Consider the following 55,874-nt stretch of genomic DNA (forward strand, 5'->3'; position numbering starts at 1 on the left):
GATAGCCCGGATTTCACACACCGCGTCGCCAAGCGCGTGCGTACCGCGCTGCCTGATCTGCCTGTCGTCAACTATGTCTGTCCGAGTGTCTGGGCATGGAAGGAATATCGCGCGCAACGCATGCTCGCCTATGTCGATCATGTGCTAGCGGTGCTTCCTTTCGAGCCGGCGGTGATGCGGCGTCTCAACGGACCTGCGACCACCTATGTAGGCCACCGTCTCGTTGCCGATACAACACTTCTGGAGACCCGACGCCTGCGTGCTGGCCGGCAGCCCGGTAACGGTGCGATCCTGCTCCTCCCTGGTTCGCGTTCGTCAGAAATCAGGAAGCTTTTGCCTTATTTCGAAGCCGCCGCGAACGAGTTCGTTGCCCGCAATGGTGCGAAGCGCTTCATTCTGCCGACTGTGGCGCACAGGGAAACCCTCGTGCGAGAAATGACAGCAGGCTGGGCGGTAAAGCCTGACATCGTCGTCGGCGCTGAAGCGAAATGGAAAGCCTTCACCGAAGCCGATGCGGCCATGGCGGCGTCCGGCACCGTGATCCTGGAGCTGGCGCTTGCCGATGTCCCCGTCGTTTCCGCCTACAAGGTCGACTGGATCATGCGCATGCTGACATCAGGCATCAAGACCTGGAGCGGCGCCCTGCCCAATCTGATCGCCGACTACGCGGTCGTGCCCGAATATCTGAACGACATCGTTCGCGGCGCAAGCCTCGCGCGCTGGATGGAGAGGCTGTCAGCCGACACCTACCAGCTCAAGGCGGTGAAGGAAGGCTACGATCTCATCTGGCAGCGTATGCAGACGGAAAGGCCGCCTGGCGAGCATGCGGCGCAAATATTGCTTGATGTTCTAGCCAACAAAAAACCCGGCCATTCCTGACCGGGTTTTCTTTTGTCTATGAAGTCAGCGCTTAGCGCTTGGAAACCGGCACGTAGTCGCGCTTCGGTTCGCCGATATAGAGCTGGCGCGGACGGCCGATACGCTGTTCCRGATCTTCGATCATTTCGTTCCACTGCGCGATCCAGCCGACGGTGCGGGCCAGAGCGAAGAGCACGGTGAACATGGTCGTGGGGAAGCCCAGGGCCTTTAGCGTGATGCCGGAGTAGAAGTCGATGTTCGGATAGAGCTTCTTCTCGATGAAGTACGAGTCGGTCAGCGCAATGCGCTCCAGTTCCATGGCGACTTCGAGAAGCGGATCGTCCTTGATACCGAGTTCGCCGAGAACTTCATGCGTGGTTTTTTGCATGATCTTGGCGCGCGGGTCATAGTTCTTGTAGACGCGGTGACCAAAGCCCATCAGGCGGAACGGATCGTTCTTGTCCTTGGCGCGGGCGATATATTCCGGAATGCGGTCGACAGTGCCGATTTCCGTCAGCATGTTGAGGGCTGCTTCGTTAGCGCCGCCGTGAGCGGGGCCCCAGAGGCAGGCGATGCCGGCGGCGATGCAGGCGAACGGGTTTGCGCCCGAGGAGCCGGCGAGACGAACCGTCGAGGTCGAAGCATTCTGCTCGTGATCGGCATGCAGGATGAAGATACGGTCCATGGCGCGTGCGAGCACCGGATTGACGACATATTCTTCGCAAGGAACGGCAAAGCACATGCGCAGGAAGTTGGACGCGTAGTCCAGGTCGTTCTTCGGGTAAACGAAGGGCTGGCCGATATGGTACTTGTAGGCCATGGCGGCAAGCGTCGGCATTTTGGCGATCATGCGCAGGCTGGCGACCATGCGCTGGTGAGGATCGGTAATGTCGGTGGAGTCGTGATAAAATGCCGAAAGCGCACCGACGCAGCCACACATGACGGCCATCGGATGTGCGTCGCGGCGGAAGCCGGTGAAGAAGCGGCTCATCTGCTCATGCACCATGGTGTGGTGCGTGACGCGATAGTCGAAATCCTTCTTCTGAGCGGCGGTCGGCAGTTCGCCGTAGAGCAGCAGGTAGCAGGCTTCCAGAAAGTCGCCGTGCTCGGCAAGCTGCTCGATCGGGTAGCCGCGATGCAGCAGAACGCCCTCGTCGCCGTCGATATAGGTGATCTTCGATTCACAGGATGCGGTCGACGTAAACCCGGGGTCGTACGTGAAGGAAGCCGTGTTTTTGTAGAGTGCACCGATATCGATCACGTCTGGTCCGACCGTGCCTTTTCGCACGGCGAGGTCGACTGATTTGTCACCGATTTTGATTGTAGCGCTTTGATCCGTCATGCTGATCCTCCGGGGTGGCGGTGGCGCCGCAAAAGCGCCATAAGGGTTAAGCGTCCTAAGCGATAGCTATATGATCGCGAAGCTAATGCCAAGTTACCGTGACGCCATTTTGTGCATCGCGGCATCATCTTTTAGGCAGTGCAGCGATGAGCCTCACGCATATCAGAACACCATGATTTGACTGGATTTTTGCTGCCGCAAATTTTCCTCGTATTTCAATCGATTATTGTTTGCGCGTTTTGATCTGAGGTTGCATTCTGCCGATCTCCGGGGGCGGGTCCAAGCGAATATGACGGGGTTCGATACAGCAGAACGGCATGTGCAATCCATTGATGCAAAGATGGATTTTGCCGATGCCGCACCGCGCGCCATTGTGACGCAACTGGCAAGGACGCAGGCTACGGTTCCGTTTCAGTGGCGGCTGATCGCCGTTGCGAAACGACACATCCGATCGTCTGTCCGCATGGCGGTCGAAGAGGCTGGCTACGGTCGCCTCATTCTTTTTTCGCCGGTCTTCCTTGGTGCGGGTGCCGCGACCTGGTTTCTGGCAGCTTCGGATTTTCCGGCTGTCTCGCTTGGTCTCTGCCTTTTTGTCGTCCTCGGTGCCGTCGTACTTTGCGGGTATGGCCGGCCGAAATTGCGGGCGACGCTCTCTGCTCTGCTTCTCTTTGCCGGCGGAATGCTTTCGGCACAGGTCGAAACATGGCGGGCGCAGACCCTGATCCTCGATTCAGCCGTAACGACAACGGTAACAGGCAGGATCGAGCGCCGCGAAGGCGACGGGCGGGGGCGCTGGCGTTACATTCTTGACGTCACCGGAACAGACGCGCCGCAGATCAAGCGTCCGCCTAAACGCATTACAGTGCTCGTGAGAGGCGCCGCGCAGCCTTTCGAGCTTGGCGACGTCATCGAGGGCAGGGCGCGTCTCACGCCTCCGGCAGGCCCCGCACTTCCCCACCTGAATGATTTTGCTTTCAGTGCCTATTTTGACGGCATCGGCGCCAACGGCTTTTTCTATGGCGCGCCGAAAAAGCTTGCCTTGCAGCCACAGCAAGCGGGCTCGGTCGGTGAGGCGACACTCGAATGGCTCTATCGCCTCAGGAGTGGCATCGGCGATCGCATACGCTCCACCCTGCCGGGCGATACCGGCGCCTTTGCCGCTTCGCTTGTCACCGACGAGAGACGGGCGATCTCGGATGACACGACGGACGCGCTGCGGCAGTCCGGCCTTGCCCATATCGTCGCGATCTCCGGTCTCAATATGGCGCTTTCCGCCGGCATCTTTTTTGTCGGCCTGCGCGTCGTCCTTAGCCTTTTTCCCGGCATTGCCCAGGCGTGGCCGACCAAGAAAATCGCGGCGGCCGGTGCGCTCGCGGCGGTGACGGCCTACTATCTGATCTCCGGCTTTGCCGTCTCCGCCGAACGTGCCTTCATCATGATGGCCATCATGCTGGTTGCCGTCTTCTTTGACCGGCCATCGATCAGCCTCAGAAACGTGGCGCTATCCGCTCTTGTGATCCTTGCGATCTCGCCATCGGAGGTGCTGGGGCCGAGCTTCCAGATGTCCTTTGCCGCAACACTTGCCCTGGTCGCCGGCTACGATCTCTGGAAAGGCCGGCCGATGTGGGAGAATGTCTTTGCCAACCTGCCGGTCATGAAGCCCCTCTTCGTGGTCGGCGGTTTCTTTGGTGGCATTTTCCTGACGTCGCTGATTGGCGGCTTCTCTACCGCGCTGTTTTCGATCGAGCATTTCCACCGGCTGACAGCCTATGGCCTGCCGGCAAATCTCGCGGCCATGCCGGTGATTTCCTTCATCGTCATGCCGGCTGGGATGCTGGCGATGCTGCTGATGCCCTTTGGCCTGGACGGCTGGGCATGGCATGTGGCAGGCTTCGGGCTGGATCTGGTGATTACAATCGCAAAGACGGTATCGAGCTGGGGTGGCAATATCGATGTGGGCCGTTTGCCGGGTTGGTACTTCCCGACGGCTGTTTTCGGTTTTCTGCTGCTGACCCTCCTCAGAACTCGACTGCGGCATATCGGAACGGCAATCGTCGCTCTCTCCACGCTTGCTGTCGCGGCGCTGCCATCAGAGGCAATGCCCGACATCGCCATTGCCGAAGACGGTAGCCTCGTTGCTGTTGTCGATGGAGAGGCGATAGCTTCGAACCGCGAAAAGCCACCCGCCTTCATCTTCGAACAATGGCAGCGGGCGCTTGCCATCGAAGAGCACAGGAAGCCAGTCATGCTGGAAGCTGCCAACAGGCCCACTGCGCCCGAAGGCAAAAGACTGCAGCTCTCGCGGGATCAACAGAATGAAGCCAGAGAATCGATAAGACGTGTCGCGATCGGTTCGCCGTCACGGTTCTCGTGCCTGAAAGGTGCCTGGTGCGCCATCATGCTCGGCAATGGAAAGAAACTGACGGTTATCGACAATGCAGCCTATCTGGGCCCTGCCTGCGATACGGCCGATATCGTCGTCACCCCTGTCCGTCTGCGTCTTGACGGCTGCCGATCCGGAGCTCTGCTCTTTACCGGCGAAACATTGCGCAAGACAGGCTCGATCGAGCTTCGTTTCACAGATGGCGGAGTTGCGGTTGCCGCTACATTCGACGCATTACCACGGCCCTGGATGCGCCACCGTGCCTATGACTGGCGTAGCGACACATTCGCTGATGTTGACCGGTCACCGGTCAGTGATAGCGACGAATGAGGCCGACGAGCTTGCCCTGGACCTTGACGCGATCCGGCGGGAAAATGCGGGTCTCGTAAGCGGGGTTTGCGGCTTCGAGCGCAATCGATGCGCCCTTGCGGCGGAAGCGCTTGAGCGTCGCTTCCTCTTCATCGACGAGTGCGACGACGATGTCACCCGGATTGGCCGTGCTACCGTTGCGGATGATGACGGTATCGCCATCGAAGATGCCGGCTTCGATCATCGAGTCGCCACGAACTTCGAGCGCATAATGTTCGCCGGAGCCAAGCATATCGGCGGGAACGGTGATGTCATGGGTGTTGTTCTGGATTGCCGAAATCGGCACGCCGGCAGCGATGCGCCCCATGACCGGCACGGAAACCGAATTGCCGTTGTCGGCCGCAGGTGCTGACTTTGCCGCGGCGGGAGGCGCAACAGGTTGCGGCTTGCCGAGGCTGCCTTCGATGACGCTTGGTGAAAAGCCGCGCCTTGGCTGTAGGCTCGAGCTGTAGGCTTCCGGCAGCTTGATGACTTCGAGCGCACGCGCCCGGTTCGGAAGCCGGCGAATGAAGCCGCGTTCTTCGAGCGCCGTGATCAGCCGATGAATGCCGGATTTCGAGGCCAGATCCAGGGCGTCCTTCATCTCGTCGAAAGATGGCGGAACGCCGGATTCCTTCATCCTTTCATGAATGAAAAGAAGAAGTTCCTGTTGTTTGCGCGTGAGCATCGGCGTGTGACCCCAGTATTGAAACAAATCCAGAACGGACACTATATGTTCCATATGTGTTCCGCAAGTGGCTAAATTTTCGTAAAATTTCTCCCCATTGTGTTGAGAATTTTATTTTTGTCGGCGCCCGGCCCGTCCGGCCTTGCTTCGTAAGGCTTGTTGAAGCACATCTCCTTGTGATTGCTGGAGAGTAGCTGATGACCCAAGACACGCTTGCGATCGATCATCTCGTTTTGCCGGTTACCGATATCGCCCTTGCACGCGAGAGGTTAGGCAAGCTGGGCTTCACCGTCGCTCCGGACGCGCGCCATCCCTTCGGTACGGAAAATGCCTGCGTTTTCTTCGCCGACAGGAGCTATCTCGAGCCGCTCGGCGTCGCCAGTGTCGAGGAGAGCGACAGGACGGCGCGTGATGGCAATGTCTTCACAGCCCGCGATCAGGCCTTTCGTTTTCGCTGCGGCAGCGAGGGCCTGTCTGCTATCGCCTTCAGTGCCGCGGATGCAAAGCATGAACATGCTCGATTCGTTAAAGGCGGCATTAGCGCTGGTTCTGTGTTGCAGTTCGAACGTCCCGTGAAAATGCCGGATGGCACGGAGAGCATTGCCGGCTTCCGGCTCGCCTTCGCCGGTGACCTCCGGGCACCGGATTTCTTTCTCTTCGCCGTCGAGCGCGTCAATCCGCTCCCTGCTGACCGCAGCGCGCTCGAAGCTCACGTCAACGGCGTAACCGGAATTGCCGAGATAGTTCTAGCCGCGCCCGAGCCTTCGGCCTTCGGCGAATTCGTCCGTGGCGTGGCAAGAGCCGACGCCGCAGATGAGACCGGTTTTGGGGTGAGAGTTGCTCTGGCAAACACAAAAATCAGTCTGATGAACCCGGCGGGTCTGGAGGCCTATTTCGATCTGGCGACGCCGGACACCGATCGCGGCCTGCGTGGGCGGGCGATCCTTTTCCATGCGGGCGATCTTGCCGTGACAGAAGCGCATTTGGCTGCTAACGGGGTGACCTATACACGCAAGGGCAACCGTATTCTGGTGAAGCCCGCGCCCGGCCAGGGCGTGCTCTTCGCCTTCGAGGAAACATCATGAGCTCCAATACCAATTCCCAGGTGACGGTCGGCGAGGGCGCCGGTAAGGTCACCTTCTCCAATACCGGCCGCTTGTCGCTGATCGCCGGCGCCTGCGAAATGGAAAGCCGCGACCATGCGTTCATGGTGGCCGGCACATTGAAGGAACTGTGCGCCAAGCTCGGCATAGGGCTTGTCTACAAGACGTCTTTCGACAAGGCCAATCGCTCTTCGTTGTCGAGCAAACGCGGTGTCGGCCTTGAGAAGGGGCTGGAAGTATTCGCTGATCTCAAGAAGGAACTCGGCATTCCGGTTCTCACCGACATTCACAGCGAAGAACAATGCGCCGAAGTAGCGAAGGTCGTTGATATCCTGCAGATACCGGCCTTCCTGTCTCGCCAGACTGATCTTCTGGTGGCTGCTGCCAAGACGGGCCGCGTCATCAACGTCAAGAAGGGCCAGTTCCTGGCGCCTTGGGACATGAAGAATGTGCTCGGCAAGCTGAATCAGAGTGGCAATCCGAACATTCTGCTGTGCGAGCGCGGCGCTTCCTTCGGCTACAACACGCTGGTCTCCGACATGCGCTCCCTGCCGATCATGGCAGCCACCGGTGCGCCAGTTATCTTCGACGCCACTCATTCGGTCCAGCAGCCGGGTGGGCAGGGGGAAACGTCCGGCGGAGAACGGCAATTCGTGGAGACGCTCGCGCGCGCTGCCGTGGCGGTCGGTGTTGCCGGGGTCTTTATCGAGACCCATCAGGACCCGGATAACGCGCCCTGCGACGGCCCGAACATGGTCTATCTCAAGGATATGCCGCGGCTTCTGGAAAAGCTGCTGGCTTTCGACGCGATCGCTAAAGGCTGACAGTCAAAAGCCTGACATGATCGTAATATAGCGACGAGTGGAACTGCATGCCGAAGGGTGCCGCAAACTGCCATTGTAATTTGCGCACCTTCGATTAAGACGGTTTCAAACGATTTATCCACCCACCGAGCAGGAAAAAACCATGACTGCAATTACCGATATCATAGCCCGCGAGATTCTCGATAGCCGTGGTAACCCCACCGTCGAAGTCGATGTCTATCTCGAAGACGGCAGCATGGGCCGTGCGGCTGTTCCCTCGGGCGCTTCGACTGGCGCGCATGAAGCTGTCGAACTACGCGACGGCGGCAAGCGCTATCTCGGCAAGGGTGTCGAAAAGGCCGTCGAAGCCGCCAATACCGAGATCTTCGACGCGATCGGCGGCATCGATGCTGAAAACCAGATTCAGATCGACAAGATCATGATCGAGCTCGACGGTACGCCGAACAAGTCACGCCTCGGCGCCAACGCCATCCTCGGCGTTTCGCTTGCTGTCGCCAAGGCCGCCGCGGAGGCTTCCGGCCTGCCGCTCTACCGTTATGTCGGTGGTGCTTCGGCAAGCCTTCTGCCGGTTCCGATGATGAACATCATCAACGGCGGCGCTCATGCCGACAACCCGATCGACTTCCAGGAATTCATGATCCTGCCGGTTGGCGCAGATTCGATCCGTGAAGCCGTCCGCATGGGCTCGGAAGTCTTCCATACGCTGCGCAAGGAACTCGCTGCCCAGGGGCACAACACCAATGTCGGCGACGAAGGTGGTTTTGCACCGGGCCTGAAGAGCGCTCCGGAAGCCCTCGACTTCATCATGAAGTCGGTTGAGAAAGCCGGCTACAAGCCGGGTGAGGACATCTATCTCGGCCTCGATTGCGCCTCGACGGAGTTCTTCAAGGACGGCAAGTATGTAATGGAAGGCGAAGGCCGCACGCTCGAACCGGGCGCAATGGCCGAATACCTCGCCGAACTCGTCGGCAAGTACCCGATCATTTCCGTCGAAGACGGCATGGCAGAAGACGATTGGGAAGGCTGGAAGACGCTGACCGATCTTGTCGGCAAGAAGTGCCAGCTTGTCGGCGATGACCTGTTCGTCACCAACTCGGCTCGTCTGCGTGACGGTATCCGCATGGGCGTTGCCAACTCGATCCTCGTCAAGGTCAACCAGATCGGCTCCCTGACGGAAACGCTCGACGCCGTCAACACCGCGCACAAGGCAGCCTACACCGCCGTCATGTCGCATCGCTCGGGCGAGACGGAAGACTCCACGATCGCCGATCTCGCAGTTGCCACCAACTGCGGCCAGATCAAGACCGGCTCTCTGTCGCGCTCGGATCGTCTTGCCAAGTACAATCAGCTTATCCGCATTGAAGAAGGCCTTGGCCCTCAGGCTGAGTATGCCGGCCGTTCCATCATTCGCGGCTAATACGATCTTATGAATCAGGCATTTGGAACCCGCGCCTTGGCGCGGGTTTTTTGTTGCGTCAAGTCTGAGTCAATGAACGGTTAATCTCTGCGCGGTAAATTGAAGGGATTGGTAATGCGTTACAGAGCATGCGTGTATGTGGACAAAGCATCATAAGAAGAGAAAGACCGGTCGCTTCGTCATTCCGGCCATGGCGGTCGCGTTCCTCTCCTATTTCGGCTATCATTGCATCCATGGTGATTATGGTCTGCGTGCGACGGAGGCGTTCGAGCGCCAACGTATCGCGCGCGAGAAGGAATTGGTTGTGCTGAAGACCAGGCGCGAGCATCTCGAAGCGCAGGTTGCACTTCTTAGCGACGGCTCGCTGGACAAGGATATGCTCGACGAAAAGGCGCGGTATCAGCTCAATATGTCGCGCGCAGACGAGATTGTAATTTACAATCACTACCGCAATTAACCGAATTTAGGTTAATCCAGAATTCTCGTTCTTTATCAATAATTTACCTGCGAATATGAGCCATGCAATTATGGCATTGCTGTGGTCATTTTTCTTCCCTATGGTACGCGCCACCTGAGAACCGATAAACCCATAGGGAGGGTTGAATGGCGTTGCGCAAAACCGCGACCGTTTCCAGCCGCAAAAACAGTGCGAAATCCGCAGGCAAGATATCGAACGGCGGTCCTATCGCCGATTTCGATCGGGACGAGGAGCTCAAGGCATATCGCGAGATGCTGCTTATCCGTCGTTTCGAGGAAAAAGCGGGCCAGCTTTACGGCATGGGCTTCATTGGTGGTTTCTGTCACCTTTACATCGGCCAGGAAGCTGTCGTCGTCGGCATGCAGATGGCCCAGAAGGAAGGTGATCAGGTTATCACCGCCTATCGCGACCACGGCCATATGCTGGCTACCGGCATGGAAGCGCGCGGCGTCATGGCTGAACTGACCGGGCGTCGCAACGGCTATTCCCACGGGAAGGGCGGTTCCATGCATATGTTCTCCAAGGAGAAGCATTTCTACGGCGGCCATGGCATCGTCGGTGCCCAGGTTTCGCTTGGAACAGGCCTTGCCTTTGCAAACCGCTACCGTGGCAATGACAGCGTATCCATCGCCTATTTCGGTGATGGCGCGGCCAACCAGGGCCAGGTTTACGAGAGCTTCAACATGGCTGCTCTCTGGAAGCTGCCGATCATCTATATCGTCGAGAACAACCGTTACGCCATGGGCACCTCGACGGCGCGCGCTACCGCGCAGTCGAACTATTCGCTGCGCGGTTCCGGCTTCGGCATCCCCGGCATCCAGGTCGACGGCATGGATGTTCGTGCCGTCAAGGCTGCTGCCGATGAGGCGCTCGAACATTGCCGCTCCGGCAAGGGCCCGATCATCCTGGAAATGCTGACATATCGCTATCGCGGCCACTCCATGTCGGACCCGGCGAAGTACCGCACCAAGGAAGAAGTGCAGAAGATGCGCTCCGAGCAGGACCCCATCGAGCAGGTCCGTCTGCGTGTCATGGAAAAGGGCTGGGCGACTGAAGACGATCTGAAAGCGATCGACAAGGAAGTCCGCGATATCGTCGCCGATAGCGCCGATTTCGCCCAGGCTGATCCGGAGCCGGATGCGTCCGAGCTCTACACCGACATTCTGCTCTAATCGGGGAGGGAACCCATGCCTATAGATATTCTCATGCCCGCCCTCTCTCCGACGATGGAAGAAGGCACGCTGTCCAAGTGGCTCAAGAACGAAGGTGACAAGGTCACTTCCGGTGACGTAATTGCCGAAATCGAAACCGACAAGGCGACGATGGAAGTCGAAGCCGTCGACGAAGGCGTCATCGGCAAGCTGCTGGTTCCGGCCGGCACCGAAAACGTCAAGGTAAACGCCAAGATCGCCATCCTTCTGCAGGACGGCGAATCGGCCGACGCGATTTCCGCTGCTCCCGCCGCCGTTCAGCAGGCTCCGGCCGCTGCTCCGCAGGTTGCACAGGAAGAGAAGCCGACGAACAGTGCTTCTGCTGCCGCTCCCGTCCCAGCCGAGCCCAAGGCTTTCGTGCCGAACGACCCGGAAATCCCGGCTGGCACCGAAATGGTGTCGATGACGGTGCGCGAAGCGCTCCGCGACGCCATGGCCGAAGAAATGCGCGCCGATGAAAACGTCTTCGTCATGGGCGAAGAAGTTGCCGAATACCAGGGCGCCTACAAGGTCACTCAGGGTCTTCTGCAGGAATTCGGCGCACGCCGCGTCATCGACACACCGATTACCGAACACGGCTTTGCCGGTGTCGGCGTCGGTGCCGCCATGTCAGGCCTGAAGCCTATCGTCGAGTTCATGACCTTCAACTTCGCCATGCAGGCGATCGACCAGATAATCAACTCCGCTGCCAAGACGCTTTATATGTCCGGCGGACAGATGGGCGCTCCGATCGTCTTCCGTGGCCCGAACGGCGCCGCCGCCCGCGTCGGCGCCCAGCACAGCCAGGATTATGCGGCCTGGTACAGCGCGATCCCGGGCCTCAAGGTCGTCATGCCTTACACTGCATCCGACGCCAAGGGTCTGCTGAAGGCCGCTATCCGCGATCCGAACCCGGTCGTCTTCCTCGAAAACGAAATTCTCTACGGCCAGCACTTCGAAGTGCCGAAGCTCGATAATTTCGTTCTGCCGATCGGCAAGGCTCGCATCCACCGTCCGGGCAAGGATGTAACCGTCGTCTCCTTCGGTATCGGCATGACCTATGCCACGAAGGCTGTCGCGGAACTTGAAAAGATCGGCATCGACGTCGAACTGATCGACCTGCGTACGCTTCGTCCGATGGATCTTCCGACGGTCATCGAATCCGTCAAGAAGACCGGCCGCCTGGTCACCGTCGAAGAAGGCTATCCGCAGAACTCCGTCGGCACGGAAATCGCCACCCGCGTCATGCAGCAGGCCTTCGATTACCTCGATGCGCCGATCCTGACGATCGCCGGCAAGGACGTTCCGATGCCTTACGCTGCCAACCTTGAGAAGCTCGCGCTTCCGAATGTCGGCGAAGTGGTCGATGCGGTGAAAGCCGTTTGCTACAAATAAGGGGAGGGCCTTTCGATGCCGATCAATATCACGATGCCTGCCCTCTCTCCGACTATGGAAGAAGGCAATCTTGCCAAGTGGCTGGTCAAGGAAGGCGATAAGGTCAAGTCCGGCGATGTGATCGCCGAGATCGAAACCGACAAGGCGACGATGGAAGTCGAAGCTGTCGACGAAGGCACGGTTGCCAAGATCGTCGTTGCGGCCGGTACCGAAGGCGTGAAGGTCAATGCCCTGATCGCCGTTCTGGCCGGCGAGGGCGAGGATGTCGCCGCTGCCGCAAGCGGCGCTGGCTCCGCCGCCCCGGCTCCGAAGGCTGAAGCTACCCCGGCACAAGCCGAGGCGCCGAAGGCTGCTCCCGCGCCCGCACAGGCGGCTCCCGCCTCGGCACCGGCTGCGGTCTCCTCTGGCGGCGCGCGTGCCTTCTCTTCGCCGCTTGCTCGTCGTCTGGCCAAGGAAGCCGGTATCGATATTTCCGCCGTTGCCGGCACTGGTCCGCATGGCCGCGTCGTCAAGAGCGATATCGAAGCTGCCGCTGCCGGCGGTGCTGCCAAGGCCGCTCCGGCCGCTGCTGCCCCGCAGGCTGCTGCACCGGCTCCCGCCGCTGCCGCTCCGAAAGGCGCTTCGGACGAGGCCGTGCTCAAGCTCTTCGAGCAGGGTTCCTACGAGCTTGTGCCGCATGACGGCATGCGCAAGACGATCGCCCGTCGCCTCGTCGAATCCAAGCAGACCGTTCCGCATTTCTACGTTTCGGTCGATTGCGAACTCGATGCGCTGATGGCGCTGCGCGCCCAGTTGAACGACGCCGCACCCCGCAAGGACAGCGCTCCGGCTTACAAGCTGTCAGTCAACGACATGGTCATCAAGGCCCTGGCTCTGGCGCTTCGCGATGTTCCGGATGCCAACGTCTCCTGGACTGAGAGTGCCATGGTCAAGCACAAACATGCCGATGTCGGCGTGGCTGTCTCGATCCCCGGCGGCCTGATCACGCCGATCGTCCGCAAGGCCGAGGAGAAGACGCTGTCGACCATCTCCAACGAGATGCGTGATCTCGGCAAGCGTGCGAAGGATCGCAAGCTGAAGCCCGAGGAATATCAGGGCGGCACGACCTCGGTCTCGAACATGGGCATGATGGGCGTGAAGAATTTCGCAGCCGTCATCAACCCACCGCATGCGACGATCCTCGCAGTCGGCGCGGGCGAGCAGCGTGTCATCGTCAAAAATGGTGAGATGGCGATTGCGACGGTCATGACCGTGACGCTCTCGACCGACCATCGCTGCGTCGATGGCGCTCTCGGCGCCGCGCTGCTGCAGGCCTTCAAGGGCTACATCGAAAATCCGATGGGCATGCTGGTCTGAGCAGACGCGGGAGGCGGACATGACGAAGACTGTTCTTTGCTATGGTGACTCGCTTACCTGGGGCTATGACGCCGACACGATCGGCCGTCATGCCTATGAGAACCGCTGGCCGAGCGTGCTTCAGGCAACGCTCGGAAGCGGAGCTCGCGTCATTGCGGAAGGCCTGAACGGCCGCACTACCGCCTTCGACGACCATCTTGCCGATTGCGATCGCAACGGCGCACGCATTCTGCCGACCGTCCTGCAGACACATGCGCCGCTCGATCTTGTCATCCTGCTGCTCGGCACCAACGACATGAAGCCGGTGGTTGCCGGCTCGGCCTTTGCAGCATGCCAGGGCATCGGTCGTCTGGTGCGGCTGATCCGCAGTCATGCCTGGCCCTTTGAATTCGACGGGCCAGAGATCCTGATCGTGGCGCCGCCGGCGATCTGCGCGACGGGCAATGTGCCCTTCGCCGCCTCGTTCCCTGGAGGCATCGAGGAATCGGCGAAGCTTCCGACGCTTTTCCGGGACCTTGCCGATGAACTCGGCTGCGGCTTCTTCGACGGCAATTCCGTCGCCAGGACCACGCCGATCGACGGCATTCACCTCGATGCGGAGAATACCCGCGCGCTCGGTCGAGGTCTGGAGCCTATCGTGCGGATGATGCTGGGTCTCTGACGATGGCCGCCTTTCTCGCCCTCCGGGAAGCCTCCCGTCGGGATGCTTCGGAGCTGGCGATCCTGGCGGATATCGCCTCGCATGGCTTCGCCTCGTGGCTCTGGTTTGCCGATGTCGCCAGCGGCATGAGCGATACGCCGCTGGAGCGGGGCCGGTTGAAGATGAGCGACGAGGCGCTCGGCGGCTGGAAGAACGCCGTCATCGGCGAGGCCTATGACGAGATCGCCGGAATGGCGATCGGCTATGAAGTGGATGAAGGCATACGCGATCTCGAAGCACGACATCCGGCCATAGAGCCGATGCTGGCGATGCAGAGATCGGTGATCGGACACTGGTTCATTGGCAGTCTCGCGGTCTATCGCCATATGCGCGGTATCGGCATCGGCAAGAGGCTGCTGGAAGATCAGCTCGCAAGGGCAGCTGGGCTACCGGCCAGCCTGATCACAGCTGATAATAACGAAGCGGCTCTGTCGCTTTACGGAAGAAATGGGTTTTCCGAAGCGGCGCGCATGAATGCCGTGCCGCTCTTCGACAACAGCAAGAAGCACGCATGGGTTCTCATGACCCGCGCGGGAGCGTAACAAAGGCAGGAAAGCAATGGCTCAATCCTACGACGTCATCGTCATCGGTTCCGGTCCCGGCGGTTATATCGCCGCCATCCGCGCCGCGCAGCTCGGCCTCAAGGTCGCTTGCGTCGAGCGCGAGCATCTCGCCGGCATCTGCTCCAATTGGGGCTGCATTCCGACCAAGGCGCTGCTGCGCTCGGCTGACGTCCTGCATACCGCCCAGCACGGCAAGGATTACGGCCTGGTGCTGGAAGGCACGATCAAGCCAGATATCAAGGCGATCGTCACTCGCTCGCGCGGCATCGCACACCGCATGAACAACGGCGTCGGCTTCCTGTTCAAGAAGAACAAGGTCGATGTCATCTGGGGTGAGGCAAAGATCACCAAGCCCGGCGAAATTCTCGTTTCCAAGACGACGAAGAAGCCGATGGAGCCGATGGGTCCGGTGCCGAAGAACGCGCTGGGCGAGGGCACCTACACCGCCAAACACATCATTGTCGCGACCGGTGCCCGTCCACGTGCGCTGCCGGGCATCGAGCCGGATGGCAAGCTCATCTGGACCTATTTCGAAGCAATGAAGGCTGACGAACTTCCGAAGTCTCTGCTTGTCATGGGCTCGGGCGCAATCGGCATCGAATTCGCAAGCTTCTACCGCACCATGGGCGTCGACGTCACCGTCGTCGAAATCATGAGCCAGGTCATGCCGGTCGAAGATGCGGAAATCTCTGCGCTCGCCAAGAAGCAGTTCGAGCGTCAGGGTATGAAGATCCACCTCGAGGCCAAGGTCGCCAAGGTGGAGAAGGGTGCCAACTCGATCACCGCCACCATCGAAAAGAAGGACGGCACGACCGAGACGATCACCGCGGACCGCATGATTTCGGCCGTCGGCGTGCAGGCCAATGTCGAAGGCATCGGCCTTGAGGCTGTCGGCGTCAAGATCGACCGCGGCTTCATCGTCATCGATGGCTACGGCAAGACCAACGTGCCCGGCATCTACGCAATCGGTGACGTCGCTGGTGCGCCGCTTCTGGCCCACAAGGCGGAGCATGAAGGCGTCGTCTGCGTCGAGAAGATTGCCGGCCTTCCGAACGTTCATCCGATGGACAGGCTGAAAATCCCTGGCTGCACCTATTGCAACCCGCAGGTCGCCTCCGTCGGTCTCACCGAAGCCAGGGCCAAGGAGCAGGGCCGCGATATCCGCGTCGGTCGCTTCCCCTTCAGCGCCAACGGCAAGGCCGTCGCACTCGGCGAAGACCAGGGCCTCGTCAAGACGATTTTCGACAAGAAGACCGGTGAACTGCTCGGTGCCCATATGGTTGGCGCCGAAGTCACCGAACTCATCCAGGGCTTCGTCGTCGCCATGAACCTGGAGACGACGGAAGAAGAACTGATGCATACGATCTTCCCGCATCCGACCATTTCGGAGACGATGAAGGAAAGCGTGCTCGATGCTTACGGCCGCGTTTTGAACGCTTGATAATTTCCTCGTGCGCCCTCTATCCCGGCGTGGCGTAACGCTATCGCCCGAGATGGAAAATCCATTCCCTCCCGGGGTGGAAAAAACGAAAGGAAATCATCATGTCTATGAGCACGCAGTCGCTTCTCATCTTTCTGCTGATCGGTCTGGTCGCGGGCTTCCTTGCGAGCCTGGTCGTCGGCGGGGGTGGGTTGATACGGTGCCTCCTGAGCGGCATCATCGGCGCGTTCGTGGGCGGGTTTCTGTTCAATGCTCTGGGGATTTCGCTGGGCATTGAAAATGCATTGGTGGTTCAGATCATCCACGCCACTGTCGGCGCCATCGTTGTGGTGCTGATCGCAAGGGCGATAGCGTAGGGCATTAAGAAATATGGAAGGCATCGGCTGGATTTCGGCAATCATCGTCGGCGGACTTGCGGGCTGGCTCGCAGGAAAGCTGATGGAAGCGCGCTACGGCATTCTGCTGAACATCGTGCTCGGCATTGTCGGCTCGGTCGTCGCCACCGCCATCCTGGCGCAGTTCCATATCGAGGTAGCCGGCGGAAGGTTCGGCTACTTCGTGACGGGCTTCATCGGCGCCTGCCTGCTGATATTCTTCGCGCGGCTGGTTCGAAGATAGGGCGCGAAGACAGGGCGCATCACCGTTGAGATCGAAAGATTTGAATTACGGCGTGATGCGCAATATGACAATCCGGGCCGCATGGAGCGGCGGAAAGTTGAACTGACATGGTCACCATCCTCGACACGATCAATCCTGACGTAAAGCGTGTGCGGCATCCGGAAAAGGCGCATCGCCCGGATACGGAAGTCCTGCGCAAGCCGGAATGGATCCGCGTGAAGGCGCCGACCTCGAAAGGTTATGCCGAAACCCGCTCGATCGTGAAGGAAAACAAGCTCGTCACCGTCTGCGAAGAAGCGGGCTGCCCGAATATCGGCGAATGCTGGGACAAGAAGCACGCCACCTTCATGATCATGGGCGARATCTGTACGCGCGCCTGCGCCTTYTGCAACGTCGCGACCGGCARGCCGAACGCGCTCGACATGGCGGAACCGGAGAATGTCGCCAAGGCCGTCAAGCAGATGGGCCTGAGCCACGTCGTCATCACSTCWGTCGATCGTGAYGATCTGGAAGAYGGYGGCGCCGAGCATTTCGAAAAGGTGATCTGGGCAATCCGCGCCGCWTCRCCGCTGACGACSATYGARATCCTGACRCCCGACTTCCTGAAGAAGCCCGGTGCCYTGGAGCGYGTCGTYGCCGCCAAGCCMGACGTCTTCAACCACAACATGGAAACGGTSSCCGGCAACTACCTGACAGTCCGGCCCGGCGCCCGCTACTTCCACTCCATCCGCCTGCTGCAGCGCGTGAAGGAACTCGACCCGACCATGTTCACCAAGTCAGGCATCATGGTCGGGCTCGGCGAAGAGCGCAATGAAGTGCTCCAGCTCATGGACGACCTGCGCACCGCTGATGTCGACTTCCTGACGATCGGCCAGTATCTGCAGCCGACCCGCAAACATCACGCGGTCATGAGCTTCGTTACGCCGGAGGAATTCAAATCCTATGAGACGGTCGCCTATACCAAGGGCTTCCTGATGGTTGCCTCCAGCCCCCTGACCCGTTCTTCCCACCATGCCGGCGACGACTTCGCCCGGCTGAGGGCTGCCCGCGAGAAGAAGCTGCTGATGGCAGCGGAGTAAGAGCCTACCCCTTGTTTTTGATGGGACCGCGGCGCTTTTCGCCGCGGTTTTTCTTTGTGCGGTTGACTGTCATCACCAGTTCACGCGAAGCAGTTAGCAAGCACGCCGTTCTTCGCGGTCGAGCCTGCGTGCGAAGGCGATCCTGTCTAAAGCGAGTTTGCCATGCATCAAGTGACGACGTCGCCTGAACCCATTCGTGCGGTCTCTATTGCCGAGGCTACAGCCATCATTCCCCGTGCCGAACGCATCCTGATTTTTGGTTGCTCCGGCACTGGTAAGTCGACACTTGCCCAGGCGCTCGCAAGCCGTTTAAAGCTGACCTACGTGTCCATGGACCGCGACATCTTCTGGCTGCCCGGTTGGAAGTTGCGACCACGCGAAGAATCCGTTCAACGGATCCGCGACGCCGTGGCAGGTGAACGCTGGATCATGGACGGCAACAGCCCGAGCACATTGCCAATCCGACTGGCGCGCGCCGATATGGTGCTCTGGCGGCGGCCGCCGCGCAGCGTTGCCGTGCGCGGCGTGCTCGGTCGTTGGTGGAAATATCGCGGCCAGACCCGACCGGAAATGGCGCCAGGCTGYCCTGAGCAGATCGATCTGCAATTCCTGCAATACATCTGGACGTTCGAAAAGCGAGAGGCGCCGCAATTCGAGGCGATGCTGGCAAGCCACGGCCGTGGCATCCCGGTTCTGACGCTCGAGTCCTTCAGGGAGAGCGACGAACTGCTTTCCCTGCTGCCTGCTTAAACGGGTAAGAAGGTACTCGCAATGGAACGGCAAACCGACGATGCAATCCACTATGTGGACGACGCCTTTGGCGCCGGGCATATCCGCAATGCAAGGCGCATCATGGTCATCGGCTGTTCGGGTGGCGGCAAGTCGACGCTTGCACAGAAGCTGGCGCACAGTTTCGACCTGACCTATTTCTCGATCGACCGCGATATTCTCTGGCTGCCGGGTTGGGTGGAGCGCAGCAGGGAGGAGCAGCGTGAGCGGATCGTCGAAAGGATTGCCGGCGAGCGCTGGATCATGGATGGCACCAATCCCTCCACGTTCGATATCCGCCTGCCGCGCACCGATATCGTCATCTGGGTCCGGATGCCGCGCCTGCTGTGCGTCTGGGGAGTCGTGACCCGCTGGCTGAAGCATATCGGCCGCACACGCCCGGAAATGGCACCCGGCTGCATCGAGAAGGTCGACTGGCAGTTTCTGGAATTCATCTGGACTTTCGAGAAAAAGTTCTTGCCGCGCGTGACATCAGCGATTGCTGCCCACGGACCGCATGTGCCCGTTTTGCAGGTGAAATCCCGCCGCCAGATGCGGGCGCTTCTTGATCTTCTCGGTGTGCCGGCTTAACTGCGCTTCATGCCGCAATTCGAAACGCATCGCCCTGTACCGCACACGCCCGACCAGATGTTCGACCTCGTCGCAGATGTCGAGCGCTATCCGCAATTCCTGCCGCTCTGCGAAGCCCTCTCGGTGAAGAACCGCAAGGAGCGTGACGGCAAGGAGCTGCTGATCGCCGACATGACGGTCGGCTACAAGGCGATCCGCGAAACGTTCACGACCCAGGTCCTGCTCAACAGGCCCGAGCGCGTCATCGACGTCAAATATATCGACGGTCCGTTCCGCTACCTCGACAACCGCTGGCGGTTCGTCGAGGCTGATGGAGGCGGCTGTACGGTCGATTTCTTCATCGACTATGAGTTCAAGAGCCGCATTCTCGGCGCGCTCATGGGGTCAATGTTCGACAGGGCCTTCCGCATGTTCACGGACGCCTTCGAAAAACGGGCGGCGACGATCTACAGCTGACCAGGAAAGGCTTTAACTCAGCGATCGAAGAAATGGTCGAAAATCTGCGTCGCGGGATAGGCGTAGGAGCCACGGTCGGTGAAGCTGTAGCGATAGAGGCAGCCTCTGAGCGCCGCATTGTAAATCAGACTGGTGGTATCAGGCGATCCGCGATAGCCCAGCGCTTCCGGCTGGCAGCGGCGGAGCGCATGGTCGTATTTGCGCAGCAGAACGGGGTCGGAATCCACCCGCACGCCACCATAAACCTGATAGTTGGATGGTGCTTCAGCCGCCGAAACGCAGGCGAGGCTCAAGACGACACCGATGCATGCCAAGTATCTCATTTGACCGTTCCTTCAAAATCGGCTCTTGCCTACACGCGGCAGAAACCGAAATTCCTGCCTTTTGTTCCTTCACTCAATATCACGCAATTTCAATAACCATTTGAAGTGCAGTCCGGATTGTTGCCAGGCGGATTTCCGTGCGGCCAATGTCGCCGTAAAGCATCTTACGATGGACGAGCTTACCCGAACGTGATTTCGCCGCAAGATGTACCAACCCGACAGGCTTTTCGGGCGATCCGCCGCCGGGGCCGGCAATGCCTGTCACGGCTACCGCCAGCTCGGCGCGCGAGCGGAAGAGGGCGCCATGCACCATCTGCAGCGCCGTCTCCTCAGAAACTGCGCCGAAGTCGCTAAGCGTTTTGTCCTGCACACCGAGCATCTGCATCTTGGCAATGTTCGTATAGGTCACGAAACCACGGTCGATGACGGCCGACGATCCGGAGATTTCCGTGAGCGCGCCGGCAATCAGGCCGCCGGTGCAGGATTCCGCCGTCGAGACCATCAGGCCGGCATCCGTGAAATCGCGGATGATGCTTTCCGCCATTGCAGTGATGTCAGCAGGAAACAGGCTCATCGCTTTCTGCCTCCATAGACGACGGTCGCGGTTGCGATCGCGGCGATACCTTCGCGGCGGCCGACGAAACCGATCGTCTCATTGGTGGTGGCTTTCACCGAGCAGCGCTCGATGTCGATGCCGAGAAATTCGGAGAGATTGGCGCGCATGACCTCGCGATGCGGCCCGACCTTCGGCGCTTCGGCAATCAGTGAGACATCCGCATTGGTGATGGTGCCGCCGTGATTGCGCACGATCTTTGCGGCATGTTCGATGAAGATGCGGGAGGCGGCACCCTTCCATTGCGGATCGGACGGCGGGAAATGATCGCCGATATCGCCGGCACCGCAAGTGGCCAGCAGCGCATCCGTCAGCGCATGCAACGCGACGTCAGCATCCGAATGGCCCTTGAGCTTCTGGTCATGCGGAATGAAAACGCCGCAGAGCGTCACTCCATCGCCGGGCTCGAGTTGATGCACGTCATAGCCGTTGCCGGTGCGCACATCGGGAACATGCGCGCCCGACAGCTTGTCGTCGGCCATGGCTATATCGCTCCGGACTGTCAGCTTGACGTTGGTAGGTGCGCCTTCGATGACGGTCACGGGGATATCGAGCCACTCGGCGATCGACGCATCGTCGGTGAAATCCGTCCTGCCGCTGGCGGCGGCCTTCTCATGCGCGTCGAGGATGGTGGCAAAGTCGAAGGATTGCGGCGTCTGAGCCGCATAGAGCTGGTCGCGCGGGATGGTCTTGACCACGATCCCATCGCTTCCTGCCTGCTTCAGCGTGTCGGCGACCGGCGTTGCCGGAAGGACTGCGGGCGCGCCCGCCGAAAGCGTATCGGCGATCCGGTCGAGAAGCTGGTGATCAAAGAAGGGGCGCACCGCATCATGGATCAGCACATGGCTAACGCCCTTGTCCTTGAGGTGCCGCAGGCCGGCCAGCACGGATTGCTGCCTTGTGGAACCGCCATGAACCGTCTCGATCGGCGTTGCGGAGATGATGTGCCGGAACGCTCTTGCAAAGAGTGCTTCGTCATCGGGGTGGATGACGACGACGATGTGCGTCGCTGATTCCCATGTCATAAAGTTTTCAAGCGTATGAACGATAACCGGCTTGCCGCCGACCATCCGGTACTGCTTGGGGCCTTCCTCTGACGATCCGGCGCGTTCGCCGCGGCCCGCCGCAACGACGACAATTCCAGCCGATATCGGTTGCTTAGTATGCATTTGCAGCATAAATCCCTGAAATACGCGGAATGGATGTCAGTTGCTCTATCGTCTTGCTCGGACCTTTTCCAGCATTTGCCCAAAAAATATCAATTCGGTCTCGACCCTCTTGGCAAGCCGCAGAACTATGGCTAAAAATAATGCAGTTACATGGTGTGCCTGAAAGATAATCATTTGATTTCCAAGGATCTCGCAGCGCCTTTCCGAATCGGACCCGTGTCCGTGCGGAACCGCGTTGTGCTTGCGCCCATGTCGGGTGTCACGGACATGCCGTTCCGCGAGCTGGCCTGGCGTTATGGCGCGGGCCTCGTCGTCACCGAAATGGTGGCAAGCCGGGAACTGGTGAACGATACCGCCGAATCCTGGTCGCGCCTGCGGGCTGCCGGCTTTCGTCCGCACATGGTTCAACTCGCCGGCCGCGAGGCACACTGGATGGCTGAAGCCGCCAAGGTCGCGGCCGATCATGGCGCCGATATCATCGACATCAACATGGGCTGCCCGGCCAAGAAGGTTATTGGCGGCTATTCCGGTTCGGCGCTGATGCGTGATCCCGATCACGCGCTTGGTCTTGTCGAGGCGACGGTCAAGGCGGTCGATATCCCGGTAACGCTGAAGATGCGCCTCGGCTGGGATGAGAACTCCATCAATGCGCCGCATATTGCAAAACGTGCGGAAGAGGCGGGCATCCAGCTCATCACCATCCATGGCCGCACCCGCATGCAATTTTATCAGGGCAGGGCGGATTGGGATGCGATCCGGCCCGTACGCGATGTCATTTCCGTGCCGTTGATTGCCAATGGCGATGTCGAGACGTCTGAAGATGCGCAGGAGATTCTGCGCCGTTCCGGCGCCGATGCCGTCATGATTGGCCGAGGCTCCCAGGGCAGGCCTTGGCACGCCGGCGTTCTTGCCGGTGCTCGCGAACCGTCGCGCGAGGAGATCGCCGCAATTGCCGTCGAGCACTATCGCATGATGCTGGAATTCTATGGCGAGGCCGTCGCCGTCAGGCATGCCCGCAAACATCTCGGCTGGTATCTGCAGCGCTTTGTGCCGGATCTGTCCAGCGAACAAAAGGCTGCGATCATGACATCGCGCGATCCTGACGATGTCATCGCCCGCTTCGGCGATGCGATGGCCGCAGATGCATTTGAACGGCGGGAGGCGGCATGAGCACAGACGTCACACCTTCATCCGAGAATGCGGTCAATGCTGTCGCCATGGCAGTGCTGAACGCCATCCAGAATCCGGTCGTCATGGTGGATGAGGGCGGCTTCATGGTCTTTGCGAACTGGGAGGCGGAAGCCTTCTTCGGCGCCAGTGCTGCTCATCTTTCCCGCTATCGCATCTCGACTTTCATTCCCTTCGGCAGCCCGCTTCTGGCGCTCATCGATCAGGTGCGCGAACGCAAGGCGCCGGTCAACGAATACCGGGTGGACCTGAGCTCGCCCCGCCTCGGTCAGGACAAGCTCGTCGATCTCTATGTGGCCCCCGTCGTGACCGAGCCGGGTTCGGTGGTCATCGTCTTCCAGGAACGGTCGATGGCAGACAAGATCGACAGGCAACTGACGCATCGTGCTGCTGCGCGTTCGGTCACGGGTCTCGCCTCCATGCTCGCGCATGAGATCAAGAACCCGCTCTCCGGCATTCGTGGCGCCGCCCAGCTTCTCGAACAGTCCGTCATCGATGACGACCGCGCGCTGACCCGGCTGATCTGTGACGAGACGGACCGTATCGTCTCGCTTGTCGATCGCATGGAAGTGTTTTCCGACGAACGGCCGGTCGACCGCGTGCCCGTCAACATCCATTCCGTCCTCGACCATGTGAAGGCCGTTGCCAAGGCAGGCTTTGCTCGCAATATCCGCGTGACCGAGAACTACGACCCCTCGCTGCCGGCCGTTTACGCCAATCGCGATCAGCTCGTTCAGATCTTCCTCAATCTCGTGAAGAATGCCGCCGAGGCCGTCGGCGATCGCCAGGATGGCGAGATCATCCTGACGACGGCCTATCGTCCCGGCATCCGGCTGTCTGTCGCCGGCACGCGCGAGAAAATCTCGCTGCCGCTGGAATTCTGCGTCATCGACAATGGTCCCGGCGTGCCGACGGACCTGCTGCCGCATCTTTTCGACCCCTTCATCACCACCAAGACGAATGGCAGCGGTCTCGGCCTTGCCCTCGTTGCCAAGATCATCGGCGATCATGGCGGCATCATCGAATGCGACAGTCAGAACAACCGCACGATTTTTCGCGTCCTCATGCCGGCCTCCAAGGATGCCTCGCTTGATGATGCCGGTATTGCAAGCTCGACAGGACCCAATAGATGACAGCTACGATCCTCGTTGCAGATGACGATGCGGCCATCCGCACGGTGCTCAATCAGGCCTTGAGCCGCGCCGGTTATGATGTGCGCATTACCTCCAATGCCGCAACGCTGTGGCGCTGGGTGTCGGCCGGCGAGGGCGATCTCGTCGTGACCGACGTGGTCATGCCTGATGAAAACGCCTTCGATCTTCTGCCCCGCATCAAGAAGGCGCGGCCGGACCTTCCGGTTCTCGTCATGAGCGCGCAGAACACCTTTATGACGGCGATCAAGGCATCGGAAAAAGGCGCCTATGACTATCTGCCGAAGCCTTTCGACCTGACCGAACTGATCGGCATTATCAGCCGGGCGCTCGCCGAACCGAAGAGAAAACCCGCCAAGCTCGACGACGACACACAGGATGGCATGCCGCTCGTCGGCCGTTCGGCGGCGATGCAGGAAATCTACCGCGTTCTCGCTCGTCTCATGCTGACGGACCTGACGCTGATGATCACCGGCGAATCCGGCACCGGCAAGGAATTGGTCGCCCGCGCGCTGCATGACTACGGCAAGCGCCGCAACGGCCCTTTCGTCGCCATCAACATGGCGGCCATCCCGCGCGATCTTATCGAATCCGAGCTTTTCGGCCACGAGAAGGGCGCCTTCACCGGCGCGCAGACCCGCTCCACCGGCCGTTTCGAACAGGCGGAAGGCGGCACGCTGTTCCTCGATGAAATCGGCGACATGCCGATGGATGCTCAGACACGCCTTCTGCGCGTGCTGCAGCAGGGCGAATATACGACTGTCGGTGGTCGCACGCCGATCCGCACCGATGTGCGCATCGTCGCGGCGACCAACAAGGATCTGAAGCAGGCGATCAACCAGGGCCTCTTCCGCGAGGATCTCTATTATCGCCTCAACGTCGTGCCGCTCCGCCTGCCGCCGCTGCGCGACCGCGCGGAGGATATCCCCGACCTCGTCCGTCATTTCGTCCAGCAGGCCGAAAAGGAGGGCCTCGGCTCCAAGCGTTTCGACCAGGAAGCGCTGGAACTGATGAAGGCCTATGCCTGGCCGGGCAACGTGCGCGAGCTGGAAAACCTCATCCGCCGCCTGATGGCGCTTTATCCACAGGATGTCATCACCCGCGAAATCATCGATGCCGAGCTTCGCTCCGATGTTCCAGACAGCCCGATCGAGAAGGGGCCGATCCGCAGCGGCACGATGACGATCGCCCAGGCGGTCGAAGAAAACATGCGCACCTATTTCGCGAGCTTCGGCGAGAACCTGCCGCCGCCCGGCCTGTATGACCGCGTACTGACGGAAATGGAATATCCGTTAATACTTGCAGCACTGACGGCCACCCGCGGCAACCAGATCAAGGCGGCCGATCTCCTGGGCCTGAACCGCAATACGCTGCGCAAAAAGATCCGCGAACTTGGCGTTTCCGTCTACAGAAGCTCGCGCACAGCCTGACCTTCGACCTTGACATTGTGGCGAAGTGCGTTGCATTTTCGCCACAATGCGTTGCTTAAAGGTCACGCATAGGGTTTGGACATTTGCCCACGGTCGAGTCGTTTGAGCGCCGGTTTTTCGTAAACCGGCGGCTTTCGGTTTCTATTGAATGCGGCAATCGAAGAGAGGCTGGATGAACGAGGAAGGGGTGTCGGCGGAAACGGCGAACGAGGCGGTGACAATGGTGACCGACCGTCGTGCCCTGTTTGCCGTGCCCGGCCTGGTGCTTGCCGGCGGCGCGCTTGTCTGCGCGACCGTAACGCTCTTCGTGCTGCTCGGCGTAACGCCGATTGCCCCGACCTCGCACGTCGTCATCGGCTCCGTCGTCATCAATTCTTTCTTCGTGCTCGGGCTTATCGCGCTAATCGGCCGCGAGTTTGCGCGGCTTTTCAAGGCCCGTACACGCGGCCGCGCCGCCGCACGCCTGCATATCCGTATCGTCGTGCTCTTCTCGATCGTCGCGATCACGCCGGCGATCCTTGTGGCGATCTTTGCCAGTATCACGCTGAATGCCGGCCTTGACCGCTGGTTTGCGCTCAGAACCCAGGCGATCGTCAGTTCGTCCCGCAATATCGGCCAGGCCTACATGCTGGAAAACGCCAGCTATCTGCAGGGTCAGACGGTTTCGATGGCAAACGATCTCGAGCGTAACCGCGCGCTCTACAGCCTGGACAAGACTGGCTTCGGCGAGTTGATGACCCGTCAGGCAAGGGGCCGCGGTCTTCTCGGCGCCTTCCTTGTCGAGCGTGACGGCTCGGTGATCGTCCAGGCCGATATCACCACGGAAAAGCCGCTGCCCGCCATCCCGCAGGATGCACTGGAGAAGGCGGCCGCCGGCCAGCCGACGCTCATTCCGCCTGGCGTAACGAACCTCGTTGGCGCGATCATCCGGCTTGAGACGATACCCGGAACCTTCCTCTATACGGTGCGCGCGGTCGACCCCAAGGTCATGAATGCCATGCGCATGATGGAGGAGAACGCCACCGAATACCGATCCATGGAGGCCGGCCGCGTTTCGCTGCAGATCGCCTTTGCGGTTCTCTATATCGGTTTTGCGCTGATCGTGCTGCTTGCGGCGATCTGGACCGCAATTGCCGTGGCCGATCGTATCGTGCGACCGATTCGCCTGCTGATTACCGCTGCCGACAGCGTCGCATCCGGCAATATGGATATCGTCGTACCCGTTCATGCGGTCGATGGCGACGTCGCCAGTCTTTCGCGCACCTTCAACAAGATGATCTCGGAAATCCGCACGCAGCGCGACGAGATCCTTGAGGCGAAGGACGAGGTAGATGACCGCCGCCGCTTCATCGAGGCCGTTCTGTCGGGTGTCACCGCGGCCGTCATCGGTGTCGAGCAGGACCGGCGCGTCACCATCGTCAACAGTTCGGCCGAAACGCTGATGGCACTGCACGCTGACGAGATGCTTGGAAGGCAGCTGTCGGAAGTCGCGCCTGAAGTGGATCAGGTGCTGACGGAGGCGGCCTCACGCCACCGTGGCGATTTCCGCAAGCAAATCGCGCTGGTGCGTAGCGGCACGGTGCGCACGCTGAGCGTCCAGGTGACCCGCGAGGAAGTGCGCGATTTGAGCGAATCCTATGTCATCACGCTGGATGACATCACCGATCTCGTCATTGCTCAGCGCTCCACCGCCTGGGGCGATGTCGCCCGCCGAATCGCTCACGAGATCAAGAATCCGCTGACGCCGATCCAACTGTCGGCCGAGCGTATCCAGCGTCGCTACGGCAAGCAGATCGACGAGAATGATCGCGCCRTCTTCGACCAGTGCACGGATACGATCATCCGCCAGGTAGGCGATATCGGCCGCATGGTCGACGAGTTCTCCGCATTTGCCCGCATGCCGAAGCCAACGAAGGAGCCGAGCGATCTGCGCTCCATCCTCCACGACGCGATTTTCCTGCGGGAGATGGGCAACAACCATATCGCCTTCCTGCAGGACCTCGGCGAGGAGCGGCTGGAGGGCATGTTCGACAGCCGCATGCTGGGGCAGGCCTTCGGCAATCTCATCAAGAACGCCGTGGAAGCGATCGAGGCCGTGCCGAGCGAGGAGCGTGAAGAGCGCAAGATACTCGTGCGCACCTCCCTGGACGAGGCGCGCGACCGCTTTACGGTCGATATCATCGACAATGGCCGCGGCCTGCCGGTCGAGAACCGCCACAGCATTCTGGAACCCTATATGACGATGCGCGAGAAGGGCACCGGCCTCGGCCTCGCCATCGTCAAGAAGATCATCGAGGAACATGGCGGGCAGCTCGAACTGCATGATGCGCCCGCAGATTTCGACCAGGGAAGAGGAGCCATGATCCGCGTGCATTTGCCACGCCGGGATGTGGCCACAGCCTTGGCAGCCAATGACAAGGAAAGCGTTTATGGCCTCTGATATTCTCGTCGTCGACGATGAGCATGACATTCGTGAGATCGTCGCCGGTATCCTGTCGGACGAGGGCCACGAAACCCGCATGGCCCATGACAGCGATAGCGCGCTCGCAGCGATTTCAGATCGCGTGCCGCGTCTCGTCTTCCTCGATATCTGGATGCAGGGCAGCAAGCTCGACGGCCTCTCGCTGCTGGACGAGATCAGGACGCGCCATCCCGAGCTCCCGGTGGTAATGATCTCCGGCCACGGCAATATCGAGACGGCTGTCTCTGCCATCAAGCGAGGTGCCTTCGACTTCATCGAAAAGCCGTTCAAGGCCGACCGCCTGATTCTGATTGCCGAGCGCGCGCTGGAAAATTCCAAGTTGAAGCGCGAGAACATCGAGCTGAAGCGCCGCGCCGGCGATGCGCTTGAGTTGATCGGCACGTCGGTCGCCGTTTCGCAGCTGCGCCAGACGATCGAAAAGGTCTCGCCCACCAACAGCCGCATCATGATCCTCGGCGCATCCGGTTCCGGCAAGGAGCTGGTGGCACGGATGATCCATAAGAAGTCGGCCCGCGCCAACGGTCCTTTCGTCGCCATCAACGCTGCCAACATCACGCCGGACCGTATGGAAGTGGCGCTGTTCGGCACTGAGGGCGCACCGGGGCAGGCGCGCAAGATCGGCGCGCTGGAAGAGGCTCATCGCGGCATCCTCTATCTCGACGAAGTTGGCGAAATGCCGCGCGAGACGCAGAACAAGATCCTGCGCGTGCTGGTCGACCAGCAGTTCGAGCGTGTCGGCGGTTCCAAGCGCGTGAAGGTCGATGTGCGCATCATCTCCTCGACCGCCTATAATCTGGAAAGCCGCATCGCCGAGGGCTGGTTCCGCGAGGATCTCTATCATCGCCTCGCCGTCGTGCCGGTTCGCGTACCGCAGCTTGCCGAGCGCCGTGAGGACATTCCGTTCCTTGTCGACCAGCTCATGCGCCAGATTTCCGAACAGGCAGGCATCCGGCCGCGCCGCATCGGCGATGACGCCATGGCCGTGCTGCAGGCCCACGACTGGCCGGGCAATATCCGCCAGCTCCGCAACAATATCGAGCGGCTGATGATTCTTGCCCGTACCGACGGTCCGGATGCGCCGATCACGGCGGATATGCTGCCGACCGATCTCGGCGACATGCTGCCGAAGGTTTCGGCCAAGAACGATTATCACATCATGACGCTGCCGCTGCGCGAAGCCCGCGAGATGTTCGAGAAGGATTACCTGATCGCCCAGATCAACCGCTTCGGCGGCAACATCTCCCGCACGGCCGAATTCGTGGGCATGGAGCGCTCGGCGCTGCACCGCAAGCTGAAGTCGCTCGGCGTCTGACTTTTTTCCGGCGCGGCTCATGTGGCGCAGGCTCCTACCTTTTGCCCCCCAAGCAGGTTTTCAATGCCAAGAATCGCCTATGTGAATGGACGCTACGTGCCGCATTCCGACGCCGCGGTGCATATAGAGGACAGAGGCTATCAGTTCGCTGATGGCGTCTATGAAGTCTGCGAAGTCCGTCACGGCCTGATTGTCGACCTTACCCGGCATCTGAACCGGCTCGACCGTTCGCTGGGGGAACTGCGCATCGCCTGGCCGATGAGCCGTGCGGCGTTGACCCAGGTGATTCGCGAGACGCTGCGCCGCAACCATGTCCACAACGGCCTTTTCTACTTGCAGGTAACGCGCGGCGTTGCCCGCCGCGACCATGTCTTTCCCGCCGAAGGGACGCCGCCATCCATCGTCATCACTGCCAAGAGCACGGATCCGTCTGTTATCGCGAAAAAGAATACGACCGGCATCAAGGCGATTACCATTCCCGACAACCGATGGGACCGAGTCGACATCAAGACAGTCGGACTGCTGTCGAACGCTCTCGCGCGTCAGCAGGCGAAGGAAGCCGGCGCTCAGGAAGCAATCTATATCGACGCGGACGGCATGGTGAAAGAGGGGGCCGCGACCAACGTATGGATCGTCGATGCCGACGGTACACTGGTAACGCGACCTGCCGAACATGGCATCCTGCGCGGCATCACCCGCACGACTCTGATCGACGTCGCAGCCAAATTGGAGGTTGATATCGTCGAGCGGAAATTCTCCGTTTCGGAGATGATGGCCGCCCGTGAGGTTTTCATCACCGCGGCTACAAGCATTTGTTTTCCAGTGGTTTCCATTAACGGACAGGCGATTGCGAATGGTCATCCGGGAAGCCTCTCGCAGAATATTCGGGAAGCCTTTTTCGACGTTGCGGAAAAGATTACGATTTGATACCAAGATTTGCTGGGCAGGTGGAATGAGGGTGCCACCTGCCTTGCTGATGAGGTTGATTGATATTCTACCGGCTTGATCAGGCCGGCAATAAAGAAAGAAGCGGCGCGATGGCGGAACGTTCTCAGAATCTGCAGGACTTATTTCTCAATACTGTACGCAAGCAAAAGATTTCCCTGACAATCTTTCTGATTAACGGCGTGAAACTCACGGGTGTTGTCACCTCTTTTGACAATTTCTGTGTTCTTCTTCGCCGTGACGGCCATTCGCAGCTCGTGTATAAACACGCGATCTCGACCATCATGCCTGGTCAGCCAATGCAGATGTTCGAGAGCGAAGAAGCAGCGTCCTAACCAAGGCCAGCCGTCATTTCGACACGCGATACAAAGAACGATTCCATCATCCCTGAAGCCGCCAAGCACAGGGATGATATGCGCGCGACTGTCGTCGTGCCGGTGCTGAAGTCGCGTTCGCGTGGCGGTCAGACTGACTCGGCTTCGACCCGCACTCCCGAAAGCCGTCTCGACGAAGCGACGGGCCTTGCCCAGGCAATCGACCTCGATGTCGTGAACGCCTCCATCGTATCCGTCAACGATCCGCGTCCGGCAACACTTCTCGGAACGGGTAAGATCGAGGAAATCAAGCACCTGCTCGATGAGCGCGATTCCGGTCTCGTGATCGTCGATCATCCTCTGACGCCGGTGCAGCAGCGCAATCTCGAAAAGGAATGGAACGCCAAGGTTATCGACCGGACGGGCCTGATCCTTGAAATTTTCGGCCGCCGCGCTTCCACCAAGGAGGGCACGCTGCAAGTCGATCTTGCGCATCTGAACTATCAGAAGGGCCGTCTGGTCCGAAGCTGGACCCACCTTGAACGCCAGCGCGGCGGTGGCGGCTTCATGGGTGGTCCGGGTGAAACCCAGATCGAAGCCGACCGGCGCATGCTGCAGGACCGTATCATCAAGCTCGAGCGCGAGCTGGAGCAGGTGGTGCGCACCCGCCAGCTTCACCGCGCCAAGCGCCGGAAGGTGCCGCATCCGATCGTGGCGCTCGTCGGTTATACCAACGCCGGCAAGTCGACACTATTCAATCGCATTACCGGGGCAGGGGTTCTCGCTGAAGACATGCTCTTTGCGACGCTCGACCCGACCCTGCGCCGCATGAAGCTGCCGCATGGCCGCACCGTCATCCTCTCCGATACCGTCGGTTTCATCTCCGATCTGCCGACCCATCTGGTCGCCGCCTTCCGCGCGACGCTGGAAGAAGTGCTGGAAGCCGATCTCGTCCTGCATGTCCGCGACATGTCTGACGTGGACAATCAGGCCCAGAGCGCCGACGTGCTGCGCATCCTCAACGATCTCGGCATTGACGAGGCCGAAGGCGAGCGCCGCATTCTCGAAGTCTGGAACAAGATCGACCGGTTGGAACCCGAAGCCCATGACGCCATGGTGCAGAAGTCCTCCGGCATGAAGAATGTCATTGCCGTTTCCGCCATCAGCGGCGAAGGCGTGGACAGGCTTATGGATGAAATCAGCCGCCGTTTATCCGGCGTCATGACGGAAACGACTGTCACGCTGCCGGTCGACAAGCTGGCGCTGCTGCCCTGGCTTTACGACCATGCCATCGTCGATAGCCGCGAAGACAATGACGATGGCTCGGTGACGCTGGAACTGCGCCTGTCTGAGACGGAAGCCACCGAGCTTGAGCGTCGCGTCGGGCATGGTCCCAAGCCTGCAAAGGAAGACTGGGACCGGTAAGGCACCGATTGTTCGGTGCTTCACTCCGCCCCAGCCACCACAGCCCGCTCGATCGCCTTGGCCGCCTGCCAGATCTCTTCCATGCGTTCCAGGCTGGCTGCCTCCAGCGTCTCACCTTCTGCATCAAGAACCTGTTCGATATGATTGAATCGACGTCGGAACTTCGTATTCGTGCCGCGCAGCGCCTGTTCCGGATCGGCCTTCACATGCCGGCCGATGTTGACGATGGCGAAGATCAGGTCTCCGAGTTCGTCGCTGACCTTTGATTTATCGCCCTCGCGCAGTGCAACACGCAGCTCGTCGACCTCTTCCTCGATCTTGTCGAGGATCGGCTCAGGTGCCGACCAGTCGAAACCGACCTTGGCAGCGCGTTCCTGCAGCTTCAGAGCTTCCGTCAGCGCCGGAAAGCTGCGTTGCACCGAGCCGAGGAAGCCAGCCTTGAAATCTTCTGTGATGCCCCGCAGCGCCCGGCGTTCGGCGCGCTCGCGCTTTTCGGCCTGTTTGATATTGTCCCACTGCTTCTTCACGGCGTCGGGCGTATCCGCATCCGAGCGGGCAAAGACATGCGGGTGGCGACGGATCATCTTGCGGGTAATGGCTTCCACCACATCGCCGAAGGAAAACTCGCCTTCTTCCTCGGCCATGCGCGCATGAAAGACCACCTGCAGCAGCAGGTCGCCGAGCTCATCGCAGAGATCGTCCATATCCTTGCGCTCGATCGCATCGGCAACCTCATAGGCCTCCTCCATCGTATAGGGCTTGATGGTCTCGAAATTCTGCTCGATGTCCCACGGGCAGCCGGTTTCGGGATTACGAAGTGCCGCCATGATCTCGATCAGGCGCGAAATGTCTTTCGAAGGTTCCATGGTCTCTCAGCTCAGCGGAATGTCGTTGGCGCTTTTGGTGGCCTGATAGGTATCGGAAAGGGCGGCGTAGCGCGATTTGATCCGCGCTGCCTGCGCCTTGAGTTCAGCCTTCAGCGGAGCATCCTCGGTCTCGACGAGATCGGCGACCGCAAAGCTCTTCCAGAAAGCGTTTTGCCGCCTGTAGCCGCCGGGCTCCAGCCCGAAAACTTCCTTCAGGATCTTCAGATCATGCGGGATCGCGAAACTGTCGCGCGAATCCTCATGGCTGAAAAAATAATAGAAGTTGTCGAACCCGGCCCAGGTGATCGCCGACATGCACATGGTGCAGGGTTCATGAGTAGAGAGGAAAATCAGGTCCTTCGTCGCCGGTTTATCGTCAAGCTCGTAGAAGCGCTTCAGTGTGTGCACTTCGCCGTGCCAGAGCGGATTTTCGAGCTCGTTATTGGTCTCGGCGACGATGAGCGACAGATCGGATTTGCGCAGGATCGCTGCACCGAACACTTTGTTGCCGGAAGCGACGCCAAGTTCCGTCATCGGCAGGACGTTCTCTTCCATGACCTGTAGAAGGCGGGAGGCGATTGTCTTTTCCGGCATGAAAATCTCCTGTTCGGCTCATCCTATCGCCCATCGGAATGAAGCGGAATGCATAAGTCCGGCACTCGGGACTTTGCCACAGGCTTTATCGCTTCACCCGTTGGCATCGGGCAAAAAGCTGCAATAACGGCTCAAGATATGTGCTTTTTGCGCCGCACGGGTCAGTTTTCTCAAATCATTGATCAACCGGGTAAAAGAATACGCGACTGGCCGGCCTTTGGAATTCTGTTTCTTCAATCGGCTGTCCGAAGAATGCATATTCTGGCAACTTCGAAGTGGATTGAGAATGCCTCCCAGGACTGAACAGCTTTCGGTATTTCCCGCCTTCTTTCGCGTGGAAGGTCGGACTGCGACCGTTTTTGGCAATGGCGATGAAGCGTTCGCCAAGGTCCGCCTGCTCTTGAACACGCAGGCACGCATTATCGCGCATGCCGATCGCCCGGAAGCCGATTACCACGCTTTTCTGATTGCCAACCGCATCGAGACTGTCCGCGAAGCTTTTGCGCCCGAACAGGTCGAGGGTGCCGTACTGGTGTTTGCTGCAACCGGTGACGCGGAACGGGATCGCCGTATCGTTGACGCAGCCCGTGCCGTGAAGATCCCGGCCAATGCCGTCGACCAGCCCGACTATTGCGATTTCTACACGCCCGCTCTCGTCAATCGTGCGCCTGTTGCCGTTGCGATCGGTACCGAAGGGGCAGGGCCGGTGCTGGCGCAGATGATCCGCGCCCAGATCGATCAGCTCCTGTCGCCCTCGCTCGGCCGACTCGCCGCTCTGGCGACCAGCTATCGCAAGGCCGTCGAACACGTCGTTCCGCGTGGCGTTTCCCGCCGCATCTTCTGGCGCCGTTTCTTCTCCGGCCCGGTTGCCGATGCTGTCGCTAACGGTAACCTGCCACAGGCGCGCCGCGCCGCCAATGGCCTGTTGCGCTCGCTGGATCGCGTTGAAGGCCGCGTCTGGCTGGTCGGCGCCGGTCCCGGTGCCGAAGATCTCCTGACCTTGCGCGCCCAACGCGTGATGATGGAAGCCGATGTCATCGTCTATGACGCGCTCGTGCCGCAGGTAATCGTCGATATGGGCCGCCGCGATGCCGAGCGTCTCTCGGTCGGCAAGCGCAAGGGCTGCCATTCGAAGTCTCAGGAAGAGATCAACGACCTCTTGGTAGATCTCGGCCGCCAGGGAAAACGCGTCGTGCGCCTGAAGAGCGGCGATCCGCTGGTCTATGGCCGGGCAGGGGAAGAGATGGCAGCGCTGCGCGCCGCAGGCATCTCCTATGAGATCGTGCCCGGCATCACCTCCGCCTTTGCCGCGGCTGCCGATTTCGAGTTGCCGCTGACGTTGCGCGGTGTTGCCTCGTCGCTGGTATTCACGACCGGACATGATCTGACGGGTGACGTTCTGCCAGACTGGGCGAGCCTTGCGGTCTCGGGTGCCACGATCGCCGTCTATATGGGCCGCACGGTCGCAGCCTCCGTCGCAGAACGCCTGATGCAGGCCGGTATTCCCTCGGAAACCACGGTCGCCGTGATCGAGAATGCCAGCAGGGCTGACCGCCGACTTTTGCATGGAATCTTACGCGATCTTCCTGATCTGCAGCACCGTGATGAGTTGACCGGGCCGGTTATGGTCATTATCGGCGATGCGGTCGCAGGAGCCAATTTCGAACTGTCCGAACCGCTGGTGCGCGAACGTATCAGGTTCGATGAACTTGTAAGGAGCTGACATGGTAGACAAGGTTCTGACCGCCAATCGCCTGACCGACGGCATTGCCGTCTGGCTGAACGCCAATGGCGAATGGGTGACCTCGTTGCAGGAGGCCCTCGTCGCCCGCCATGCCGAAGCCGTCGCCGCACTCGAGGAGATCGGCAAGAAATCCTATGCCGACAACAAGGTCGTTGACGTTGCTGTCGTCGACGTTCAGGAAACCAACGGTCAGCTCTGGCCGTTGCGCCTGCGCGAGCGCATCCGCGCTCAGGGCCCAACCATGGAATATGCGCCTGGCTACAAGCCGGCCGATCCCGAATTCATTGCAGTCTGAGGAAGACGATGTACCGTTACGACGAATTTGACCACGCCTTTGTCGCCGAGCGCGTCGAACAGTTTCGCGACCAGGTCCAGCGCCGCCTTTCCGGCGAACTGGCCGAGGACGCATTCAAGCCGCTGCGCCTGATGAACGGAGTCTACCTGCAGCTTCACGCCTACATGCTGCGCATCGCCATTCCCTACGGCACGCTGAGCTCGCGCCAGGTACGCATGCTCGCCCATATCGCCCGTACCTATGACCGCGGCTACGGCCACTTCACCACACGTCAGAACCTGCAGTTCAACTGGCCGAAACTGTCAGATATTCCCGATGCGCTTGCCGACCTTGCGAGCGTTGAGATGCACGCGTTGCAGACCTCGGGCAACTGCATCCGAAACGTAACCGCCGATCACTTCGCAGGCGCCGCCGCCGACGAGGTTGCCGATCCGCGCCCTTACGCCGAAATTCTGCGCCAATGGTCGTCGGTTCATCCGGAATTTTCCTTCCTGCCGCGCAAGTTCAAGATTGCCGTCACCGGCGCGGAGCGCGACCGCGCCGCAATCCAGGTCCACGATATCGGTCTGCATCTGAAAAAGAACAACAAGGGCGAGATCGGCTTTGCTGTCTATGTTGGTGGTGGTCAGGGCCGTACGCCGATGATCGCAAAGCTGATCCGCGACTTCCTGCCCAAGGAAGACCTGCTTTCTTACACCACCGCCATCGTGCGCGTGTACAATCTGCATGGCCGCCGTGATAACAAGTACAAGGCGCGTATCAAGATCCTCGTGCACGAGACCGGCGCCGAAGAGCTTGCCCGCCAGGTCGAGGCTGAATTTGCACAGCTGAAGGATTCCGAGCTGAAGCTGCCGGAACAGGACGTACAGGCAATTGCCGCCTACTTCGCGCCGCCGGCCCTGCCGGAACGTGCCGAGGGCTGGGAAAACCTTGCTCGCTGGAAGAAGGCCGATGCAGCTTTTTCGCGCTGGGTGCAGCAGAATGTCCAGCCGCACAAGAACCCCGATTACGGCATGGTGACGATCTCGCTGAAGCCGATCGGCGGCATTCCGGGTGATGCGTCCGATTCGCAGATGGATGCCATTGCCGATATCGCCGAGGAATATGCCTTCGACGAAATCCGCGTCAGCCACGAACAGAACCTCATCCTGCCGCATGTCGCACTTGCCGACCTCGAAGCCGTCTATCGCGGGCTCGTGGCGATCAATCTGGCTGAAGCCAATGCCGGCCTGATCACCGATATCATCGCCTGTCCGGGGCTGGACTATTGCGCGCTCGCCAATGCGCGCTCCATTCCGCTCGCCCAGGAAATCTCCCGGCGTTTCGGCGATGCGGCGCGTCAGGCTGAGATCGGCGAGCTGAAGATCAAGATCTCCGGCTGCATCAATGCCTGTGGCCATCACCATGTCGGCCATATCGGTCTTCTGGGCGTGGAAAAGAAGGGTGCAGAACTCTACCAGATCACGCTTGGCGGCTCCGGCGACGAACACACCTCGATTGGTGAAATCATCGGCCGCGGCTTCGAGCCGGATAAGGTGACGGATGCGATCGAGACTATCGTCGAGACCTATCTGCGCCTGCGCCTTGATGCGTCCGAAATCTTCCTTGCAGCCTATCGTCGCGTTGGTCCGCAGCCTTTCAAGGAAGCGCTCTACGGCTCGGCGGCGGAAGCGGCATAAGGAGAGGATGATGACGAAGATCTGGAGAGAGACCGGGTTTGTCGAAAACGATCCCTGGGTGATCGAGACCGACGAGGTGAAGGCATCTGGCGATCAGAAGCCGCTTTTGACCCTCGACGAGCTGATTGCTAAAGCCGACGAGAGCAATGATGTCGGCTTCGGCGTGCTGATCAAGCCGGCGGACGATGTCCTGAAGCTGGAGCCATATCTCTATCGCCTGGAGATCGTGGCTGTGGCATTCCCGGCCTTCAACGATGGCCGTGCCTTCAGCCATGCTTCGCTGCTGCGCCAGCGTCTCGGCTTTACCAACGAACTGCGTGCAGTCGGCGACGTGCTGATCGACCAAGTGCCGCTGATGCTGCGCGTCGGTATCGACAGTTTCGCCGTCACCAACGAGACGGCGATCCGCCGCCTGTCGGAAAAGCGCTTGCCGTCCATTCCGCATCATTATCAGCCGGCGGTGCGTGACGCCGAAGCCGGCAAGGGCTATAGTTGGCGCCGTCAGGCAAAGCCGGCCGCTTGAGGCTGCTGGTTCTGCCGTCTTTTTGATGACGGAACGATAGCATGAGCAAATTCGAAGTGGCGGTGATCGGCGGCGGTCTCGCCGGCATGATCGCCGCAGTCGCCATGGCGCGCGGCGGTCGCAACGTGGCGCTGGTCGCCCCTCCATCCCCCAAGGAAGATCGCCGCACCACGGCCCTGATGGACCAGTCGATTCGCTTTCTGGATCGGCTGACACTTTGGGAAAAACTGCGCCCGGCAGCCGCACCGCTCACCAGCATGCGCATCATCGACGGCACCAACCGTCTGCTGCGTGCGCCGACCACGACCTTCCGCTCCGCCGAAGTCGGGCTGGGTGCCTTTGGCTACAATTTCCCGAACAAGGCGCTGATGGATGTGCTCGAGGCTGCCGTCGCCGCCGAAGGCAATATCACCCGTTTCACCGCCATGGCTGAAACGATCGGGATCATGCCGGAGGCCGTGTCGATCACGCTCGCCGGCGGCGAAGAGATCAGTGCCGATTTTGCTATCGGTGCCGACGGCCGCAAATCCAAGCTGCGGGAGACTGCCGGTATCGACGTGCGCACCTGGTCCTATCCGCAATCGGCCATGGTGCTGAATTTCGCGCACACGCTGCCGCACCAGAATATCTCCACAGAGTTCCACACGGAGCATGGGCCATTCACGCAGGTGCCGCAGCCGGGCAATCGCTCCAGCCTCGTCTGGGTGCAGAATCCTTCCGATGCAGCAGCCCGCATCGAGCTTTCGCTCACTGAGCTCGGCAATGTCGTGGAAGAGCGTATGCAGTCCCTGCTTGGCGAGGTCAGTGTGGAGGAAGGCGTCCAGATCTGGCCGCTGTCTGGCATGATGGCGCATCGCTTCGGCAAGGGCCGCATCGCGCTGATCGGCGAGGCCGCCCACGTCTTCCCGCCGATTGGTGCGCAGGGCCTCAATCTCAGCCTCCGCGATATCATGGCGCTGACGGATCTTCTGTGCTCGCGCGCGGAATTGCCTGTTCCCGCCGATGCCGGCACCAGCTTCGACCGCAAGCGCCGCGCCGATATCATGACGCGCACCGCAAGTGTCGATCTGCTGAACCGTTCACTGTTGTCCGATTTTCTTCCCGTTCAGATGCTGCGCGCCGCAGGCCTGCATGTCTTGTCGGCTATTCCGCCGTTACGCAACATCGTTATGCGCGAAGGCATCGAGCCGGGCCGCGGCTTCCGGGATATTCCGGACGCGATCAAGGAACGCTTAAAGCGGAAGAAAGCGTGATTTAGCGTAGCCAGCAGAGAGCGGGGACCGTCGTATCTGGCCCCGTTCACACGGGGCTCGTGTTCAAACCCCGCGTGCGCGGAACGCGGAGATCGTTGCTGCCGGATTTGCCTATAGCCGTTAAACTGAAGTTCGGCCGCCGGATGTGGCATTGCTGGCGGAGGAGAGGAAATCATCCTCCGCGCTTGGAATCTTTCCATTGGGCGTCAGATCGTCGACGGCTTTGGGCAGGTCGTTGGCAAGACGCCCCAGGATTTCTTCACGGGACAACCCTGTTTTCGCCGCGAGCTCATTCAGCACATCCGGGCCCAAAGCCTCCTCTAGCTGGCCGCCATCGATGTTGGCGTTGGGGCCAGGCTTGACCCATGACTCGGCCTTGTCGCCGTGCCCGTTTTGCTGAAAAGTTTTGAGCAGATCGCCCAAGCCGCCACTGAGGATTCCGCCCGTCGTAAGGCCGCCCAAAAGATCGCCGAAACCACCCGAACCGCCGAACACGCCTCCGGCATTGCCAGCCTGCTCGCCTCCTGCACCAGTGCGCTGCGGATTCTGAATTCCTCGCAGCAGTTCGCCAATCTTGTCTCGGTTCTGATATCCCGCGATTGCAAGCACACCAAGAAGCGCCTTCAACGGTCCGCTCATCATGTCGGTTCTCCTCGTAGGGTCGTGGACACAGCAACCCTCAACTTTCGGAGAGCCTAATTGTTCCGCCGGGATCAGCCCTTACCGGGCGGCATCCATTTTTGTACGGGAAATGGATCGAGAGCCCACCGCTTCAAAACGTTGGCCGTAATTATTGAGCATCCATCAAGCTTGAGATTGGCTCCAGGCGAACGATGACTAGCGGACGCTTCCGGTAACCGATTCGTTGTCCGGCGCGACGGCCAGATTATAGCCCGAAAAGCCGGCCTGTAGGACGACAACCCACATCGCCATGGAAACGCCAACTGCAAAAATAAGATTCTTCAAGCGGCGAGACATCGACAACTCCAATCCGTGTTGTCGAGTTAGTCGCATAGATCCCTTCAACCGTTCGGCAAGGAAATCTGTAAAGATTTAACCGTCTTGACGATTCCGATCGAACAAGCTTGAGGCATCGCAAGTGATGCTGCAGCGGGCGAAGCTTTCGTTTAGCCGATCTGCATCAGGACTGGAAAGGTCTGCTGGAACCAGATCGCGACATTGCTGACCCATCCAAGCAGGAAGGCGAGACCGGTCAGCACGAGGAAGACGCCCATGATCTTCTCCACCGTGCCGAGGTGGCGGCGGAAGCGCGACAGGAAGCGCATAAACGCACCGGAGAACCCGGCGGCTATCCAGAAGGGAACAGCAAGCCCCAGAGAGTAGACGGCAAGCAGGCCTGCGCCGGAGCCAACAGTTTCACGCGATGCGGCAACGCCGAGGATCGCCCCGAGCACCGGCCCGATGCAGGGCGTCCAGCCGAACGCGAAAGCCAGTCCCATGATATAGGCGCCCGTCAGCGTTGCCGGTTTTCCATTGCCCTGGAAACGGGCTTCCCGTGCCAGCAGGCCGATCCGGAAAAGCCCGAGAAAATTCAGCCCCATGATGATGATGATCAGGCCGCCGATCTTCGAGAGCAGATCGAGATGCTGACGCAGCACCATGCCGATCGTCGAGGCACCTGCGCCGAGAGCCACAAAGACGGTCGCAAAGCCGAGGGTGAAGAAAAGCGCCGAAAAGAGCACGCCGCGCCGTACATCCGGTGCTGCGGCGACCGTGCCGCCACCGCGGAACTGCTCGACCGAGACGCCCGCCATATAACAGAGATAGGGCGGAACGAGTGGAAGCACGCAAGGCGAGAGGAAGGAAAGCGCTCCGGCAAGCAGCGCGCTCCAAAGGGAAATATCGGCAATCGACACGCATTCTCTCCGGCAGCAGTCTGAGCGATGTTCCTAGCGCCGCAAAGGGGTGATTGCCAATCACCTTTTTGCGCTGATCGCAGCCGGCCGCATCTCCAAATTGCCGCAGGCCTGGAGGTGGCTCCGGCTATCCCAGCATGGGACAGCGCATGTGGATATTAACCGCGCGCAAACCATCTTCGGTTCTCTGAATGGATCGACTCGCGCGTGACCGGTGGTATTGCCCGGCATTTGCGGGCACCCCACTGCGAATGTCGGGAGGTCCGGCCGGTGGATATACGAGGCTGACGCCGGATCTCTCGCTACTTTATCCGGCCTGCCGGCTGCGGCGCCCGAGAGCCGGCTTGTACTGTCGTTCAGTTGCGATGACGGCTTGGTGCTGGTATGCGCTAGCGTGAGAGATTGACGCGGAAACATCCACCGAGGAGAAACATCGATGAGCAGATTTCGGGCATTGGTAGCAGCCGGAGCGCTGATCGGCAGCTCGCTGCTCACGGCATGTGCAACTCCCCCGAATTCTTACGGCTCCGCCTCAGGTTACGTGCCGGGAGATTCGATGAATCGCGCCTGTGCGGATGGCTTCAGGCCTAGGGATGGTCGCTCCTGCAGCTACTGACGGCGAGCATTGTGATTCGCATTGATGAGCTTCCGGCACCAGTGCTGGAAGCTCATCAAGGTCTCTTCATGTGGCAGTGCGCGGATTGGCATGCCGCGACGAGACACTAGGGAACGGATTGATCCCCTCAATGCACCAGCGGCTCATCCTCATCGAGAAAGCTTCGCACGCCATCTCGTTCTGCGGTGGCCAGGAACTCTTCCCAAGCTTCCAGATCCGTGGCGAATGCATCTTCCCAGGTCGTCACGACTTCGGTTTGTGAAATGACCTCGAGAGTCCAATCGCCATTGGTGCCCGCCGGCCGATGTATGTCGACGAGCACGGTTACGCCGTCGTCTTCGAACTCGCCGGAGAAATCGGAATGCTCAAGCTTTGGTTCTTTGGGTGTTTTCGCCATTTTAACCTCCAGCACCAGGAGGTGCATCGTTCTCATAAAACTCGCGATACTGAATCGTCTCGCGTTCTTGCACATCGATCGACGCGCCGGTGGATTGCGTCAGGCGGACGCCTGGACCGCCGGAACCGGAATAGTTCCCATCCAGGAAGGTAATGCCGGCGGCTTCCAAAACCGCAACGACTGAAGCGACGTTGTTGCGAATACCCTCGACGGTGCCCTCACTGGCTTCCATACGGCGCAGGGTCGGAGCAGATACATTTGCTCTGCCGGCCAACTCAACCTGACCCATCCCCAGCAAAGCACGGGCGGCCGCCAACTGTCGGCCAGTTATGTGATCAAAATCGTCCATCGGTGGAATATCGCCCGATGCTCTCCGTTGGCAAGATTTGTTATCATTTTGAGCGAAATTAATCGATGAATGGAACTGCATCGGCTCGCTGGATGCGTCGCAAAGCTCGAAAATGAAAAGTTTATGGTGAGAGCGTCGGGGTTCGAACCCGAGACCTACTGATTAAAAGTCAGTTGCTCTACCGGCTGAGCTACGCTCTCACTCTCCGCGGTGCGAAGCACCCCGGCCGGAAGTGCGCGGAACATATGCAGGCGACCTATCGCGGTCAACCGAAAAAATCTCCTTATTGGGGCGCTGGGCACATTTCTTGCGCCGACGAAGTATTCGAGGCGATCCGCAACTGCAGCTTCGACCTGTCGATCATCGGCGTCTACGGCCTCGATGTCGAATACGGGCTTGTCGAGCGCACGAAGCACTAGATGCAGCTCAAGATCCGGCTCGCCGCGCTGAGTCGTTCCAATGTCTATGTGGCCGACCACAGCAAGATCGGCGCCGTTGGTCGCTATCCCGGCATTTCATTTTCCGAAATCGAGACCTTCGTGACCGACCAGCCGCTGGAAGAGCCTTTCGTGCCTCTGTTGACTGAGGTCGGCGCCAGCGTCCTCTCGGTGGCCGGCGATTGGCTGCGCGGCAGCGTCGATCCGACCCTGCGCTAATTTTTCCGCCGTTCCAGAAAGGCGACCGCCCGCAGCGTTCCGATAATGACGACGATGCCGATGAGCGTGCGAAGATCGGGCACTTCGTCGAAGAAGAAATAACCGCTCGCTGTCGCAAAGACGATCGACAGATAACCGAACGGGGCGAGCAGGCTGGCGCTGGCGATCTGGTAGGCCCGCAGGAAGCAGAATTGCCCGAGTTGTGCCAGAAGGCCAATGCCGAGCAGCGCAGGCCAGTCTTCGCTGCGTACCGGCTGCCAGACGAAAAGCGCAGGGATGAAAGTAATGACCGTCAGGCCTGCCGTATAGAAGACCATCATGACGGTCGTGTTCTCGTAATGCAGCATCCGCGTCTGGATCGTTGCCAGAGCGCCGAAGATGATGGAGAGCACTACCGCCGCCAGCCCGAGATTCCAGGCAAACGTATCCGGCGCCAGCATGATCAGCACGCCGACAAAGGCGAACACCGCGCCGATCCACCGCCATCGGCTGATCCTTTCTCCGAGCATGACGACGGCCATCAGCATCGAAACGAGTGGCCGCGTGAATCCGAGCGCATTGACCAGGACAAGCGGCAGCATGGTGAGTGCGATGAAATTGCTGGTCAGCGCAATGGCATTGCAGCTGATGCGCATGATGTTGCGCAACGGATCCCTGGAATTGGCAAGCTGCCTCCGATGCCGCCAGATCAATGGCAGGATAAGGACGAGCCCGATCAGCGCGCGGATGAAGACGAGCTGGATCGCCGGATAGGATGCACCCTGCATCTTCACCAGCACCGTCATGCCGGTTACCAGCGTTGTGTCGGAAAGCAGCCAGAGAATGCCGAAACGGCTGTCTCTGGCTGCAGCAGAGCCATCCATTCCGCCATCCATGCCTATCGCCTCAGGCAGGCTGAACGAGATTGGCGATCAGCCGAAACGCGCCTGATGTCAGCTTGTCGAGCTGATGATGCAGCACGAGGCTCGTATGCGTATGGCGACCCTTGCCGATCGCAGCCGAAATCAATGCGCCCTTGAGCGGCTGCTCTTCGGGGTCGTGCATCGCAAGAAGCGGCACATAGGCATCGTCCCAGCGGGCGGCGAAATAGAGGCCGCGTTCCTTGTCCCACCCATCCCAATCGGCGGGTGTGATCCTGTTCGGTTCCTGCAGCAGCGGATGCGCAGGCTCCAGCATCGTCACCTCTGATTTGGGGTCTGTCACCCGCCAGCGGACTGAGGGCGAGCCGATATCGATCCGCTTCGGCGGGGTGGCGTCCGGCTGCCAGCCATCGACGGGGCGATGATAGAGCGTCAGAAGATGTCCGCCCTCTTCGACGAAGCGATGCAGGCGCGAGGTGGCAGCGGCCAGATCCTTGCGGATGCCGAAAGCGAAGATGCCGACGACGATAGTGGTGAAGCGGGAGATATCGTCGGAAAGCGCCTGCGCATCGAGTTCGGTGACATCGAGCCCCATGCGGCCAAGCCAGAGCCCGACGCGATCCGCACCGCCGCCGACATAGCCGATCCTGGCGCCATCAGGCAGTTTGAGATCGAGCGCCAGGACGCGCAGCAGTTCCGGCTCGCGGAAGCTCGTGCGGCCGATGTGCGGATAGGCGATCGGCGAGACGCGCATCGCCGGCTGTCCGTCCACAAGTGGCGAAATGGTGACGAGGCCGGGCGTTATCGAGGCGGGCGGTGAAAGCGTAAGCGCGCCGTCAGCCTGCCTGACCGCCCAGCCGGGCGGTGCGGAAAAGCCGACGCTTCCTTCGGATGCGGCCTTGATCGTCAACTCCGACCTCTCGCCATCCAAGGGGATGATGAAGGCATTGGGCTGAAGGTTCAGCGAGTGCTGCGGCGCGACTGTAAGCGGCTCCTCAAGATCCACTGTCACTCTTACCGAACGGCTGCCGATCTGCGCCTTGACGTCGACTGATGCATTGCCGTTGCCGCCGAGGCTCGACCATCCCGGCTGATACTGCCGCGTGAGCGGCGCATCCGCTGCCGAGGTCAGCGCGTAGACGATCCGCTGCGGCGAGGTTTCCTTCAGGTTTGCCGAAAGGCCTTCCGGCAATCTTATGTCAGCCCCTACAACGGCAGTTCCTGCATTCCCGCCGAGATGAAGGATCAGCGTGCCGGATGCACCAGGCGAAAGCGCGGCGGGCTCGGCAACCGGCCGGACGAAGATCTGCTCGGCCTCGCAAAGCGCTGCATCGATTTCCACCAGCTTGCGCCGCAGGCGGTGCCCATGCGTTTCGAGGAATGTTTCAGGGGCGTTCTCGAGCGCCTTTTCAATCTGATGCGCCGCCTGCAGCAACGCTTCAACGATGGCCGATCGTTCCGGAAAACGCTCGATCGCCTTGCCGATTGCGCCATCCGCCCGCATCAATGCATCGACAACGGCCTGCGGCAGCTCCGTTTCGCGTGCCAGACCGGCAAGCGACGAGGGAAGGGAATCGAGAATGGAGGTTTCCGTAACCGAGCCTTCGGCGCTGAGCTTCAGATGCAGCGGCCAGTCATTGTCGCCGATATCGTGCCAGCGGCCCATGCCCTGAGAGGCATGGTAATAGCGCGACCACTCGCCGACATGGGTATAGCTGACGCCGCTGACAGGTTCGAGACCCGTGGCTTCGAGCGGCAGCGTCGTGGCCGGTGGCGGCACTTCGTCATCATAGGTATCGCCGCCGCCCGACCATGCGGGCAGATAGAATTTCGCGACCTGCCACGGCGTCAGACCCTCATCGAAATGTTCGGGAAAAGCGGTGGGATCGGCAGCAAGTCCAACCGCCGTTTCCGCCGCCCGTGTCATCGCACGGTGGTGCCCATGCTGGCCTGGCACATCAAGGAAGGTCGGCAGCACGATATCGGGACGCTCGGCGCGGTAGGCCCGCACCAGCCGCTCCACGATGCGCTCCTCGCCCCATCGGTCGAAGGTCCGGTCACCATTCTTCGAGAAGCCGAAATCGTGGATCGGATCATCAGGGCCGTGGCCGAGCCAGTGGACGTCGCCGTCGAGCTCCCGGGCAGCTTCTTCCATCTCGCGGCTGCGCAGGATGCCGAGCGCGCCGAGCCGTTCCGGGCCGAGCGCATTCTGCCCGCCTTCGCCGCGTGTTGAGCAGGCGACGATGACGCGCATGCCGAGGCCGAGGCGCAGGTAGGCGAGCAGGCCGTTGTGCTCGTCGTCGGGATGCGCGCCGGTATTCATCATGGTGACGGTCGAGGTCAGGCGCGACAGCGCCCGGTGCAGCCGCGTGAGCGAAAGGCTCCGCTTCTGTTTCTCAATACGGTCTCGATCGGTCAGCATGGTTCCTCCATTGGGGCAGACCGGCGGCGCGCATCTTAAGCTGCGTTATCGGCGACGGCGGTCGGTGAAATGTCGAGCTTGGGGGTCACGGCTTCGAAAAGCGGCAGTGCGGCTGCGCCAAGCGCGGCGGTGAGCTGGCCCGTCTGACCGCGGATGACGCGTGGCAGGGCGCGGGTGCGCCGGCTGGCAACGGAGACCGGGAGCGTCTGCATGGCCGCGACGATCTCGTCGATGACGGCATCGGGCAGGGCGCCGCCGAGGATGACTGTTTCCGGATCGAGGATGTTCTCCAGCATTGCCACCATCGGTGAAAGATAGTCCGCGGTCTCTGCGATCCACTCCTTCACAACGGGGTTACCATTGCGGTGCAGCACCTCGACCGCCGCGAAATCGGCATTCGCATAGCCGGCCTCGGTGAGCTTTTCCTTCAGTGCATGCAGCGAGGCATAGCGCTCCAGGCAGCCGCGCTGACCGCAGGGGCAGGGTTTGCCGCGCGGGGCGACGACCACATGGCCGATTTCGCCGGCATTGCCAAAAGCGCCGCGGAAGGGCGCACCGTCATGGATGAGGCCGAGACCGACGCCGACTCCGAAATAGATCATGCCGAAATTGGAAATGGCGCGACCCGCACCGAACAGTCGCTCACCGACAGCCGCCGCGTTCGCGTCGTTTTCGACAATGACGGTCTCGCCGCTGGCTTCGCTGAGGACGGCCGCCGGATTGATGCTGCTCCAGCCGGGCAGGGTGGTCGGGCCGACCGAGCTCATGCCCTCGATTTCGAAGGGGCCGGGCATGACCACGCCGATGCCGAGAAGCTTGGAGGGGAAGCGCTTGCGAACCTTCTTCACCTCGCCGGCGAAGAGCGGAACGATGTGCTCGGGGCTGGTATTCTCCACCGGCATGATGGTTTCGGAGCGTAACTTGCCGGAGAGGTCGAGCACGGTCGTCACCATATGGTCGGCGGCAATTTCGACGCCGATCGTGACGGCACCATCAGGGTTGACGGCAAACTGGATCGGCGGTTGGCCCCGGCCGGAGCGCAGGCGGCCGATTTCCATCAGCAGATCTTCGCTGACGAGTTCATCGACGATATTGGCGACGGCCTGCGCGGTCAGATGCGTGAGTTTGGCGATATGCATGCGGCCGAGCGAGCCATGCATGCGCACGAGATCCAGTACGACACGGCGATTGTGGTCGCGGCTGCGCTCAGGGTTCTTGCCCATAGCGATCTGCTGCTTGCCGGATTGCCGTCTCATCTCTCCGCCCCCCGTCTCTGTCGCTATGGATAACGCCCATATCATGAAAGGGGCAATAGAATAATTAAACTAAATTATCTTATTGACAAAGCCTTCCATCCCAACCAGCCTGAATGGGTCGCATTTGCGATGCCGAGGAAGGAGGAGCCTCAGTTCCATCTTCCCGAGCGAATCAAATTGGGGCGCCGGCAAAATCGCGGAAGGCCCTGGGGAACCAGATGAGCGCGAGCGGCATGAAAGCCGGCTCGGCATGGAGGGATAATATGCGTCGCGGAGTTTTGTTTGCCGGCCTGTTCGCGGGCATCAGCATGGTTGCGGTCAATAGCGCCCAGGCGGTCGAAATCGAGTATTGGCAGTATGTCTACGACACCCGCGTCAAGGCGATGGACCAGCTGATCGCCAATTTCGAGAAGGCCAATCCCGACATCACCGTCAAGCAGACGACTTTCCCTTATGCCGACTATCAGACGCGCGTCGTTGCTGCCAATCTTGCCGGCAACGGTCCTGACGTGATGCAGCTGTTCTATGGCTGGCTCGATCAGTTCATCGCCGGCGGGCTGCTGCAGCCGCTGCCGGCCGACGCTTTCCCGCACGACCAGATCGAGAAGGATTTCTTCCCGATCGTATCAGCCATGAAGCGTGGTGACGACTACTATGGCCTGCCGACCGCCGTCCGTTCGCTGGCTCTCTTCTACAACAAGAAGCTCTTCCAGGAAGCCGGCCTCGACCCGAACAAGCCGCCGCAGACTGTCGATGAATTCGTGGCTGCCGCCGAAAAGACGGTCAAGCGCGATGCCGCTGGCAACATTGCCGTCGAGGGCACGACGCTCGACATGGGCGGCCAGGATCACCAGTGGTGGCGCGAAGTGCTGATCCGCCAGTATGGCGGCGAACCCTACACGGCTGACTATTCCAAGGTCACCTATAATAGCGATGCCGGCGTCAAGGCGCTGAAATTCTACACTAGCCTGCAGACCGAAAAGAAAGTCGGCCAGACCGGCTTCATGGATGAAGGCCAGGCTGCCTTCCGCGGCGGCAAGGCGGCGATGACCATCGACGGCACCTTCCGTCTCGGCTCCTTCGGCAGCATCAAGGATTTCGAATGGGGCGTCACTGAGCTGCCGGCAAACGCCGACGGCCTGCGTTCCAATTATGCGAGCTACTTTGCCAACGGCATTGGCGCCAAGGTATCAGGTGAAAAGCTGGAGGCCTCCAAGAAGTTTCTCGCCTACGTGACCTCGCCCGAAGCCATGAAGATCTGGCTCGGCACGGTCGGCGAACTGCCGGCCCGCCGCGAGGCCGCTCTGACCGACGAGAACCTCAAGAACCCGATCTATGCGCCATTCCTCAAGGCGCTCGCTTACTCCCACACCTCGCTCTTCGTCGATGAAGCTGGCCAGCGCCAGAACGCTATCGACATGGTCAACCGCGTGCTGCTCGAGGGACAGTCGCCCGAGGATTCCATTGCCCAGGCCGCAACGGCCGAGCAGGAAATCATCGACAATGCCAAGAGCAAATAAGGGACGGCCATGAGCTCCGCACCCGCGAATACGGAAGGGGCGGCTGTCAGCCGTCCCGCCGGATCGTTCTGGGATCGGCTGACGATGCGCCAGAAGCGCCTCGTCTGGGTCTGGACATTCCTGGCCCTGCCGATCCTGTTTTACTGCGTGATCCGCTTTTACCCGACGCTGCAGGCCTTCTACCTGTCCTTCACCAATTGGAACCTGATGAAGCCGCCGAARTTCATCGGCGTCGCCAATTATGTGAAGCTCTATAACGACCCGCAGTTCTGGAAGGTTTTCCGCAACACCTTCACCTATCTCATCATCGGCACGCCGCTGAGCCTGATCATATCTTTCGTCGTGGCATTCTTCCTGGATCGCGTGCGCTTGCTGCACGGGTTGATCCGTGCGCTCTATTTCCTGCCGTTCCTGACGACGGCTGCGGCCATGGCCTGGGTCTGGCGCTGGTTCTACCAGCCGGCCCCGATTGGCGTCATCAACGATGTGCTCGGCATGATCGGCCTGCCGCAGCAGCAGTTCATTCGCTCCGTCGACCAGGCTCTGCCGTCGATCATGGTGACCTCCATCTGGGCGGGCCTCGGCTTCCAGATCATCATCTTCATGGCCGGCCTTCGCGCCATTCCGAGCACCTTCTACGAGGCAGCCAAGATCGATGGACTCGGCGAATGGCCGATCCTCTGGAAGATCACGCTGCCGCTGCTGAAGCCGACGACCGTCTTCCTCGTCGTCTTCTCCTCGATCGGCTTCCTGCGTATCTTCGACCAGGTCTACAACATGACGACGAACGATCCCGGCGGCCCGCTCGGATCGACCAAGCCTCTGGTTCTGATGATCTATCAGACGGCCTTTTCATCCTACAACATGGGTTATGCGGCGGCGCAGACCGTGGTGCTATTCGCCATCCTGCTTTGCGTTTCCCTGCTGCAGCTCTGGATCCTGAGGGAACGCAAATGAGTGCCGTGACGACCAATACCGCGGCGCCGCTGCCGAAAGCCAATATCCGTCCCGGCGCGATCATCATCTGGACGCTGCTCTTCATCGGCGGCCTCATCATGGTCTCGCCGTTGCTCTTCATGTTCTCGACCTCACTGAAGACGGCAGGCCAGGTCTATGACCTGCGCCTCATCCCGGCCGAGCCGACGCTGCAGAACTACATCACGGTTCTCTCGGACGGCCGCTTCATGCGCTGGTTCCTGAATTCGACAATCGTTGCCTGCACGGTGACGCTCTCGAATGTCTTCTTCGACAGCCTTGTCGGCTATACGCTCGCCAAGTTCGAGTTCCGCGGCCGCTACCTGATCTTCCTGGCGATCCTCTCGACCCTGATGATCCCGACGGAAATGCTGGTCATCCCCTGGTATCTGATGTCGGCGCAGCTCGGCTGGCTCGACAGCTACTGGGGCATCATGTTCCCGGGCATGATGACAGCGTTCGGCACCTTCCTGATGAAGCAGTTCTTCGAGACGGTCCCGAACGACTTCCTCGAGGCTGCGCGCATCGATGGCCTGAACGAATTCCAGATCTGGTGGAAAGTGGCGATGCCGCTCGTCACACCGGCACTCTCGGCGCTGGCCATCTTCACCTTCCTCGGCAACTGGACGGCCTTCTTCTGGCCGCTGATCGTGACCACCAGCCGCGAACTCTACACGCTGCCGGTCGGGCTATCGAGCTTTGCCGTCGAGCAATCCATCCAATGGGAAATGATCATGACCGGCGCAGCTCTCGCGACATTGCCGACGCTGCTCGTCTTCCTGGTGCTGCAGCGCTACATCGTGCGCGGCGTCATGCTGGCCGGTCTGAAGGGATAAAACATGACCGAAACCAATCCGCGCCTCGCCGACAGGAGCGTCTTTCCTGATCCGGTCTATAAGGAAACGGTGCTGAAGCCGCTCTTCGACGGCGCCAAGACGCATCATGTCGACGGCTTCCGCCGCATCGACCGCGCTCATCTCGTCATGCTGGTCGAAACCGGCATTCTCGACCGCGAGCAGGCGGGCAAGATCGCCGGTGCACTTGAGGCGATCGACCGCGACATCGACCCGGAAAAGCTCGTTTATACCGGAGAGGTGGAAGACTTTTTCTTCCTGATCGAGAAGGAGTTGAAAGCCCGCATCGGTGTTGATATCGCCGGCCGCCTGCATACGGCGCGCTCGCGCAACGATATCGACCATACGCTTTTCAAACTCGGTCTGAAGGAGCGTATCGATGCGCTGATGGTCAAGGCGCGCAAGCTGCTCGACGCGATGATCGCCACGGCTGATTGGGAGAAGGACACTCTGATTGTCGCCTATACACATGGCCAGCCGGCGCAGCCGACCACGTTCGGCCATTATCTGTCGGCCGCAATCGAAGTGCTGATCCGCGATATCGAGCGTTTTGCGGAAGCACGTGAGATCGTCGACCTGAGCCCCATGGGAGCGGCAGCGATCACCACGTCGGGTTTCCCGATCGACCGCGCCCGCGTCGCCGAATTGCTGGGCTTTGCCGCGCCGCTGCGCAATTCCTACAGCTGTATCGCAGCGGTCGATTACACGACGTCGACCTATAGCGCGATCGAGCTGATGTTCCTCCATCTCGGCCGCCTGATCCAGGACTTCCAGTTCTGGACGAGCTTCGAGGTCGGCCAGATCTATGTGCCGAATGCGCTGGTGCAGATCTCTTCGATCATGCCGCAGAAGCGCAATCCGGTGCCGATCGAGCATATGCGCCATCTGGCGAGCCAGACCTTTGGCCGCGCCCGCACCGTGCTCGACGTCATGCACAACACGCCCTTCACCGATATGAACGATAGCGAGGGCGAAACGCAGGGCATGGGCTATGAGGCCTTCCACTCGGCCGGGCGTGTGCTCGACCTGCTGGCCGCCTTCATCTCCCAGATCAGCATCGACCCCGAGCGCGTGGCAAATAATATCCGCCGTTCCTGCATCACCATCACGGAATTGGCGGATTCACTGGTCCGCCTCGAAGGGCTTTCCTTCCGCCAAGCGCACGAGATTGCCGCAACCGTCGCACGTGCCGTGGTCGCCAAGGGTGGTGGTCTTTCGGATGATGGCTACGAGCCCTTCCTCACAGCTTTCGAGGAACTGGCGGGCCGCAAACCCGACATCGACAAGGTGCAGTTTGCCGAGATTGTCTCGCCGGAACATTTCGTTGCCGTTCGTGCCCGCTTCGGCGGTCCCGCACCGGCACCGATGGCGGATGCGCTCGCAGCCTACCAGGAAAAGGCTGCCGCATTCGCCGCAGATGCGCAGGAAAACGCAGCGCGCGAAGCCGCCGCTGCTGAGGAACTTCAAACCAGATTCACGGCATTGATGGGGACCGCCTGATGGCAAATATCGAACTGCAGGGGCTCGTCAAACGCTACGGCAAGCTGGGTGTCGTGCACGGCATCGATCTTGCGATTGCCGACGGTGAATTCGTCGTCTTCGTCGGCCCGTCCGGCTGCGGCAAGTCGACGACGCTGCGCATGATCGCCGGTCTCGAGGATATTTCCGGCGGCACGCTGAAGATCGGCGGCGAGGTGGTCAACGAGCGCGAACCGAAACAACGAAACATCGCCATGGTGTTCCAGAACTACGCCATCTATCCGCATATGAGCGTGCGCCAGAATATCGGCTTCGGTCTCTACACCTCCAAGCTTTCGCAGGCGGATAAGGACAAGCGCATCGACGAGACGGCGCAGATTCTTGGACTGACGGATTATCTCGCCCGTCGTCCRGCCGCACTTTCCGGCGGCCAGCGCCAGCGTGTCGCGATCGGCCGCGCCATGGTGCGCAACCCCTCCGCCTTCCTCTTCGACGAGCCGTTGTCGAATCTCGACGCCCAGCTGCGCACGCAGATGCGCATCGAGATCAAGCGCCTGCACCAGCGGCTCGGCACGACGATCGTCTATGTCACCCACGATCAGGTCGAGGCCATGACCATGGCCGACCGTATCGTCGTCATGAAGGATGGCCACATCCTGCAGGCGGGAACGCCGATGGATATCTACGAGAACCCCGCCGATGTCTTCACCGCGCGCTTCATCGGCAGCCCGTCGATGAACCTTCTGCCGGGCACAGCCGCGGCCGATGGTTTGCGCATCGGGCCGGGCGGTCCGCATCTGATCGGCGTGCGCCCGCATGATCTGGTTATCGGCGAAGGCACGGGCGTCCTTTCGCTCTCGGGCACGGTGACGGCCGTCGAGYCGCTCGGCGCCGAAACGCTGGTGCATTTCGATGTGGCGGGCACGTCCGTGATTGCAACCGCACCCGGTAAGGTGATACCGGCCGTCGGCAGCACCGTGAATGCCCATGCAGCCTCCGGTGCTCTCTATGTTTTCGATGCAAAAACGGAAAAGGCCCTCGGGCGCCAATGACATCTGATAATGACATGCGATCCGCGGTGCTCAGCATCGGCCGGATCTATTGCGACCTGATTTTCACGGGACTGGAGACCATGCCCGTGCTCGGGCGTGAGCTCTTTGCGGATGACCTGCGCATTGCAGCGGGCGGCGGCTCTTTCATCATGGCCGCTTATTCCGCCCATATCGGCCGCAAGACGGCTCTGCTCTCCCGTCTCGGCACCGATGGGCTTTCGAATGGCCTGATCGCGGAACTGGAAGCGAGCGGCGTCGATCTTCGCTTTCTCGACCGGGCGGCTGATGCCGGTCCACAGGTCACCGTCGCGATCAACAATGGCGAGGAGCGGGCCTTTCTGTCCCGTCGTGCCGGCGGCGCTGAACCGGCAACTCTTGGCGAGGCGCTTGCCTGGAGCGAGGCGCGTCACCTGCACATCGCCGAATTTGCCACGTTGGCGGAAATCCCCGGCCTAGTCGCAAAGGCGAGGGAGAACGGCCTCACCGTATCGCTCGATCCGAGCTGGGACGAAACGCTGATCTACCAACATGATTTCCTCGATCGCTGCGAGGGCATCGATCTCTTCCTTCCGAATGTCGAGGAAGCCATTGCCATCACTGGATGCTCCGATCCGGCCGAAGCGCTGGACAGGCTCGCCGCGCGCTTCCCGGCGGTGGCGTTGAAAGCCGGTGCCGGCGGCGCTTATTTCGCTTCCGGCGATGTGCGGCTTCATCAGAATGCCCCCACCGTCAAGGTCGTGGATACGACCGGGGCGGGCGATGCCTTCAACGCCGGTCTCATCCATGCCTGGCTTGGCGGCGCGAGTGCCGATGTTTTCCTGCGTGAGGGCATTGCCACGGGCAGCCTCGCAGTTCAGGCGGCCGGCGGCGCCGCGATCCTGCCCGCGCGTTAGATCTGGGGTACGATGCTGCGGCCCCTCAGGCCGCGGCCCTCTCAGTGAATTGGTGTTGCAACCATAAGTGTTAGGCTTGAATCCGCCCATTCCTAGCACGCTGCTTGCACTGTGAGCGCCATCCGGCTGTTTCCTTACGAATATTTCATGTTTTTCGGCCGCATTTCCGTACCATCATGGGGGCAACGGTAATGTTGGGTTCATCTTCGTTGTGATTATTCTGCCGCGAACAGGCCCAACGCGGCGAAGCATATCTCGAGGATGACATGGACAATCTGGAGGCTGGCAAAGAGACCGGTTCTGTAACCGGGGCGAATGCCGACTTGGCTGCCGTGCTGGCCACCGGACGGCGGAGCAGGGGCCGCCGCTGGCGTGGGCGCCTGATCGTTCTGGTGCTCGTGATTCTGGCCGCCGCAGCTGCAGCCTATTTCTACATGGGCCGCGGCAGCGCCGAAGTCAGCTATACGACGCAGCCGGTCAAGCGCGGCGATCTGACCGTACTTGTCACCGCCACAGGCTCCGTCCAGCCAACCGAACAGGTCGATATATCGAGCGAACTGTCCGGCACGATGCGCGACGTCAATGTCGATTATAACAGCACGGTCAAGGCAGGCGACGTTCTGGCCGTTCTCGACACCAACAAGCTGGAAGCCGACTTGAAGAGCTCGCGCGCGAAGCTCAATTCGGCCAAGGCCAATGTCGTCAAGGCAAATGCCGATCTGCAATCGGCCGCGACCTCGCTCGACCGTCTGAAGAGCCTCGTCAAAAGCAACGTCTCCACGCAGCAGAGCCTCGACGACGCGACCTACAAATATGACTCGGCCGTCGCCGCCAAGGATATAAACGAGGCCGAAGTGCTGGCCTCCGAGGCAGACCTTCAGCTTGCCGAGGTCAACCTTGCCAAGGCGAAGATTGTCTCGCCGATCGACGGCGTGATTCTGACCCGCTCCGTCGATCCGGGCGCGACTGTTGCTGCCTCGCTCTCGGCGCCGGTGCTTTTTACCCTTGCCGGCGATCTCAAGAAGATGGAGCTGCAGGTGGATGTCGATGAAGCCGATGTCGGCCAGATCGCCGTTGGCCAGAAGGCGAGCTTCACGGTCGACGCCTATCCGGATCGCACCTTTCCGGCCGTCATCGAGCAGATCCGTTTCGCCTCCGAAGTCGTCAACAATGTCGTCACCTACAAGGCGGTCCTTTCGGTCGACAATGCCGACCTGCTGCTACGCCCCGGCATGACGGCAACGTCCGACATCACCGTTGAGGCCGTCAAGGATACGCTGATGGTTCCGAATGCCGCCCTTCGTTACGCCCCGCCGCAGATGGAAACGCGTGGCGGCCGTGGGATTTTCAGCTTGCTCCGTCCGCCGCGTCTGCCTCGCAGCGGTGGGGGCGGTGATTCCAAGCTGACCGGGACGCAACGCCGCGTCTGGGTGCTTCGCAACGGCCACCCGGTACCGGTCGTGATCCAGGTCGGTTCTTCCGATGGCCAGTTCACTCAGGTCACCTCGGGCGAGCTTACCGAAAAGGATGCGATCATCACCGATACCGCGGCACGGACAAACTGACGGGAGCCGATGATGGAACGCCCGCCGCTTCTCGAATTCAGGCAAGTCTCGAAAATCTATGGCGAGGGCGCTGCGGCCATCCGCGCGCTCGACCGCGTGGATCTTTCGATCCGAGCGCATGAATTCGTCGCGATCATGGGACCGTCCGGCTCCGGAAAGTCGACGGCGATGAATATCCTCGGCTGCCTCGATGTACCGA

The 55,874-nt window shown here is 60.4% G+C and carries 58 protein-coding genes and 1 tRNA gene (1 of these 59 running past the window's edge); 43 read left to right on the top strand and 16 right to left on the bottom strand.

Annotated elements, in window-relative coordinates; translation table 11 throughout:
* Window positions 1-879, top strand: an 879-nt coding sequence (locus AC1D35_RS15925; protein ID WP_477939048.1) for a lipid-A-disaccharide synthase, incomplete at its 5' end; no start/stop codon positions are given.
* A gap of 31 nt (window positions 880-910) precedes the next feature.
* Here the strand turns inward: AC1D35_RS15925 and gltA are convergent.
* Window positions 911-2,200, bottom strand: a complete 1,290-nt coding sequence (gltA, locus tag AC1D35_RS15930) for a citrate synthase (RefSeq protein WP_477939050.1) — start codon at window positions 2,198-2,200, stop codon at window positions 911-913.
* 289 nt (window positions 2,201-2,489) lie between these two features.
* Between gltA and AC1D35_RS15935 the strand changes: the two genes are divergently transcribed.
* Window positions 2,490-4,913, top strand: a complete 2,424-nt coding sequence (locus AC1D35_RS15935; protein WP_113310148.1) for a ComEC/Rec2 family competence protein — start codon at window positions 2,490-2,492, stop codon at window positions 4,911-4,913.
* Here AC1D35_RS15935 and lexA read toward each other — a convergent pair.
* Complete coding sequence (lexA, locus tag AC1D35_RS15940) at window positions 4,894-5,619, bottom strand: transcriptional repressor LexA (protein WP_113310198.1); 726 nt, start codon at window positions 5,617-5,619, stop codon at window positions 4,894-4,896. The two genes, AC1D35_RS15935 and lexA, sit on opposite strands and share 20 nt — an antisense overlap.
* Before the next feature lie 197 nt (window positions 5,620-5,816).
* Between lexA and AC1D35_RS15945 the strand changes: the two genes are divergently transcribed.
* The 16 genes from AC1D35_RS15945 (at window position 5,817) to AC1D35_RS16020 (ending at window position 19,598) form a co-directional block, all read left to right on the top strand.
* Window positions 5,817-6,704 carry a VOC family protein gene (locus AC1D35_RS15945; RefSeq protein WP_113310147.1) on the top strand — a complete coding sequence of 296 codons (888 nt, stop codon included), beginning with the start codon at window positions 5,817-5,819 and terminating at the stop codon, window positions 6,702-6,704.
* Window positions 6,701-7,546, top strand: a complete 846-nt coding sequence (kdsA, locus tag AC1D35_RS15950) for a 3-deoxy-8-phosphooctulonate synthase (protein ID WP_113310146.1) — start codon at window positions 6,701-6,703, stop codon at window positions 7,544-7,546. Before AC1D35_RS15945 ends, kdsA begins: the two co-directional genes overlap by 4 nt.
* Window positions 7,547-7,688: 142 nt before the next feature.
* Window positions 7,689-8,963 (top strand): phosphopyruvate hydratase, encoded by a 1,275-nt coding sequence (eno, locus tag AC1D35_RS15955; protein ID WP_113295624.1) that lies wholly within the window; start codon window positions 7,689-7,691, stop codon window positions 8,961-8,963.
* Between the two features lie 136 nt (window positions 8,964-9,099).
* Window positions 9,100-9,420 carry an FtsB family cell division protein gene (locus tag AC1D35_RS15960; protein WP_113295623.1) on the top strand — a complete coding sequence of 107 codons (321 nt, stop codon included), beginning with the start codon at window positions 9,100-9,102 and terminating at the stop codon, window positions 9,418-9,420.
* A gap of 146 nt (window positions 9,421-9,566) precedes the next feature.
* Entirely contained in the window at window positions 9,567-10,613 is a 1,047-nt protein-coding gene (gene pdhA, locus AC1D35_RS15965; protein ID WP_113310145.1) for a pyruvate dehydrogenase (acetyl-transferring) E1 component subunit alpha, read from the top strand.
* 15 nt (window positions 10,614-10,628) lie between these two features.
* Window positions 10,629-12,026, top strand: coding sequence for a pyruvate dehydrogenase complex E1 component subunit beta (locus AC1D35_RS15970; RefSeq protein WP_113310144.1), 1,398 nt, complete (start codon window positions 10,629-10,631; stop codon window positions 12,024-12,026).
* Window positions 12,027-12,041: 15 nt separating this feature from the next.
* Entirely contained in the window at window positions 12,042-13,382 is a 1,341-nt protein-coding gene (locus AC1D35_RS15975; RefSeq protein WP_113310143.1) for a pyruvate dehydrogenase complex dihydrolipoamide acetyltransferase, read from the top strand.
* Between the two features lie 19 nt (window positions 13,383-13,401).
* On the top strand, window positions 13,402-14,043 hold the full coding sequence (locus AC1D35_RS15980; RefSeq protein ID WP_113295619.1) for an SGNH/GDSL hydrolase family protein: 642 nt from the start codon (window positions 13,402-13,404) through the stop codon (window positions 14,041-14,043).
* Window positions 14,044-14,045: 2 nt separating this feature from the next.
* Window positions 14,046-14,624, top strand: coding sequence for a GNAT family N-acetyltransferase (locus AC1D35_RS15985; RefSeq protein WP_113295618.1), 579 nt, complete (start codon window positions 14,046-14,048; stop codon window positions 14,622-14,624).
* Between the two features lie 16 nt (window positions 14,625-14,640).
* Complete coding sequence (lpdA, locus tag AC1D35_RS15990) at window positions 14,641-16,086, top strand: dihydrolipoyl dehydrogenase (protein WP_113295617.1); 1,446 nt, start codon at window positions 14,641-14,643, stop codon at window positions 16,084-16,086.
* Between the two features lie 101 nt (window positions 16,087-16,187).
* Window positions 16,188-16,442 carry a GlsB/YeaQ/YmgE family stress response membrane protein gene (locus tag AC1D35_RS15995; RefSeq protein ID WP_113295616.1) on the top strand — a complete coding sequence of 85 codons (255 nt, stop codon included), beginning with the start codon at window positions 16,188-16,190 and terminating at the stop codon, window positions 16,440-16,442.
* A 13-nt stretch (window positions 16,443-16,455) separates the two neighbouring features.
* Complete coding sequence (locus AC1D35_RS16000) at window positions 16,456-16,704, top strand: GlsB/YeaQ/YmgE family stress response membrane protein (RefSeq protein WP_113295615.1); 249 nt, start codon at window positions 16,456-16,458, stop codon at window positions 16,702-16,704.
* Between the two features lie 107 nt (window positions 16,705-16,811).
* Window positions 16,812-17,783 (top strand): lipoyl synthase, encoded by a 972-nt coding sequence (lipA, locus tag AC1D35_RS16005; RefSeq protein ID WP_477939059.1) that lies wholly within the window; start codon window positions 16,812-16,814, stop codon window positions 17,781-17,783.
* Between the two features lie 162 nt (window positions 17,784-17,945).
* The gene (locus AC1D35_RS16010; RefSeq protein ID WP_113310141.1) at window positions 17,946-18,533 is read left to right on the top strand and encodes an AAA family ATPase; all 588 of its coding nucleotides are present in this window, start codon (window positions 17,946-17,948) and stop codon (window positions 18,531-18,533) included.
* Between the two features lie 21 nt (window positions 18,534-18,554).
* Window positions 18,555-19,142 carry a GTPase domain-containing protein gene (locus AC1D35_RS16015; protein ID WP_113310140.1) on the top strand — a complete coding sequence of 196 codons (588 nt, stop codon included), beginning with the start codon at window positions 18,555-18,557 and terminating at the stop codon, window positions 19,140-19,142.
* Window positions 19,143-19,151: 9 nt separating this feature from the next.
* Window positions 19,152-19,598, top strand: coding sequence for a type II toxin-antitoxin system RatA family toxin (locus tag AC1D35_RS16020; protein WP_113310139.1), 447 nt, complete (start codon window positions 19,152-19,154; stop codon window positions 19,596-19,598).
* A gap of 17 nt (window positions 19,599-19,615) precedes the next feature.
* Here the strand turns inward: AC1D35_RS16020 and AC1D35_RS16025 are convergent, their stop codons facing one another.
* From AC1D35_RS16025 to AC1D35_RS16035, 3 genes are all read right to left on the bottom strand, one after another.
* Entirely contained in the window at window positions 19,616-19,921 is a 306-nt protein-coding gene (locus AC1D35_RS16025) for a hypothetical protein (protein ID WP_113295610.1), read from the bottom strand.
* Between the two features lie 79 nt (window positions 19,922-20,000).
* On the bottom strand, window positions 20,001-20,495 hold the full coding sequence (locus tag AC1D35_RS16030) for a CinA family protein (RefSeq protein ID WP_113310138.1): 495 nt from the start codon (window positions 20,493-20,495) through the stop codon (window positions 20,001-20,003).
* A complete protein-coding gene (locus AC1D35_RS16035) occupies window positions 20,492-21,712 on the bottom strand; it encodes a bifunctional 2-C-methyl-D-erythritol 4-phosphate cytidylyltransferase/2-C-methyl-D-erythritol 2,4-cyclodiphosphate synthase (RefSeq protein ID WP_113310137.1) in 1,221 nt (406 codons plus the stop codon). Before AC1D35_RS16035 ends, AC1D35_RS16030 begins: the two co-directional genes overlap by 4 nt.
* Before the next feature lie 141 nt (window positions 21,713-21,853).
* Here AC1D35_RS16035 and dusB point away from each other — a divergent pair, with 141 nt between their 5' ends.
* From dusB to hflX, 8 genes are all read left to right on the top strand, one after another.
* The gene (dusB, locus tag AC1D35_RS16040) at window positions 21,854-22,873 is read left to right on the top strand and encodes a tRNA dihydrouridine synthase DusB (protein WP_113310136.1); all 1,020 of its coding nucleotides are present in this window, start codon (window positions 21,854-21,856) and stop codon (window positions 22,871-22,873) included.
* Window positions 22,870-24,024, top strand: a complete 1,155-nt coding sequence (locus AC1D35_RS16045; RefSeq protein ID WP_113310135.1) for a two-component system sensor histidine kinase NtrB — start codon at window positions 22,870-22,872, stop codon at window positions 24,022-24,024. The genes dusB and AC1D35_RS16045 overlap by 4 nt, the downstream gene beginning before the upstream one ends.
* Window positions 24,021-25,472 (top strand): nitrogen regulation protein NR(I), encoded by a 1,452-nt coding sequence (ntrC, locus tag AC1D35_RS16050; RefSeq protein WP_113295605.1) that lies wholly within the window; start codon window positions 24,021-24,023, stop codon window positions 25,470-25,472. Before AC1D35_RS16045 ends, ntrC begins: the two co-directional genes overlap by 4 nt.
* Window positions 25,473-25,644: 172 nt before the next feature.
* A complete protein-coding gene (locus AC1D35_RS16055; RefSeq protein WP_477939064.1) occupies window positions 25,645-27,912 on the top strand; it encodes a sensor histidine kinase NtrY-like in 2,268 nt (755 codons plus the stop codon).
* The gene (ntrX, locus tag AC1D35_RS16060; protein WP_113295603.1) at window positions 27,902-29,266 is read left to right on the top strand and encodes a nitrogen assimilation response regulator NtrX; all 1,365 of its coding nucleotides are present in this window, start codon (window positions 27,902-27,904) and stop codon (window positions 29,264-29,266) included. Before AC1D35_RS16055 ends, ntrX begins: the two co-directional genes overlap by 11 nt.
* A 63-nt stretch (window positions 29,267-29,329) precedes the next feature.
* Window positions 29,330-30,193, top strand: coding sequence for a D-amino-acid transaminase (locus AC1D35_RS16065; RefSeq protein WP_113310134.1), 864 nt, complete (start codon window positions 29,330-29,332; stop codon window positions 30,191-30,193).
* Window positions 30,194-30,303: 110 nt separating this feature from the next.
* Window positions 30,304-30,546, top strand: a complete 243-nt coding sequence (gene hfq, locus AC1D35_RS16070; RefSeq protein ID WP_003539403.1) for an RNA chaperone Hfq — start codon at window positions 30,304-30,306, stop codon at window positions 30,544-30,546.
* Between the two features lie 78 nt (window positions 30,547-30,624).
* Window positions 30,625-31,950 carry a GTPase HflX gene (gene hflX, locus AC1D35_RS16075; RefSeq protein ID WP_113310133.1) on the top strand — a complete coding sequence of 442 codons (1,326 nt, stop codon included), beginning with the start codon at window positions 30,625-30,627 and terminating at the stop codon, window positions 31,948-31,950.
* Between the two features lie 20 nt (window positions 31,951-31,970).
* Here the strand turns inward: hflX and mazG are convergent, their stop codons facing one another.
* Together mazG and AC1D35_RS16085 are read right to left on the bottom strand one after the other, a co-directional pair.
* Window positions 31,971-32,816, bottom strand: a complete 846-nt coding sequence (gene mazG / locus AC1D35_RS16080) for a nucleoside triphosphate pyrophosphohydrolase (RefSeq protein WP_113310132.1) — start codon at window positions 32,814-32,816, stop codon at window positions 31,971-31,973.
* A 6-nt stretch (window positions 32,817-32,822) separates the two neighbouring features.
* A complete protein-coding gene (locus AC1D35_RS16085; protein ID WP_113310131.1) occupies window positions 32,823-33,410 on the bottom strand; it encodes a nucleoside deaminase in 588 nt (195 codons plus the stop codon).
* 48 nt (window positions 33,411-33,458) lie between these two features.
* On the opposite strand from AC1D35_RS16085, the gene AC1D35_RS16090 reads away from it, so the two are divergent.
* From AC1D35_RS16090 to AC1D35_RS16115, 6 genes are read left to right on the top strand one after another with little or no spacing between them, the layout of a single operon-like run.
* Window positions 33,459-33,713, top strand: a complete 255-nt coding sequence (locus AC1D35_RS16090) for a hypothetical protein (protein WP_113310130.1) — start codon at window positions 33,459-33,461, stop codon at window positions 33,711-33,713.
* A complete protein-coding gene (cysG, locus tag AC1D35_RS16095) occupies window positions 33,697-35,133 on the top strand; it encodes a siroheme synthase CysG (RefSeq protein WP_113310129.1) in 1,437 nt (478 codons plus the stop codon). The genes AC1D35_RS16090 and cysG overlap by 17 nt, the downstream gene beginning before the upstream one ends.
* Window position 35,134: 1 nt before the next feature.
* Entirely contained in the window at window positions 35,135-35,449 is a 315-nt protein-coding gene (locus AC1D35_RS16100) for a DUF2849 domain-containing protein (RefSeq protein ID WP_113295596.1), read from the top strand.
* Between the two features lie 8 nt (window positions 35,450-35,457).
* Window positions 35,458-37,128 (top strand): nitrite/sulfite reductase, encoded by a 1,671-nt coding sequence (locus AC1D35_RS16105; RefSeq protein ID WP_113310128.1) that lies wholly within the window; start codon window positions 35,458-35,460, stop codon window positions 37,126-37,128.
* Between the two features lie 10 nt (window positions 37,129-37,138).
* On the top strand, window positions 37,139-37,651 hold the full coding sequence (locus AC1D35_RS16110; RefSeq protein WP_113295594.1) for a DUF934 domain-containing protein: 513 nt from the start codon (window positions 37,139-37,141) through the stop codon (window positions 37,649-37,651).
* A gap of 41 nt (window positions 37,652-37,692) precedes the next feature.
* Window positions 37,693-38,904, top strand: a complete 1,212-nt coding sequence (locus AC1D35_RS16115; RefSeq protein WP_113310127.1) for a UbiH/UbiF family hydroxylase — start codon at window positions 37,693-37,695, stop codon at window positions 38,902-38,904.
* A 120-nt stretch (window positions 38,905-39,024) separates the two neighbouring features.
* Here the strand turns inward: AC1D35_RS16115 and AC1D35_RS16120 are convergent, their stop codons facing one another.
* The 3 genes from AC1D35_RS16120 to AC1D35_RS16130 form a co-directional block, all read right to left on the bottom strand.
* Window positions 39,025-39,546: a YidB family protein gene (locus tag AC1D35_RS16120; RefSeq protein ID WP_113295592.1), complete on the bottom strand. Its 522-nt coding sequence runs from the start codon at window positions 39,544-39,546 to the stop codon at window positions 39,025-39,027.
* A 195-nt stretch (window positions 39,547-39,741) separates the two neighbouring features.
* Complete coding sequence (locus tag AC1D35_RS16125) at window positions 39,742-39,882, bottom strand: hypothetical protein (protein WP_162748546.1); 141 nt, start codon at window positions 39,880-39,882, stop codon at window positions 39,742-39,744.
* Between the two features lie 149 nt (window positions 39,883-40,031).
* Window positions 40,032-40,781: a cytochrome c biogenesis CcdA family protein gene (locus AC1D35_RS16130; protein ID WP_113310126.1), complete on the bottom strand. Its 750-nt coding sequence runs from the start codon at window positions 40,779-40,781 to the stop codon at window positions 40,032-40,034.
* Window positions 40,782-41,217: 436 nt separating this feature from the next.
* Here AC1D35_RS16130 and AC1D35_RS16135 point away from each other — a divergent pair, with 436 nt between their 5' ends.
* Window positions 41,218-41,397 (top strand): hypothetical protein, encoded by a 180-nt coding sequence (locus AC1D35_RS16135; protein WP_113295590.1) that lies wholly within the window; start codon window positions 41,218-41,220, stop codon window positions 41,395-41,397.
* A gap of 127 nt (window positions 41,398-41,524) precedes the next feature.
* Here the strand turns inward: AC1D35_RS16135 and AC1D35_RS16140 are convergent, their stop codons facing one another.
* The 3 genes from AC1D35_RS16140 to AC1D35_RS16150 form a co-directional block, all read right to left on the bottom strand.
* Window positions 41,525-41,794: a hypothetical protein gene (locus AC1D35_RS16140; protein ID WP_007826745.1), complete on the bottom strand. Its 270-nt coding sequence runs from the start codon at window positions 41,792-41,794 to the stop codon at window positions 41,525-41,527.
* A 1-nt stretch (window position 41,795) separates the two neighbouring features.
* A complete protein-coding gene (locus AC1D35_RS16145; RefSeq protein ID WP_477853364.1) occupies window positions 41,796-42,224 on the bottom strand; it encodes a helix-turn-helix domain-containing protein in 429 nt (142 codons plus the stop codon).
* 43 nt (window positions 42,225-42,267) lie between these two features.
* Window positions 42,268-42,343: transfer RNA gene (locus AC1D35_RS16150), tRNA-Lys, on the bottom strand.
* A 45-nt stretch (window positions 42,344-42,388) separates the two neighbouring features.
* On the opposite strand from AC1D35_RS16150, the gene AC1D35_RS16155 reads away from it, so the two are divergent.
* Window positions 42,389-42,562 carry a hypothetical protein gene (locus AC1D35_RS16155; protein ID WP_477853362.1) on the top strand — a complete coding sequence of 58 codons (174 nt, stop codon included), beginning with the start codon at window positions 42,389-42,391 and terminating at the stop codon, window positions 42,560-42,562.
* Window positions 42,563-42,799, top strand: coding sequence for a hypothetical protein (locus AC1D35_RS16160; RefSeq protein ID WP_477853360.1), 237 nt, complete (start codon window positions 42,563-42,565; stop codon window positions 42,797-42,799).
* Here the strand turns inward: AC1D35_RS16160 and AC1D35_RS16165 are convergent.
* Genes AC1D35_RS16165 through AC1D35_RS16175 form a run of 3 tightly spaced genes read right to left on the bottom strand, consistent with a single transcriptional unit; the run spans window position 42,796 to window position 47,337 of the window.
* Window positions 42,796-43,674 carry a DMT family transporter gene (locus tag AC1D35_RS16165; protein ID WP_477939072.1) on the bottom strand — a complete coding sequence of 293 codons (879 nt, stop codon included), beginning with the start codon at window positions 43,672-43,674 and terminating at the stop codon, window positions 42,796-42,798. The genes AC1D35_RS16160 and AC1D35_RS16165 overlap by 4 nt on opposite strands.
* Window positions 43,675-43,684: 10 nt before the next feature.
* Entirely contained in the window at window positions 43,685-46,081 is a 2,397-nt protein-coding gene (locus tag AC1D35_RS16170) for a PIG-L family deacetylase (protein WP_113310125.1), read from the bottom strand.
* Window positions 46,082-46,116: 35 nt separating this feature from the next.
* Window positions 46,117-47,337: an ROK family protein gene (locus AC1D35_RS16175; protein WP_113310124.1), complete on the bottom strand. Its 1,221-nt coding sequence runs from the start codon at window positions 47,335-47,337 to the stop codon at window positions 46,117-46,119.
* 263 nt (window positions 47,338-47,600) lie between these two features.
* Here AC1D35_RS16175 and AC1D35_RS16180 point away from each other — a divergent pair, with 263 nt between their 5' ends.
* From AC1D35_RS16180 to AC1D35_RS16215, 8 genes are all read left to right on the top strand, one after another.
* Window positions 47,601-48,857 carry an extracellular solute-binding protein gene (locus AC1D35_RS16180; RefSeq protein ID WP_113310196.1) on the top strand — a complete coding sequence of 419 codons (1,257 nt, stop codon included), beginning with the start codon at window positions 47,601-47,603 and terminating at the stop codon, window positions 48,855-48,857.
* A gap of 9 nt (window positions 48,858-48,866) precedes the next feature.
* On the top strand, window positions 48,867-49,814 hold the full coding sequence (locus tag AC1D35_RS16185; RefSeq protein ID WP_113310123.1) for a carbohydrate ABC transporter permease: 948 nt from the start codon (window positions 48,867-48,869) through the stop codon (window positions 49,812-49,814).
* Window positions 49,811-50,668: a carbohydrate ABC transporter permease gene (locus AC1D35_RS16190; RefSeq protein ID WP_113295583.1), complete on the top strand. Its 858-nt coding sequence runs from the start codon at window positions 49,811-49,813 to the stop codon at window positions 50,666-50,668. The genes AC1D35_RS16185 and AC1D35_RS16190 overlap by 4 nt, the downstream gene beginning before the upstream one ends.
* Before the next feature lie 3 nt (window positions 50,669-50,671).
* Entirely contained in the window at window positions 50,672-52,186 is a 1,515-nt protein-coding gene (gene argH, locus AC1D35_RS16195) for an argininosuccinate lyase (RefSeq protein ID WP_113310122.1), read from the top strand.
* Window positions 52,186-53,217, top strand: a complete 1,032-nt coding sequence (locus AC1D35_RS16200) for an ABC transporter ATP-binding protein (protein WP_477939076.1) — start codon at window positions 52,186-52,188, stop codon at window positions 53,215-53,217. The genes argH and AC1D35_RS16200 overlap by 1 nt, the downstream gene beginning before the upstream one ends.
* On the top strand, window positions 53,214-54,110 hold the full coding sequence (locus AC1D35_RS16205) for a sugar kinase (RefSeq protein ID WP_113310120.1): 897 nt from the start codon (window positions 53,214-53,216) through the stop codon (window positions 54,108-54,110). Before AC1D35_RS16200 ends, AC1D35_RS16205 begins: the two co-directional genes overlap by 4 nt.
* A gap of 266 nt (window positions 54,111-54,376) precedes the next feature.
* Window positions 54,377-55,675 carry an efflux RND transporter periplasmic adaptor subunit gene (locus AC1D35_RS16210; protein ID WP_113310119.1) on the top strand — a complete coding sequence of 433 codons (1,299 nt, stop codon included), beginning with the start codon at window positions 54,377-54,379 and terminating at the stop codon, window positions 55,673-55,675.
* Between the two features lie 12 nt (window positions 55,676-55,687).
* Window positions 55,688-55,874: the 5' end (the start) of an ABC transporter ATP-binding protein gene (locus tag AC1D35_RS16215; RefSeq protein WP_113310118.1), read on the top strand. 530 nt of this gene lie beyond the right edge of the window; only the first 187 of its 717 coding nucleotides appear in the window; it begins with the start codon at window positions 55,688-55,690; its stop codon lies beyond the right edge, outside the window.

The organism is Rhizobium sp. P1_E6 (genome assembly GCF_056405875.1).

Excerpts from the sequence above, each read along its gene's own strand:
- AC1D35_RS15935 (WP_113310148.1), top strand. The coding sequence starts at position 2,490 with ATGACGGGGTTCGATACAGCAGAACGGCATGTGCAATCCATTGATGCA.
- lexA (WP_113310198.1), bottom strand. The coding sequence starts at position 5,619 with ATGCTCACGCGCAAACAACAGGAACTTCTTCTTTTCATTCATGAAAGG.
- AC1D35_RS15945 (WP_113310147.1), top strand. The coding sequence starts at position 5,817 with ATGACCCAAGACACGCTTGCGATCGATCATCTCGTTTTGCCGGTTACC.
- kdsA (WP_113310146.1), top strand. The coding sequence starts at position 6,701 with ATGAGCTCCAATACCAATTCCCAGGTGACGGTCGGCGAGGGCGCCGGT.
- eno (WP_113295624.1), top strand. The coding sequence starts at position 7,689 with ATGACTGCAATTACCGATATCATAGCCCGCGAGATTCTCGATAGCCGT.
- AC1D35_RS15960 (WP_113295623.1), top strand. The coding sequence starts at position 9,100 with ATGTGGACAAAGCATCATAAGAAGAGAAAGACCGGTCGCTTCGTCATT.
- pdhA (WP_113310145.1), top strand. The coding sequence starts at position 9,567 with ATGGCGTTGCGCAAAACCGCGACCGTTTCCAGCCGCAAAAACAGTGCG.
- AC1D35_RS15970 (WP_113310144.1), top strand. The coding sequence starts at position 10,629 with ATGCCTATAGATATTCTCATGCCCGCCCTCTCTCCGACGATGGAAGAA.
- AC1D35_RS15975 (WP_113310143.1), top strand. The coding sequence starts at position 12,042 with ATGCCGATCAATATCACGATGCCTGCCCTCTCTCCGACTATGGAAGAA.
- AC1D35_RS15980 (WP_113295619.1), top strand. The coding sequence starts at position 13,402 with ATGACGAAGACTGTTCTTTGCTATGGTGACTCGCTTACCTGGGGCTAT.
- AC1D35_RS15985 (WP_113295618.1), top strand. The coding sequence starts at position 14,046 with ATGGCCGCCTTTCTCGCCCTCCGGGAAGCCTCCCGTCGGGATGCTTCG.
- lpdA (WP_113295617.1), top strand. The coding sequence starts at position 14,641 with ATGGCTCAATCCTACGACGTCATCGTCATCGGTTCCGGTCCCGGCGGT.
- AC1D35_RS15995 (WP_113295616.1), top strand. The coding sequence starts at position 16,188 with ATGTCTATGAGCACGCAGTCGCTTCTCATCTTTCTGCTGATCGGTCTG.
- AC1D35_RS16000 (WP_113295615.1), top strand. The coding sequence starts at position 16,456 with ATGGAAGGCATCGGCTGGATTTCGGCAATCATCGTCGGCGGACTTGCG.
- AC1D35_RS16015 (WP_113310140.1), top strand. The coding sequence starts at position 18,555 with ATGGAACGGCAAACCGACGATGCAATCCACTATGTGGACGACGCCTTT.
- AC1D35_RS16020 (WP_113310139.1), top strand. The coding sequence starts at position 19,152 with ATGCCGCAATTCGAAACGCATCGCCCTGTACCGCACACGCCCGACCAG.
- AC1D35_RS16025 (WP_113295610.1), bottom strand. The coding sequence starts at position 19,921 with ATGAGATACTTGGCATGCATCGGTGTCGTCTTGAGCCTCGCCTGCGTT.
- AC1D35_RS16030 (WP_113310138.1), bottom strand. The coding sequence starts at position 20,495 with ATGAGCCTGTTTCCTGCTGACATCACTGCAATGGCGGAAAGCATCATC.
- AC1D35_RS16035 (WP_113310137.1), bottom strand. The coding sequence starts at position 21,712 with ATGCTGCAAATGCATACTAAGCAACCGATATCGGCTGGAATTGTCGTC.
- dusB (WP_113310136.1), top strand. The coding sequence starts at position 21,854 with ATGGTGTGCCTGAAAGATAATCATTTGATTTCCAAGGATCTCGCAGCG.
- AC1D35_RS16045 (WP_113310135.1), top strand. The coding sequence starts at position 22,870 with ATGAGCACAGACGTCACACCTTCATCCGAGAATGCGGTCAATGCTGTC.
- ntrC (WP_113295605.1), top strand. The coding sequence starts at position 24,021 with ATGACAGCTACGATCCTCGTTGCAGATGACGATGCGGCCATCCGCACG.
- ntrX (WP_113295603.1), top strand. The coding sequence starts at position 27,902 with ATGGCCTCTGATATTCTCGTCGTCGACGATGAGCATGACATTCGTGAG.
- AC1D35_RS16065 (WP_113310134.1), top strand. The coding sequence starts at position 29,330 with ATGCCAAGAATCGCCTATGTGAATGGACGCTACGTGCCGCATTCCGAC.
- hfq (WP_003539403.1), top strand. The coding sequence starts at position 30,304 with ATGGCGGAACGTTCTCAGAATCTGCAGGACTTATTTCTCAATACTGTA.
- hflX (WP_113310133.1), top strand. The coding sequence starts at position 30,625 with ATGCGCGCGACTGTCGTCGTGCCGGTGCTGAAGTCGCGTTCGCGTGGC.
- mazG (WP_113310132.1), bottom strand. The coding sequence starts at position 32,816 with ATGGAACCTTCGAAAGACATTTCGCGCCTGATCGAGATCATGGCGGCA.
- AC1D35_RS16085 (WP_113310131.1), bottom strand. The coding sequence starts at position 33,410 with ATGCCGGAAAAGACAATCGCCTCCCGCCTTCTACAGGTCATGGAAGAG.
- AC1D35_RS16090 (WP_113310130.1), top strand. The coding sequence starts at position 33,459 with ATGCATAAGTCCGGCACTCGGGACTTTGCCACAGGCTTTATCGCTTCA.
- cysG (WP_113310129.1), top strand. The coding sequence starts at position 33,697 with ATGCCTCCCAGGACTGAACAGCTTTCGGTATTTCCCGCCTTCTTTCGC.
- AC1D35_RS16100 (WP_113295596.1), top strand. The coding sequence starts at position 35,135 with ATGGTAGACAAGGTTCTGACCGCCAATCGCCTGACCGACGGCATTGCC.
- AC1D35_RS16105 (WP_113310128.1), top strand. The coding sequence starts at position 35,458 with ATGTACCGTTACGACGAATTTGACCACGCCTTTGTCGCCGAGCGCGTC.
- AC1D35_RS16110 (WP_113295594.1), top strand. The coding sequence starts at position 37,139 with ATGACGAAGATCTGGAGAGAGACCGGGTTTGTCGAAAACGATCCCTGG.
- AC1D35_RS16115 (WP_113310127.1), top strand. The coding sequence starts at position 37,693 with ATGAGCAAATTCGAAGTGGCGGTGATCGGCGGCGGTCTCGCCGGCATG.
- AC1D35_RS16120 (WP_113295592.1), bottom strand. The coding sequence starts at position 39,546 with ATGATGAGCGGACCGTTGAAGGCGCTTCTTGGTGTGCTTGCAATCGCG.
- AC1D35_RS16125 (WP_162748546.1), bottom strand. The coding sequence starts at position 39,882 with ATGTCTCGCCGCTTGAAGAATCTTATTTTTGCAGTTGGCGTTTCCATG.
- AC1D35_RS16135 (WP_113295590.1), top strand. The coding sequence starts at position 41,218 with ATGAGCAGATTTCGGGCATTGGTAGCAGCCGGAGCGCTGATCGGCAGC.
- AC1D35_RS16140 (WP_007826745.1), bottom strand. The coding sequence starts at position 41,794 with ATGGCGAAAACACCCAAAGAACCAAAGCTTGAGCATTCCGATTTCTCC.
- AC1D35_RS16145 (WP_477853364.1), bottom strand. The coding sequence starts at position 42,224 with ATGCAGTTCCATTCATCGATTAATTTCGCTCAAAATGATAACAAATCT.
- AC1D35_RS16155 (WP_477853362.1), top strand. The coding sequence starts at position 42,389 with ATGCAGGCGACCTATCGCGGTCAACCGAAAAAATCTCCTTATTGGGGC.
- AC1D35_RS16160 (WP_477853360.1), top strand. The coding sequence starts at position 42,563 with ATGCAGCTCAAGATCCGGCTCGCCGCGCTGAGTCGTTCCAATGTCTAT.
- AC1D35_RS16165 (WP_477939072.1), bottom strand. The coding sequence starts at position 43,674 with ATGGATGGCGGAATGGATGGCTCTGCTGCAGCCAGAGACAGCCGTTTC.
- AC1D35_RS16170 (WP_113310125.1), bottom strand. The coding sequence starts at position 46,081 with ATGCTGACCGATCGAGACCGTATTGAGAAACAGAAGCGGAGCCTTTCG.
- AC1D35_RS16175 (WP_113310124.1), bottom strand. The coding sequence starts at position 47,337 with ATGAGACGGCAATCCGGCAAGCAGCAGATCGCTATGGGCAAGAACCCT.
- AC1D35_RS16180 (WP_113310196.1), top strand. The coding sequence starts at position 47,601 with ATGCGTCGCGGAGTTTTGTTTGCCGGCCTGTTCGCGGGCATCAGCATG.
- AC1D35_RS16190 (WP_113295583.1), top strand. The coding sequence starts at position 49,811 with ATGAGTGCCGTGACGACCAATACCGCGGCGCCGCTGCCGAAAGCCAAT.
- argH (WP_113310122.1), top strand. The coding sequence starts at position 50,672 with ATGACCGAAACCAATCCGCGCCTCGCCGACAGGAGCGTCTTTCCTGAT.
- AC1D35_RS16205 (WP_113310120.1), top strand. The coding sequence starts at position 53,214 with ATGACATCTGATAATGACATGCGATCCGCGGTGCTCAGCATCGGCCGG.
- AC1D35_RS16210 (WP_113310119.1), top strand. The coding sequence starts at position 54,377 with ATGGACAATCTGGAGGCTGGCAAAGAGACCGGTTCTGTAACCGGGGCG.